At 28.1% G+C, this 57,671-nt stretch carries 62 protein-coding genes and 1 pseudogene (1 of these 63 running past the window's edge); 16 read left to right on the forward strand and 47 right to left on the reverse strand.

The window, feature by feature from the left end; translation table 11 throughout:
• From dnaA to gyrB, 3 genes are all read left to right on the forward strand, one after another.
• Positions 1-1,317 carry a chromosomal replication initiator protein DnaA gene (gene dnaA / locus AVENP_RS00005; protein ID WP_128359801.1) on the forward strand — a complete coding sequence of 439 codons (1,317 nt, stop codon included), beginning with the start codon at positions 1-3 and terminating at the stop codon, positions 1,315-1,317.
• Between the two features lie 168 nt (positions 1,318-1,485).
• On the forward strand, positions 1,486-2,556 hold the full coding sequence (gene dnaN / locus AVENP_RS00010; protein ID WP_128359800.1) for a DNA polymerase III subunit beta: 1,071 nt from the start codon (positions 1,486-1,488) through the stop codon (positions 2,554-2,556).
• 29 nt (positions 2,557-2,585) lie between these two features.
• Complete coding sequence (gene gyrB / locus AVENP_RS00015) at positions 2,586-4,907, forward strand: DNA topoisomerase (ATP-hydrolyzing) subunit B (RefSeq protein WP_128359799.1); 2,322 nt, start codon at positions 2,586-2,588, stop codon at positions 4,905-4,907.
• 37 nt (positions 4,908-4,944) lie between these two features.
• Here the strand turns inward: gyrB and AVENP_RS00020 are convergent, their stop codons facing one another.
• Positions 4,945-5,946, reverse strand: coding sequence for an NAD(P)-binding domain-containing protein (locus AVENP_RS00020; RefSeq protein WP_128359798.1), 1,002 nt, complete (start codon positions 5,944-5,946; stop codon positions 4,945-4,947).
• Positions 5,947-6,084: 138 nt separating this feature from the next.
• Between AVENP_RS00020 and queF the strand changes: the two genes are divergently transcribed.
• The 4 genes from queF to AVENP_RS00040 all read left to right on the forward strand — a co-directional run bounded on the left by queF (position 6,085) and on the right by AVENP_RS00040 (position 8,688).
• Entirely contained in the window at positions 6,085-6,462 is a 378-nt protein-coding gene (gene queF, locus AVENP_RS00025) for a preQ(1) synthase (RefSeq protein WP_172664345.1), read from the forward strand.
• A gap of 10 nt (positions 6,463-6,472) precedes the next feature.
• Complete coding sequence (locus tag AVENP_RS00030; RefSeq protein WP_128359796.1) at positions 6,473-7,108, forward strand: DNA-binding protein; 636 nt, start codon at positions 6,473-6,475, stop codon at positions 7,106-7,108.
• A 276-nt stretch (positions 7,109-7,384) separates the two neighbouring features.
• Positions 7,385-8,284 (forward strand): DMT family transporter, encoded by a 900-nt coding sequence (locus AVENP_RS00035; protein WP_228201900.1) that lies wholly within the window; start codon positions 7,385-7,387, stop codon positions 8,282-8,284.
• The gene (locus tag AVENP_RS00040) at positions 8,281-8,688 is read left to right on the forward strand and encodes a YqaA family protein (RefSeq protein WP_128359795.1); all 408 of its coding nucleotides are present in this window, start codon (positions 8,281-8,283) and stop codon (positions 8,686-8,688) included. The genes AVENP_RS00035 and AVENP_RS00040 overlap by 4 nt, the downstream gene beginning before the upstream one ends.
• A 38-nt stretch (positions 8,689-8,726) precedes the next feature.
• Here the strand turns inward: AVENP_RS00040 and AVENP_RS00045 are convergent, their stop codons facing one another.
• The 3 genes from AVENP_RS00045 to AVENP_RS00055 are packed head-to-tail and all read right to left on the reverse strand — an operon-like array spanning position 8,727 to position 11,243.
• Positions 8,727-9,113 (reverse strand): 4Fe-4S dicluster domain-containing protein, encoded by a 387-nt coding sequence (locus tag AVENP_RS00045; RefSeq protein ID WP_128359794.1) that lies wholly within the window; start codon positions 9,111-9,113, stop codon positions 8,727-8,729.
• A 59-nt stretch (positions 9,114-9,172) separates the two neighbouring features.
• A complete protein-coding gene (gene clpX, locus AVENP_RS00050; RefSeq protein ID WP_128359793.1) occupies positions 9,173-10,426 on the reverse strand; it encodes an ATP-dependent Clp protease ATP-binding subunit ClpX in 1,254 nt (417 codons plus the stop codon).
• The gene (locus tag AVENP_RS00055; protein ID WP_128359792.1) at positions 10,419-11,243 is read right to left on the reverse strand and encodes an SIR2 family protein; all 825 of its coding nucleotides are present in this window, start codon (positions 11,241-11,243) and stop codon (positions 10,419-10,421) included. Before AVENP_RS00055 ends, clpX begins: the two co-directional genes overlap by 8 nt.
• 116 nt (positions 11,244-11,359) lie before the next feature.
• Between AVENP_RS00055 and AVENP_RS00060 the strand changes: the two genes are divergently transcribed.
• Both AVENP_RS00060 and AVENP_RS00065 read left to right on the forward strand, forming a co-directional pair.
• Positions 11,360-12,220 (forward strand): sulfurtransferase, encoded by an 861-nt coding sequence (locus tag AVENP_RS00060; RefSeq protein ID WP_128359791.1) that lies wholly within the window; start codon positions 11,360-11,362, stop codon positions 12,218-12,220.
• Between the two features lie 14 nt (positions 12,221-12,234).
• Positions 12,235-14,214 (forward strand): EAL domain-containing protein, encoded by a 1,980-nt coding sequence (locus AVENP_RS00065; protein ID WP_128359790.1) that lies wholly within the window; start codon positions 12,235-12,237, stop codon positions 14,212-14,214.
• 6 nt (positions 14,215-14,220) lie between these two features.
• Here the strand turns inward: AVENP_RS00065 and AVENP_RS00070 are convergent, their stop codons facing one another.
• The 5 genes from AVENP_RS00070 to AVENP_RS00090 all read right to left on the reverse strand — a co-directional run bounded on the left by AVENP_RS00070 (position 14,221) and on the right by AVENP_RS00090 (position 19,317).
• Positions 14,221-14,742 carry a hypothetical protein gene (locus AVENP_RS00070; RefSeq protein WP_128359789.1) on the reverse strand — a complete coding sequence of 174 codons (522 nt, stop codon included), beginning with the start codon at positions 14,740-14,742 and terminating at the stop codon, positions 14,221-14,223.
• Positions 14,732-16,261 carry a nif-specific transcriptional activator NifA gene (gene nifA / locus AVENP_RS00075; protein ID WP_128359788.1) on the reverse strand — a complete coding sequence of 510 codons (1,530 nt, stop codon included), beginning with the start codon at positions 16,259-16,261 and terminating at the stop codon, positions 14,732-14,734. The genes AVENP_RS00070 and nifA overlap by 11 nt, the downstream gene beginning before the upstream one ends.
• Before the next feature lie 88 nt (positions 16,262-16,349).
• On the reverse strand, positions 16,350-16,559 hold the full coding sequence (gene nifT / locus AVENP_RS00080; protein WP_128359787.1) for a putative nitrogen fixation protein NifT: 210 nt from the start codon (positions 16,557-16,559) through the stop codon (positions 16,350-16,352).
• 3 nt (positions 16,560-16,562) lie between these two features.
• Positions 16,563-18,209 (reverse strand): L-aspartate oxidase, encoded by a 1,647-nt coding sequence (locus tag AVENP_RS00085; RefSeq protein WP_128359786.1) that lies wholly within the window; start codon positions 18,207-18,209, stop codon positions 16,563-16,565.
• A gap of 1 nt (position 18,210) precedes the next feature.
• Positions 18,211-19,317 (reverse strand): aldo/keto reductase, encoded by a 1,107-nt coding sequence (locus tag AVENP_RS00090; RefSeq protein ID WP_128359785.1) that lies wholly within the window; start codon positions 19,315-19,317, stop codon positions 18,211-18,213.
• 359 nt (positions 19,318-19,676) lie between these two features.
• Here AVENP_RS00090 and AVENP_RS00095 point away from each other — a divergent pair, with 359 nt between their 5' ends.
• On the forward strand, positions 19,677-20,093 hold the full coding sequence (locus AVENP_RS00095; protein WP_128359784.1) for a TOBE domain-containing protein: 417 nt from the start codon (positions 19,677-19,679) through the stop codon (positions 20,091-20,093).
• Positions 20,094-20,114: 21 nt separating this feature from the next.
• On the opposite strand, the gene modD is transcribed toward AVENP_RS00095, so the two are convergent.
• The 19 genes from modD to nifH form a co-directional block, all read right to left on the reverse strand.
• The gene (modD, locus tag AVENP_RS00100) at positions 20,115-20,960 is read right to left on the reverse strand and encodes a ModD protein (RefSeq protein ID WP_128359783.1); all 846 of its coding nucleotides are present in this window, start codon (positions 20,958-20,960) and stop codon (positions 20,115-20,117) included.
• On the reverse strand, positions 20,953-21,627 hold the full coding sequence (gene modB / locus AVENP_RS00105; RefSeq protein ID WP_128359782.1) for a molybdate ABC transporter permease subunit: 675 nt from the start codon (positions 21,625-21,627) through the stop codon (positions 20,953-20,955). Before modB (AVENP_RS00105) ends, modD begins: the two co-directional genes overlap by 8 nt.
• Entirely contained in the window at positions 21,627-22,334 is a 708-nt protein-coding gene (gene modA, locus AVENP_RS00110; RefSeq protein ID WP_128359781.1) for a molybdate ABC transporter substrate-binding protein, read from the reverse strand. The genes modB (AVENP_RS00105) and modA (AVENP_RS00110) overlap by 1 nt, the downstream gene beginning before the upstream one ends.
• 11 nt (positions 22,335-22,345) lie before the next feature.
• Complete coding sequence (locus AVENP_RS00115) at positions 22,346-22,864, reverse strand: molybdopterin-dependent oxidoreductase (protein WP_128359780.1); 519 nt, start codon at positions 22,862-22,864, stop codon at positions 22,346-22,348.
• On the reverse strand, positions 22,857-23,669 hold the full coding sequence (locus AVENP_RS00120) for a class I SAM-dependent methyltransferase (protein WP_128359779.1): 813 nt from the start codon (positions 23,667-23,669) through the stop codon (positions 22,857-22,859). Before AVENP_RS00120 ends, AVENP_RS00115 begins: the two co-directional genes overlap by 8 nt.
• Before the next feature lie 12 nt (positions 23,670-23,681).
• Complete coding sequence (locus tag AVENP_RS00125) at positions 23,682-24,449, reverse strand: ABC transporter ATP-binding protein (protein WP_128359778.1); 768 nt, start codon at positions 24,447-24,449, stop codon at positions 23,682-23,684.
• Positions 24,449-25,459, reverse strand: coding sequence for a FecCD family ABC transporter permease (locus tag AVENP_RS00130; protein ID WP_430385352.1), 1,011 nt, complete (start codon positions 25,457-25,459; stop codon positions 24,449-24,451). The genes AVENP_RS00125 and AVENP_RS00130 overlap by 1 nt, the downstream gene beginning before the upstream one ends.
• Positions 25,452-26,468, reverse strand: a complete 1,017-nt coding sequence (locus tag AVENP_RS00135) for an ABC transporter substrate-binding protein (protein ID WP_128359777.1) — start codon at positions 26,466-26,468, stop codon at positions 25,452-25,454. The genes AVENP_RS00130 and AVENP_RS00135 overlap by 8 nt, the downstream gene beginning before the upstream one ends.
• Complete coding sequence (locus AVENP_RS00140; protein WP_128359776.1) at positions 26,461-27,462, reverse strand: LLM class flavin-dependent oxidoreductase; 1,002 nt, start codon at positions 27,460-27,462, stop codon at positions 26,461-26,463. The genes AVENP_RS00135 and AVENP_RS00140 overlap by 8 nt, the downstream gene beginning before the upstream one ends.
• A 1-nt stretch (position 27,463) precedes the next feature.
• Positions 27,464-29,479 carry a TonB-dependent receptor plug domain-containing protein gene (locus tag AVENP_RS00145; RefSeq protein ID WP_128359775.1) on the reverse strand — a complete coding sequence of 672 codons (2,016 nt, stop codon included), beginning with the start codon at positions 29,477-29,479 and terminating at the stop codon, positions 27,464-27,466.
• Positions 29,480-29,629: 150 nt separating this feature from the next.
• Entirely contained in the window at positions 29,630-30,484 is an 855-nt protein-coding gene (locus tag AVENP_RS00150; RefSeq protein WP_128359774.1) for an ABC transporter ATP-binding protein, read from the reverse strand.
• Positions 30,481-31,182 (reverse strand): molybdate ABC transporter permease subunit, encoded by a 702-nt coding sequence (gene modB, locus AVENP_RS00155; protein ID WP_128359773.1) that lies wholly within the window; start codon positions 31,180-31,182, stop codon positions 30,481-30,483. Before modB (AVENP_RS00155) ends, AVENP_RS00150 begins: the two co-directional genes overlap by 4 nt.
• Entirely contained in the window at positions 31,175-31,576 is a 402-nt protein-coding gene (locus tag AVENP_RS00160) for a TOBE domain-containing protein (RefSeq protein WP_128359772.1), read from the reverse strand. Before AVENP_RS00160 ends, modB (AVENP_RS00155) begins: the two co-directional genes overlap by 8 nt.
• Positions 31,573-32,349 (reverse strand): molybdate ABC transporter substrate-binding protein, encoded by a 777-nt coding sequence (gene modA, locus AVENP_RS00165; RefSeq protein WP_228201899.1) that lies wholly within the window; start codon positions 32,347-32,349, stop codon positions 31,573-31,575. The genes AVENP_RS00160 and modA (AVENP_RS00165) overlap by 4 nt, the downstream gene beginning before the upstream one ends.
• Positions 32,350-32,358: 9 nt before the next feature.
• Positions 32,359-33,141 carry a TOBE domain-containing protein gene (locus tag AVENP_RS00170; RefSeq protein WP_128359771.1) on the reverse strand — a complete coding sequence of 261 codons (783 nt, stop codon included), beginning with the start codon at positions 33,139-33,141 and terminating at the stop codon, positions 32,359-32,361.
• 122 nt (positions 33,142-33,263) lie between these two features.
• Entirely contained in the window at positions 33,264-34,808 is a 1,545-nt protein-coding gene (gene nifK, locus AVENP_RS00175; RefSeq protein WP_128359770.1) for a nitrogenase molybdenum-iron protein subunit beta, read from the reverse strand.
• A gap of 10 nt (positions 34,809-34,818) precedes the next feature.
• Positions 34,819-36,276, reverse strand: coding sequence for a nitrogenase molybdenum-iron protein alpha chain (gene nifD / locus AVENP_RS00180; RefSeq protein WP_128359769.1), 1,458 nt, complete (start codon positions 36,274-36,276; stop codon positions 34,819-34,821).
• Between the two features lie 26 nt (positions 36,277-36,302).
• On the reverse strand, positions 36,303-36,662 hold the full coding sequence (locus AVENP_RS00185; RefSeq protein WP_128359768.1) for a hypothetical protein: 360 nt from the start codon (positions 36,660-36,662) through the stop codon (positions 36,303-36,305).
• 57 nt (positions 36,663-36,719) lie between these two features.
• Positions 36,720-37,634 (reverse strand): nitrogenase iron protein, encoded by a 915-nt coding sequence (gene nifH / locus AVENP_RS00190; RefSeq protein WP_128359767.1) that lies wholly within the window; start codon positions 37,632-37,634, stop codon positions 36,720-36,722.
• A 319-nt stretch (positions 37,635-37,953) separates the two neighbouring features.
• Between nifH and ppk2 the strand changes: the two genes are divergently transcribed.
• Both ppk2 and AVENP_RS00200 read left to right on the forward strand, forming a co-directional pair.
• Complete coding sequence (gene ppk2, locus AVENP_RS00195; RefSeq protein WP_128359766.1) at positions 37,954-38,712, forward strand: polyphosphate kinase 2; 759 nt, start codon at positions 37,954-37,956, stop codon at positions 38,710-38,712.
• Positions 38,709-39,953, forward strand: a complete 1,245-nt coding sequence (locus AVENP_RS00200) for an MgtC/SapB family protein (protein WP_128359765.1) — start codon at positions 38,709-38,711, stop codon at positions 39,951-39,953. Before ppk2 ends, AVENP_RS00200 begins: the two co-directional genes overlap by 4 nt.
• Positions 39,954-39,962: 9 nt before the next feature.
• On the opposite strand, the gene AVENP_RS00205 is transcribed toward AVENP_RS00200, so the two are convergent.
• The 18 genes and pseudogenes from AVENP_RS00205 to AVENP_RS00290 form a co-directional block, all read right to left on the reverse strand.
• The gene (locus AVENP_RS00205) at positions 39,963-41,381 is read right to left on the reverse strand and encodes a sensor histidine kinase (protein WP_128359764.1); all 1,419 of its coding nucleotides are present in this window, start codon (positions 41,379-41,381) and stop codon (positions 39,963-39,965) included.
• A gap of 137 nt (positions 41,382-41,518) precedes the next feature.
• Entirely contained in the window at positions 41,519-43,018 is a 1,500-nt protein-coding gene (locus tag AVENP_RS00210; RefSeq protein WP_488153802.1) for a methyl-accepting chemotaxis protein, read from the reverse strand.
• Between the two features lie 150 nt (positions 43,019-43,168).
• Positions 43,169-44,416 (reverse strand): RNA polymerase factor sigma-54, encoded by a 1,248-nt coding sequence (locus AVENP_RS00215; protein ID WP_128358202.1) that lies wholly within the window; start codon positions 44,414-44,416, stop codon positions 43,169-43,171.
• Positions 44,417-44,469: 53 nt separating this feature from the next.
• Positions 44,470-44,766, reverse strand: coding sequence for a 2Fe-2S iron-sulfur cluster-binding protein (locus tag AVENP_RS00220; protein WP_128358203.1), 297 nt, complete (start codon positions 44,764-44,766; stop codon positions 44,470-44,472).
• 10 nt (positions 44,767-44,776) lie between these two features.
• Positions 44,777-45,121, reverse strand: a complete 345-nt coding sequence (locus AVENP_RS00225; RefSeq protein ID WP_128358204.1) for a hypothetical protein — start codon at positions 45,119-45,121, stop codon at positions 44,777-44,779.
• A 104-nt stretch (positions 45,122-45,225) separates the two neighbouring features.
• Complete coding sequence (locus AVENP_RS00230; protein WP_228201849.1) at positions 45,226-45,618, reverse strand: nitrogen fixation protein NifZ; 393 nt, start codon at positions 45,616-45,618, stop codon at positions 45,226-45,228.
• Complete coding sequence (locus tag AVENP_RS00235; RefSeq protein WP_128358206.1) at positions 45,608-45,949, reverse strand: nitrogenase-stabilizing/protective protein NifW; 342 nt, start codon at positions 45,947-45,949, stop codon at positions 45,608-45,610. The genes AVENP_RS00230 and AVENP_RS00235 overlap by 11 nt, the downstream gene beginning before the upstream one ends.
• Positions 45,950-45,963: 14 nt before the next feature.
• Positions 45,964-46,476 (reverse strand): flavodoxin, encoded by a 513-nt coding sequence (locus tag AVENP_RS00240; protein ID WP_128358207.1) that lies wholly within the window; start codon positions 46,474-46,476, stop codon positions 45,964-45,966.
• 24 nt (positions 46,477-46,500) lie between these two features.
• Positions 46,501-46,932: a NifX-associated nitrogen fixation protein gene (locus tag AVENP_RS00245; RefSeq protein ID WP_128358208.1), complete on the reverse strand. Its 432-nt coding sequence runs from the start codon at positions 46,930-46,932 to the stop codon at positions 46,501-46,503.
• A gap of 1 nt (position 46,933) precedes the next feature.
• Positions 46,934-47,329, reverse strand: coding sequence for a nitrogen fixation protein NifX (gene nifX, locus AVENP_RS00250; RefSeq protein WP_128358209.1), 396 nt, complete (start codon positions 47,327-47,329; stop codon positions 46,934-46,936).
• 64 nt (positions 47,330-47,393) lie between these two features.
• Positions 47,394-48,647, reverse strand: coding sequence for a SagB/ThcOx family dehydrogenase (locus AVENP_RS00255; RefSeq protein ID WP_128358210.1), 1,254 nt, complete (start codon positions 48,645-48,647; stop codon positions 47,394-47,396).
• Positions 48,631-49,074: an ankyrin repeat domain-containing protein gene (locus AVENP_RS00260; protein ID WP_128358211.1), complete on the reverse strand. Its 444-nt coding sequence runs from the start codon at positions 49,072-49,074 to the stop codon at positions 48,631-48,633. Before AVENP_RS00260 ends, AVENP_RS00255 begins: the two co-directional genes overlap by 17 nt.
• Position 49,075: 1 nt before the next feature.
• Positions 49,076-49,597, reverse strand: coding sequence for a redoxin domain-containing protein (locus AVENP_RS00265; protein WP_128358212.1), 522 nt, complete (start codon positions 49,595-49,597; stop codon positions 49,076-49,078).
• Complete coding sequence (locus AVENP_RS00270) at positions 49,598-49,975, reverse strand: hypothetical protein (RefSeq protein WP_128358213.1); 378 nt, start codon at positions 49,973-49,975, stop codon at positions 49,598-49,600.
• A complete protein-coding gene (nifN, locus tag AVENP_RS00275) occupies positions 49,965-51,260 on the reverse strand; it encodes a nitrogenase iron-molybdenum cofactor biosynthesis protein NifN (protein WP_128358214.1) in 1,296 nt (431 codons plus the stop codon). The genes AVENP_RS00270 and nifN overlap by 11 nt, the downstream gene beginning before the upstream one ends.
• A gap of 53 nt (positions 51,261-51,313) precedes the next feature.
• A pseudogene (locus tag AVENP_RS00280) lies at positions 51,314-52,225 on the reverse strand (methyl-accepting chemotaxis protein); the annotation flags it as partial.
• Between the two features lie 361 nt (positions 52,226-52,586).
• Positions 52,587-52,970, reverse strand: a complete 384-nt coding sequence (locus AVENP_RS00285; RefSeq protein WP_128358216.1) for a PAS domain-containing protein — start codon at positions 52,968-52,970, stop codon at positions 52,587-52,589.
• Between the two features lie 148 nt (positions 52,971-53,118).
• The gene (locus tag AVENP_RS00290; protein WP_128358217.1) at positions 53,119-54,465 is read right to left on the reverse strand and encodes a nitrogenase component 1; all 1,347 of its coding nucleotides are present in this window, start codon (positions 54,463-54,465) and stop codon (positions 53,119-53,121) included.
• 108 nt (positions 54,466-54,573) lie between these two features.
• Here AVENP_RS00290 and AVENP_RS00295 point away from each other — a divergent pair, with 108 nt between their 5' ends.
• From AVENP_RS00295 to AVENP_RS00310, 4 genes are read left to right on the forward strand one after another with little or no spacing between them, the layout of a single operon-like run.
• Entirely contained in the window at positions 54,574-54,954 is a 381-nt protein-coding gene (locus tag AVENP_RS00295; protein WP_128358218.1) for a NifB/NifX family molybdenum-iron cluster-binding protein, read from the forward strand.
• A 19-nt stretch (positions 54,955-54,973) separates the two neighbouring features.
• Positions 54,974-55,942, forward strand: coding sequence for a NifU family protein (locus AVENP_RS00300; protein WP_128358219.1), 969 nt, complete (start codon positions 54,974-54,976; stop codon positions 55,940-55,942).
• Positions 55,939-56,304, forward strand: coding sequence for a NifB/NifX family molybdenum-iron cluster-binding protein (locus AVENP_RS00305; RefSeq protein WP_128358220.1), 366 nt, complete (start codon positions 55,939-55,941; stop codon positions 56,302-56,304). Before AVENP_RS00300 ends, AVENP_RS00305 begins: the two co-directional genes overlap by 4 nt.
• Positions 56,294-57,532 carry an FprA family A-type flavoprotein gene (locus AVENP_RS00310; protein ID WP_128358221.1) on the forward strand — a complete coding sequence of 413 codons (1,239 nt, stop codon included), beginning with the start codon at positions 56,294-56,296 and terminating at the stop codon, positions 57,530-57,532. Before AVENP_RS00305 ends, AVENP_RS00310 begins: the two co-directional genes overlap by 11 nt.
• Positions 57,533-57,606: 74 nt before the next feature.
• Here AVENP_RS00310 and AVENP_RS00315 read toward each other — a convergent pair whose 3' ends face one another.
• Positions 57,607-57,671 carry the end of a hypothetical protein gene (locus tag AVENP_RS00315; RefSeq protein ID WP_128358222.1) on the reverse strand. 121 nt of this gene lie beyond the right edge of the window, so only the last 65 of its 186 coding nucleotides appear in the window; its start codon lies off the right edge, out of view; its stop codon occupies positions 57,607-57,609.

Here is a 57,671-nt window from a genome sequence, read left to right on the forward strand (position 1 = left end):
ATGACAACCAAAGATTTTCAAACAATAATTCAAAAAGAAGCATCAAAAACAGATTTTGACAGATACTTAAAACAGTTAGTTTATAAAAAGGTATCTTCAGATGAAAAAATCGCTATTTTTGAAGTAAATAATAAATATATTGCCTCTTGGATAAAGAGCAAATTTACAAATTTAATTCAACATTGTTTTGAAATTTATGATGGTTCTAAACCCTCTGTAGAAATAAAACTCGCTGGTGAAAAAAAATCTAAAAAAGAGATTTTAAAAGAGCAAGTTCAGAACGAAACAGCCGAAAGTACAATACTTAATCCATCTTATACATTTGATTCATTTGTTGTAGGACCTTCTAATCAAATGGCATATAATGCTTCACTTGCTGTTTCAAATAAACCTGGAACTCAATATAATCCTTTGTTTATTTATGGTGGAACAGGACTTGGAAAAACTCACCTTTTACAAGCTGTTGGAAATCAAGCAATTGAAAAAGGAAGTACAGTTATTTATGTAACTATTGAGCAGTTTATGAATGATTTTACTTTTTCTTTAAAAAATAAAAGTATGGATCATTTTAGAAATAAATATAGAAAATGTGATGTGCTTTTAATTGATGATATTCAATTTTTAAGTGGAAAAGAACAAACTCAAGAGGAATTTTTTCACACCTTCAACGAACTTCATAACGCAAAAAAACAAATAGTAATGACAAGTGATAGACTTCCATCACAAATTGCTGGACTTGTTGATAGATTAAAATCAAGATTTGAATGGGGTTTAACAGCTGATGTTCAAATTCCAGGGCTTGAAACAAAAATTGCTATTATTGAGAAAAAATCAGATTTAAATGGAATTTCTCTAAGTAGAGAGATTATTAATTTCATTGCAACTACTCTTGATAATTCAATTAGAGAAATTGAGGGTGTTTTAATTAGAATAAATGCAAGTGCATCTTTATTAAATCAAGAGATTACACTTCCAATGGTTCAAAATTTATTAAAAGATCAAATAAAAGAGACAAAAGAGAATATCAAACTTCCTGATGTTATAAATATTGTTGCAAATCAGTTAAATATTAAACCTAGTGATATAAAATCTAAAAAAAGAACTGCAACTGTTGCAAATGCTAGAAGAATTGTGATTTATCTAACAAGAGAATTAACTCATAACTCTATGCCAGATATTGCAAAGTTTTTAGGAATGAAAGATCACAGTTCAATTTCACACAATATTAAAAAAGCAAATGAGTTAATTGAGAAAGATGAAAACTTTAAATTAATTATTGAAAATTTAAAGAATAAAATCATAAATAAGGAGTGGTAAAAACTTTAAAGCAAAATAAGTTTTAAAGACTTATGTGAAAAGATGTGAATACAATGACTTTTCTAATCACTGGGTTAAAGTTCGCTTCCAGAGGGTTTGAAGAGGTGTTTTCATCTTTTCACATAGACTACTACTTCCACTAAATTAAATAAAAATATAGGAGATAAAATGAGATTCGTAATTACAAAGAATATTTTTGAAAATGTTGTGTCTTCAATGCAACCTTTTTTAGAAAAAAAAGATTCTAGTTCAATCACATCGCATATATATTTAGAAATCAATAATGCTAAACTAATCATAAAAGCAACTGATTATGAAATTGGCTTAGAATCATATATTGATAATATAACTGATATGATAGATGGTAAAGCAACAGTTAATGGTTCTAATCTATTAGGTATTATAAAAAGATTAAAAAATGAAGAACTTATAATAGAAGCTTCAAATAATAATTTAGTTATAAAACAAAATAAATCAACTTTTAAATTACCAACTTATGATGCAGAAGAATTTCCATCACTAAACAAATCTGAAAATTTAAAAGAATTATCAATCTCAACAATTAATTTTATAAATTCTATTAGAAAAATTACTCCTGCTATTGATAATAATAATCCTAAATTTGAATTAAATGGTGCATTATTAGATATAAAAAGTCAAAAAATAAACTTTGTTTCAACAGATACTAGAAGATTAGCAGTTTCACATTTACAAAATATTACTAATCAAGAAACTCAATTTATTATTCCTAAAAAAGCAATAATTGAAATTCAAAAACTATTTTTAGATGAAGCTAAAATTTCTTATGATGATACAAATCTTGTAATTTCAAATGAAAAAACTAAATTTTTTACAAAATTAATAAATGGTAAATTCCCAGATTATGAAAGAATTATTCCTAATACTTTAAAATATAATTTTCCATTACCTAAAAATATATTAATTGAATCTATTAAATTAGTAACTTCATTATTTTCAAATATTAAAATCACATTTAACTCAACATCAATTTTATTTGAATCCCTTGATGAAGATAGTGAATCTAAAACTCAAATTGATATTGATTTAAATATTGAAAAAGAGTTTTATCTAGCAGTTAATGCTAAATATTTATTAGACTTTTTAAGTATGTCAAATAATGAAAAAATAAAAATTGGATTTAATGAATCTAATTTACCATTTTTATTAGAAGATGATAAATTTTTTACTATTGTAATGCCAATAGTTTTAGAAAAATAAAAAATTAAACACAAATAAGGAAATCTATAATGAGTCAACAAGAATACGGCGCTAGTAACATTAAAGTTTTAAAAGGTCTTGAAGCTGTAAGAAAAAGACCTGGAATGTATATTGGTGATACAAATACAAATGGTCTACATCACTTAGTTTATGAAGTAGTAGACAACTCTATTGATGAAGCAATGGCTGGTTATTGTAAAAATATCAAAATTACTATGAGCAAAGATCATTGGATTAAAGTTGAAGATGATGGAAGAGGAATTCCAACTGCTATTCATGAAGGTGAAGGAATAAGTGCAGCAACTGTTGTTTTAACTGTTTTACATGCTGGTGGTAAATTTGATAAAGATACTTATAAAGTTTCTGGTGGACTTCATGGTGTTGGGGTTTCTGTTGTTAATGCATTATCAAAACACTTAAAAATGACAATTTATAGAGAAGGAAAAATTCATTATCAAGAATTCAAATGTGGTATTCCTCAAGGTGTTATTGAAGTTATTGGTGATAGCCCTAGAAAAACAGGAACAACGATTGAATTTTTAGCTGATGATTCTATTTTTGAAGTAAATAAATATGAGTTTGCTATTTTGGCAAAAAGATTTAGAGAAGTTGCATATTTAAATTCATTTATTTCTATTACTTTAGATAATGAAATTACAAAAACAAAAGAAGTTTACCATTTTGAAGGTGGTTTAAAACAGTTTGTTGAAGATATGAATAAAGAAACTGCTGTTTGTGATGCAGTTGCATTTAATGACAATGTTGACGGTGTAGAGGTTGATATTGCAGTTATGTATAACGATACTTATGTTGAAAAAACTTTATCTTTTGTAAATAATATTAGAACAATTGATGGTGGAACTCATGAAGCTGGTTTTAAAGCCGGACTTACAAGATCAATCGTTAAATATTTAAATGAAAATGCAGCAGCAAGAGAAAAAGATACAAAAATTACTGGTGATGATGTAAGAGAAGGATTAATTGCAGTTGTTTCTGTAAAAGTTCCTGAACCACAATTTGAAGGTCAAACTAAAAGTAAACTAGGTTCTTCTTACGTAAAAGCTATTACTCAAAAATTAACTGGTGATGCTTTAGATAAATATTTTGAAGAAAATCCACAACAAGCAAAAGCTATTATGGAAAAATCTTTAATGGCAGCACGAGGTAGAGAAGCTGCAAAAAAAGCTAGGGATTTAACTAGAAAAAAAGATTCTATGTCTGTAGGAACACTTCCTGGAAAATTAGCAGAATGTCAATCTAAAGATCCTGCTATTAGAGAATTATATCTGGTGGAAGGGGATTCTGCTGGAGGTTCAGCAAAACAAGGAAGAGATAGAGTTTTCCAAGCAATTTTACCACTAAAAGGTAAGATTTTAAATGTTGAAAAATCAAGACTTGATAAAATTCTAAAATCAGATGAGATTAGAAATATGATTACAGCTCTTGGTTGTGGTATTGGTGAAGATTTTGATAATGAAAAAATCAGATACCATAAAATCATTATCATGACAGATGCTGACGTTGATGGAAGCCATATTCAAACACTTTTATTAACTTTCTTCTTTAGATTTTTAAGACCAGTTATTGAAAATGGATATTTATATATTGCTCAACCACCGCTTTATAGATATAAAAAAGGTAAAAATGAAATTTATCTAAAAGATGATACAGCTTTATCTGCATTTTTAATTGAAAATGGTTTAGAATCATTTACTTTTGAAGGATTAGGATATAACGATTTATTAGATTTATTTAAAATAGTTTCAAGATATAGAAGCATGTTAGCTCAATTAGCAAAAAGATACTCTTTACTTGAAGTTTTAAAATATTTAATTGAAAATAGTGAACTTGTAAATCTTGATTTTGCATCATTATATGAAAAAGTAAAAGAATTTTTAGATGCAAGAGGTCATAATATTCTTTCTAAAAATGTTACAGAAACAAGAATCCAGTTATTTGTACAAACAAAAGAGGGTTTAGAAGAGTTAATTATTGATGAAGAACTATTTGCATCATCATATTTTAGTGAAGCAACTTATATTTATAATAAATTAGTTGAAAGAGATTTAACAGTATTTGAAGGTAGAGATCTATTAGATATCTTAGATGATATTGAAACTTTAGCTAAGAAAGGTGCATACATTCAAAGATATAAAGGTCTTGGGGAAATGAATCCTGAGCAATTATGGGAAACTACTATGATTCCAGATAATAGAAGACTTTTAAGGGTTAAAATTGAAGATGCAGAAGTTGCTTCTGATACATTTACTTTATTTATGGGTGATGAAGTTGAACCTAGAAGAAACTATATTGAAGAACACGCAAAAGACGTTGAACACTTAGACGTTTAATATATTCTTAAAAGCATAGTTAAAAACTATGCTTTTTTTACTCTAAAACATTTTCAGTAAAAGCAAAAATATTACCTCTTTTTCTTAAAATATTATTTACTATGTTATAACCATGATTTAAAGCGATTGCGATTGATCCACCTGATGCAAAAGCGATATCACCAGCTACATATACATCTTTTGCACTTGTCTCTTGGTGTTCATCAAAAATAGGTTTTAAATCTTCATCATAATCAACTGCACAATTTTTTAGAAAATCAACAGGTGTTGTTCCTCCAATGGCATAAATAATTCTGTCATAAATAACACTATATCCATCAGTAAAAGTTACTTTTGCTTTTCCCTCTTCATTTTCTACAGATTCAATATCTGTATTCATTCTTAATCTAAGTTTCTCTTCACCATTATATTTATTTAAAATATCTTCATTTAAATCATTTAATCTTGTAAAAGTTACTTTTCTATAAACTAAAGTTACATTGTTTTTTTGATCAGCTAAATGGTATGCATATTCAGCTGCACTATTTCCGCCACCAACAACCAAAATTTTTTCATTTGATGAACATCTATCTAAATTAAAACCTACTTGAGATTTTATTGATGGTGGAATTTTATAATCTGGTTTATTTGGTTTTCCCATTTTTCCAATAGCAATGATTGCATTTTTAGTTTGGATTAAACCTTTTGAAGTATGAACTTCTAATAAATCTGTTTCTTGATTTCTTATAATTTTTTCAACTTCAGTGTTAAATATGGAATCAATTTTTTCATTATCTAATAAATCATTAAAATAATCTAAGGTTGTCTCTTTAGTTCCGTCAAAAAAATCAACATTACCTTGTAAAGTTATAACTTGACCTTTATAATCTTTGTCAACTCTTTTATTATCTTTATAAAATTTTCTAATAGTATTTGAATGGTTATCTGTTTTTTCTATTAGTAAAATTTCACCAATTTTGTGAGCTGCTGATTCTATAGCACAGCCAATTCCACCTGGACCTCCACCGATAATTACAATATCATAAATTTTATTTTTCATAATTCTCTTTCATATTAAATTTGATTTACAATAAATTATACTTGATTTTATACATTAATTCAATTAGTAACACTTATAAGGCTTTTTAGGATAAAATGCCTAAAAATTAGATTTATAAAAGGTTTAAAAATTATGGAAATGAAATATGGTGAAAAAGAAATTAGAGAGTTTGATATTAATAAAGAAGAAAATTTTTGGCCAAATGCTCATGAAAAAAATTATATTATAGATATTGAATTACCTGAATTTATGGCTAAATGTCCAAGAAGTGGTTATCCAGATTTTGCAACAATAAAATTACAATATACTCCAAATAAAAAAGTTATAGAATTAAAAGCATTAAAAATATATATAAATACATTTATGTTTAGAGAAGTATCACATGAAAATTCTATTAATGAAATTTTTGATACTTTATATGCTAAATTAGAGCCAAAATGGATGAAAGTTATTGGGGATTTTAAACCAAGAGGAAATGTACATACAGTTATTGAAATAGATAGCTCGAAATTTTAGGAATTAGACCTTGGAAAGATTAGTTACAACTTCACAAGCAGCTGAAATATTGGGCTTATCTTTACAGGGGATACATTATAGAATTAAAAAAGAACAATTAAAATCTATTAAAAAAGATGGAAAAACTTTTGTTTATTTAGATGAAGATGAAAAAGTTGATAAGCCTGAATTTCAAGCTGAAATAAAACCAAAAGTTCAAACAACATCTGTTAAACAACCTCCTTTTGATGCTGTACAAGCTGTTATTGATGTTAAAGATGAACAAATTGAATTATTAAAAAAATCCATGAAATGGATGAAAAAACAATATATTTCAGAAATCTTTAGATTAGAAAAAAATCAAAAAAGAATAATAGAAGTTTTTAACTCTGAAATAAAACTTTTACAAAGTGCATTTAATGAAATGCGTTCTATTTATAAACCCCAAATTGAATCAAATTTAAGAAATCAAAGAAAAGAAGATGCCTCTTATGATTTTATTACTGTAAAAGATTTTTTTGTATTAATGAAAAGATATAATAAAAAAGAGCAAGAGATAAAATTAATAATATTAAATAGAATAAAAATTGGTGATAAAAGATTTATTTATAATAAAGTTGAAAAAAAATTGTTGATTTTGAATTCGGATTTTTTAGATTTAATATAAAAAACAAGCAAAAAAAAGAGTACCTAAGTACTCTTCTCCAGATACCCAAACACACTACTAAGTAAGGCGCCTTGCTATGTTCCCATCCTGGGGCATTACCTCAAATAATAATTGTAAAGGTCTAAAGAAGAGCATTCAAAATATTTAAAATATTCTCAATGCTTTTCTTTTAAGATTGGAATTATACATTAAAAATCTTTAATTTATTATAAATTAATTTTCTTATGAAAAATAATCTGTATAATACGATTTTAATAGAAAGTTGAGAATAGAAGTTTGACAAAAAATTTTAGTTATATTGGTATTTTATCATTAATATTTGCCATGTTTATTTGGGCTAGTTCATTTATTGCATTAAAAGCTGCAATGGAAGATTTAGGACCTTTTACAGTTATATTTTTCCGTATGATATTTGCATCTTTATGTTTTGTATATTTTATAAAAGATTTTATAAAATATGATTTTTCAAAAAAAGATATTAAATTTATATTACTTTTGGCTTTATTTGAGCCTTGTTTATATTTTGTATTTGAATCAAAAGCATTACAACTTACATCAGCATCACAAGCTGGAATGATAACTTCATTAATGCCTATAATCACGGCAATGGCTGCTGGATATTTTTTAAAAGAGATTATTTCAAAACAGTTGATTATTGGTTCTTTAATAGCTATGAGTGCAGCTATTTGGCTTAGTCTTCAAGGAAGTACATCAATTAGTTCTCCAAACCCGCTTTTAGGGAATTTTTTTGAATTACTTGCCATGGCTTGTGGCGCTGGTTATACAATTACTGCTAGATACTTAAGTAATAAATATTCAGCCTTGTTTATCACTGCAATTCAAGTATTTATAGGGGCTATATTTTTTACGCCACTTTTTATATATGAATATAATACTATTCCTATGAATTTTACTTTTAATTCATTTCTTTGGACTATTTATTTGGGAGTTGTTGTAACTTTGGCTGGTTATGGTTTATATAATTATGCTTTAACAAAAATTCCAGCTTCAAAAGCTGCTGTTTTTATATATTTGATTCCTGTATTTACTTTAATATTAGCATATTTTGTTTTGAATGAAAAATTATCTTTTTTTGAATTTATAGCTTGTTTTGTTATTATGTTTGGAGTATTTGTTTCAGAAGTTTCATCTTCTTGGTTTAAAAAGAGAAAATGACATATTTAGTTTTATTTTTTAGTGCTTTAATATCAGCAACACTATTTCCATTAGGAAGTGAAGCTTTACTAATTTATGATATTAAAGAAGGATATAATCTTTATCTTTTAATCTTAATAGCAACACTTGGAAATAGCTTAGGTGCAGTAATAAACTATTTTCTAGGACTAAAAGGTGAAGAATATTTAGTAAAGAAAAATCTTATAAAAGAAAAATACATCGTAAAAAGTAAATACTATTTTGATAAATATGGTGGATTTTCTCTTCTTTTTTCTTGGCTTCCTATAATTGGTGATCCTATTACTTTTATCGCTGGTACGCTAAAGTATGATTTTAAAAAGTTTTTAATTTTAGTTGTTGTTGCTAAGTTTTCAAGATATTTATTTTTAGCTTGGATAGTTTAGTTTCGGTAAATATACTTTTGTATATTTACCGTTAATGATTAGAAATCAGATACGTTTGCGCCAGCTTCTCTACTAGCCATTGTAATTTCAGGTCTAAACTTTTGAGCTTTAACTTCTGGAAGCATTAAACCTTTTGATTTATGTTCTCTTATTTTATAAGTTCCATTTTCATGGCCAGATAAGTAATATGAACTAAAATCAGTAGTATAAGGCATATCCCATACAATTGCACCAGCTGTTGGACATGCTTCTGCACATCTTGGAGCATCTGCATGATCAACACATTCAACACATGATTCTGGTTTTACATATAAAATTCCATCTTGTGGATTTTTATCATTTCCATCTGGTAATATTGCTGCTACTGGGCATTCAGATGCACATGCTTCACAACTTATACACTCTTCAGTAATTCTAACTGCCATTTTCTATCCTTTTTTATCAAAATATAAAATGTAGATGCAAATATTATTCCATTATGGAATTAATTAGCAAATTTTTTAAATAAAATCTCTTTTGTTGGTTCTTCTGTTGAATTTTCATTGTATTGTAATTCAACATCTTCTTCTTTATCTATGTATTTTCTTGTAATTCTACATTTTTCTAAGTTATTCTCAGAAGGTGTAATATATTGTAAAGGAAGCATTATATTTTCAATAATTCCTCTAAGACCTCTAGCTCCAACATCTTTTTCAACTGCGATTTCTGCAATTCTCTCAAGGGCATCATCTGTAAATTCTAATTCAACACCATCAAGTTCAAATAATATTTCATATTGTTTGATAATTGCATTTTTAGGCTCTTTTAGAACTCTAATTAAATCTTCTTTTGAAAGTTTATTTAGTTCAGCAATTACTGGGATTCTTCCAATAAATTCAGGAATTAAACCAAAAGAGATAAGTTCTTTTGCTTCAATAGCTTTTTTATTTTCTTCTGCATCTTCTTTTTTTAAGAATCCCATTTTTGGAGCTTTTTTATTCTTTTTAGCAGTGTCATCTTCCCTTAATCCAACAAAAGCACCACCACAAATAAATAAAACATGAGTTGTATCAAAAAGAATTGTTTCAGCAGATGAGTTTTTTCTACTTCCTTTTACAGGAACATAAACTTCAGCACCTTCAAGGATTTTTAGAAGACCTTGTTGAACACCCTCTCCACTTACATCTCTTCCACTTGTTGAGCTTTCGCTTTTATTTGCAATTTTGTCGATTTCGTCAATATAAACGATACCTCTTTTTGCTTTTTCTAAATCATAATCAGCAGATGCAAGTAGTCTTGATAAAATAGATTCAACATCTTCTCCAACATAACCAGCTTCAGTTAATGCAGTGGCATCAGCAACCGCAAAAGGAACATCCATGATTCTAGCAAGGGATTTTGCAAGAAGAGTTTTACCGCTTCCTGTTGGCCCTATTAACATAATGTTTGATTTTTCAATTTCAACATTTTTAACTACTGGTTTATCAATTCTTTTATAGTGATTATATAAAGCAACTGCTAAAACTTTTTTAGCTTCAATTTGACCAATTACATAATCATCTAAATGTTCTTTTATTTTAATAGGAACGCTAAGCCCTTTTTGGAACTCTTTTTTACTATCTTTGATAAGCTCTTTTTCAAGAACTTTTGAACACATTGTCACACATTCATCACAGATGTGTGAAACTTCACTTGAGAATATTTTTTTTACTTCTGTAATCTCTTTACCACAGAAATCGCAATTAAATTTTTCACTCATGGCTTTTTATAAATTCATTAATGCTCATATCTAAATTAGTTAAATTATGAGTTTTAATAAATTTATCCTCTTTTTTTGTTAATTCGTCTTTACCAAGTACTGTTGTACCACCTTTTAAATCCACTGTTATCTCATTTGCAACCATTCTAAAAGTATCTTTTGAGAAATCAACTCCCAAAAATAAGTATTCTTTGTTTTTTCTATGTTCTTTTAAAATTGGAGGCATTGCATAACCACCCATAGCTTCAGTTAACCAATCAACAAAATCAGCATCAGAGATAATAAAATTCATTTCAGGTTTAGTTGAACCCATTGGTTTAAATAATATTGGTAAGTCTAAAGTTAATAATTCTTTTTCAATTCTTGTGTATGTTTTAGTAGCTACATCAAAAGAATAAATTAAAAATCTATCCCAATCAGCAGTTATTCTTGACACTCCTGTAATTAAAAAGTGTTCACAGTCACTGTAAATCTTTTGTAAGCTATCATCCATATTTGTATCAATGATATATTTTGGTTTGATTTTTTGTAACCATTTATAAACTACAGGGAGTTCATACTCTTTTGAAGAGTAAATATGATTAGTCATTTGAATAATGAATTCTCTACCTTTTCTTTGCTCTAAACTCATGGCAGCTCTTGAGTACTCATACATGAGTCTAGGACTCATAGCTCTTCCGTTATTAAGGCTTAATATCATTGAATCACTATCAAATGGAAGCTGAGCTCCGTCGCTATTTTTTGTATCTTTAAATACACCCATCCCTAAAAAAGGAATTAATTGCCCACTTTTTAATTTTTCTATTATATCGTTCATAATGCGACCTATCTAATATTTAACCAATACTATGCAAGAATTATTCCATTAGATTTATCATTCATTCAAAGTAAATTAATGCTAAAATCATCTCCATATAATAAATGGAGGAAGCAATGAAAAGAATAGTTTATGTTTTATTAATCTTATTAACATTTAGTTTTAATTTAAATGCTCAAAATCTTAGAGTTGAATTAAATGAGTTATCAAAAGATTTATCTACTTATAAAATCATAGATTCAAGAGTGAATAGTGAGTATTTAGATGGACATATTAAATCAGCTTTGAGTTTTCCCTCATCTTTAACTTATGAGCATGAATCAATTGATGGAAAGATTACAGAACCAACAAAGATGCAAAATATTATTAAAGAGTTAGGTTTAAATGTAGATGATAAAATTGTAATTTATGGAGATGGAAGTTTTTTTCCTGCTTCTAGGCTTTTTTGGGCATTAGAAGTTTATGGATTTAAAAATGTAAAACTTTTAAATGCTAGTTATTTAGATTGGAAAGATAATGATTTTCCTATTTCTAAAGAAGTTCCAAAAGTTGAAAAAAGTAATTATATTGTTTCTATTGATAATCAAAAATTAGCTACAAAATTTATTACACAAATTGCAACAAAAAGTAAATCAGAAATAGTTGTAGATGCAAGATCATATAAATCTTATATAGGAGAAGAATCTGCTGCTAAAAGATTTGGACATATCCCCAAAGCCATAAGTTTACCAGCTTCAGACAATATCAAAAATGATGGATTTGTTTCAAGATTAAAAGATACAAATGAACTAAAAGAGATATATAAAGATTTGGATAAAAATAAAAAAATTGTATTATATTGTTCTATTGGAAAGATTGCTTCAACTAATTATTTTGCCCTAAGAGAATTGGGTTACGATGTAACAAATTATGATGCATCATGGAAAGAGTGGGGAAATGATTTTAATTTGCCAATTATTGAGCCATCAAAGAAATAAAAAGAAGATAATAAATGTGGAATAAATTTAGTATAAAAGTTCAACTTATAGTATTTATGTCATTAATCGTTGTGGCGGTTGAAGTTGCAACACTATTTTTTGTATTAAAAATACAAAAAGAAGAGAATAATATATATGCAATAACAGAATCAAATGCAATTACTAAATCTTTAAATAATGATTTATTAAAGTATTTATTAGCTCCTAGTGCTGATATGCTTTCAGATATAAACTTTAGACTTTCTGCATTTGAAAAAATTGATGCAATGGTTTTATTTGATGATTCAAATAATCCTATTTATAAATTTGGGGATATTAAAAATATAAATGAAAAACTAGATGAAAATAATACGCTTTTTAAAGAAAATCATCTATTAATTAAAAATTCAATTACACTAAATGATCAAGAGTTTGGCTCAACTCTTTTATCTGTTGATTTAACTTCTTTTAGAATTAAGCAAGAAAAAATAACATATATTATCCTAGCAATTTTCCCATTTGCTTTGATATTCGGAATAATTCTTAGTCTATTTTTAAGCAAAAGTTACACTAAACCTTTCTTAAATCTTTTAAACGCAATGAGAAAAAGTGACCCAACAAAAAATGAAATTATTGAAGTTAAAACAAATGCAAATAATGAAATAAAAGAGTTATTTAGTGGGTTTAATAATCTAATGAATCAAATATCTTTATCCACAAAACAACTACAATTTAATGCAAGTCATGACCAACTTACAAATATTCATAATAGATTTTTTATCGAAGATGAACTTTCTCTTGCTTTAAAAACAGTAAATGAAAAAGGATACGCTCTTTTTCATATTAATTTAGATCAATTTAAACTTATAAATGAATCGGCTGATTATCAAACTGGTGATGAACTTTTAAAAATGATAAGTTCATACTTTAAATCATTTTTGCCTGAAGATTCTATTTTTGCAAGATTGGATGCTGATGGTTTTGTTCTTTTATTAAAAAATATTTCTTTTGAAGATTCTAAAGATTTTTTACAAGTTAGTTTAGAAAAATTAAGTGATTTCAGATTTTCAAATAAAAATGAAACATTTAGTATTTCAGCTTGTATCTCTTTAGTTCATTTTAAAGCCTTTGAATACACTTTAAAAGAGCTATTAAAAGCTAGTTTTAACTCTCTTTATTCAGCAAAAGCAAGTGGAAGAAATAAATCACATATTTTTGATAAAAGTGATGAAAATACAAAAAGATTTTCAATAGAACTTGAAACTGCGAAATTTATAAAAGAAGCTTTGGGAAATGGGCCTTCAAGGTTTGAACTTTTTGCTCAAGATATTGTTCCTTTACAATATGAAAGCGACAAAATATCTTATGAAATATTGATTAGAATGTGGGATAAAGATGGAAAATTTGTTTCTCCTTTGGATTTTTTACCAACTGCTGAGAGATACCAACTTATGACAGATATTGATATTCATGTTTTATGGAGTTATCTTGAAATTGTTACAAAAGATAAAAAACATCTGGAAAAACTTCACTCTGCTCATATAAATCTTGCAGGTTCTAGTTTAAATAATATTGATTTTCAAACAAAAGTAAAAGAGGCAATAAAACATTTTGATTTTCCATGGGAAAAACTAGAATTAGAAGTTACAGAAAGCTCGGCAATTGGTAGTTTTAATAAAGCTAATGAATTTATTTCATTTTTAAAAAGTGGAAAAATAGGCCTTGCCCTTGATGATTTTGGTACAGGAATGGCTTCTTTTGAATACTTAAAAAGTATGCCTTTTGATGTTGTTAGAATAGATGGAAGTTTTGTAAAAGATATGCATACTGATCCTACTGATAAGGCTGTAATTAAATATATTCAAGAAATTGCAACTTTAAAAAATCAAGAAACAGTTGCTGAATATGTGGAAACAAAACAAGATGTTGATGAACTTAGAAAATTAGGGATAACTTATGGTCAAGGTTACTTTTTAGGTAAACCAAGACCTTTAAGTTCATGGTTAGAAGATTAATTTTTATTAATGACAACCAGTTCCTGTATATGACTGATAAACTTTGTTTAATTCTAATCTGATTCGTTCTAAATCAAGTGTTTTATCCAAGTTATTAGGCATATCAATATGATAAATAGCTCCATCTTTACCAATTAAAAAAAGAGCTTTTGTTAATTTATTTTCCAAGCTACCACTTACGATTTTTGTTCCATACATCTCTGCAAACTCTTCATTTACATCAAATACTGGTATGATTTTTTTAAATTCATAGGGAAAATCTATTTTTTCATTAAAGATAATATATGTGAATATATCAATTTGGGCACCATTTATAAACTCATCAAAAGCAATAATTTCTTCTTTAAAATCATCAAAATTTGGAAAAGATAAAAATATTTGAATATTTCTATTAGGGCTTGCTTTTTTAATTGTGAATTTTTCACCATTAAGTTTGATTACATCAATATTTTCAGCCATATAACCTATATCAATAAAATCATCTGTTAATTCCATCTCTTCATTTTTGTATATTATTTTAGATTTCATATTTTTTTATTTTATACCCCATTTGTCTAAGAGTTATTCCTAACTCTACTGCTGCATTTGATTGATTGTAATCATTATTTTCAAGTGCCTCAATAATTGCTTCTTTTTCCAATTCTTCTAAAGTTAAACTTTTTTTAGAAATGGGTTTATAATCACTTTTTAATTTTTGATCATTAAGTGCAGGAAGTAAAAGTAACATATCATATTTGTTTATTCCCTCTTCATTTCCCATTAAAACAATACGTTCAATTGTATTTTCTAATTCTCTTACATTGCCCGGCCACGGGTAACTACAGAGTGCATCCATAGCTTCATCAGTGATGGTTACTCTTTTTTTGTGGTTTCTCATGGCTCTTTCTAAAAAGAAGTTTACAAGTTGTTTAATATCTTCACCTCTTTCTCTAAGTGGTGGTAAATCAATAGGAATAACATTTAATCTATAATATAAATCTTCTCTAAATTTTCCATCTTTAACCATTTGTTCAAGATTTCTATTTGTTGCAGCTACAAGTCTTACATTCACTTTTATAGTTTTACTTCCACCAACTCTTTCAAATTCTCTTTCTTGTAAAACTCTTAAAAGTTTTACTTGTGCTGAGGGTGAAATATCTCCTATTTCATCTAAAAAAAGAGTTCCTCCATCAGCTAGTTCAAATCTTCCTTTTCTTGTCTCTCTTGCATCTGTAAATGCACCTTTTTCATGTCCAAAAAGTTCGCTTTCAAGTAGAGTATCAGTAATAGCAGCGCAATTTAGTTTGATAAATGGCTCATCTTTTCTATTACTTCTTTTATGAATAGCAGCAGCTACAAGCTCTTTTCCAGTTCCTGTTTCTCCTCTAACTAATACAGTTACATCAGATTGGGCAATTCTTTGAATAACTTTGAAAACTTGTTCCATTTTTGGACTATCTCCAATAATATCTCCAAAGTTATGCACTTTAGAATCCCATTCCATTTTGTAATAAAGTTTTAGTTCTTGAAGTCTCTCTTTTTCTTTTTGATATAGTTGATAAGAATGAATAGTTTGTGCAAAGATTGAACTTACAATTGTTAATATTCTAACCGTATCATCTAGTTGTATCTCAGCATTTTTAGTAATCACTGCACCTAAAACACCTATGGATTCATTATCTATCATTAATGGAACGGCCGCATAAGATTTTCCATTAAAATCTCTTTTTCCTGATTTATTTAGAAAAATAGAGTTATTATGAATATTTTCTACAACAACTGGTTCTTTTGATTCAGCGACCATTCCTGTAACACCCTCTCCTACTTTATAAGAAGCAAGAGTTTTTTGGAATTTTGACAACTCAATAGACGCAAAAACATTTAGAACATCATCTTCTAAAATATGAACTACGCAATTTTCAAGACTCAACGAATTTTTTAATATTTTCATTGATTTTTCAAGAGAAGTTTGTAGATCATAATGATTTGAAATAACTGAAGAAATTTCATATAGAGTTGTTAATTCTCTTATAGTTAAACAACTCATACAAGCAGATTTATCAAACATTATTGCCTCCTATTTTTTTAAATAGATTTATTATAACAATTTTATAACTCATAATGAATAACCATTTATATAAAAAGTATACAAAAGATTAATCCGCAATTTTCTTACATACTTCTTCTTTCGGAAGTTTTTTAATACCTGGTTGAATCCACCAAATTTCACCATTAGATAAAGTTGCATTTCCGCCCCATTTTTCTTGTGTATCAAATTCTATCTCTTCGATTGTTTCTTCCATATCTTTTTTTGCAAAATAAAAAGATACTACCCCATCTACTTCTCTTAACATAACTTTTGCCATTTTTTACTCCTTATTTATAAATAGATTTTTTAATTGTTTTAAAAACTCACCCTCTTTAAATGAGATTTTAAAATAACCTTTTTTTAGCTCTTTAACAACAAAACTTTTATTAAAGTCTTTTGACATAAAAGCATAATCCTCTCTATAGTGAGCTCCTCTACTTTCATGTCTTTTTTGTGCACATAATATTATTGCTTCTGATATTTCAAGGGCATTTCTTAGCTCTAAAATGGCTGTTAATTCCACATTATTATTTTTTTCTTTGTTGATACAATGAAGGTTATATGATATTTGTCTTAAATATTTTACGTAATCAAAGGCTTCAGTTAGGCTTTTTTCATTTTTAATAATTCCCACTTTTTCAAATAGGCATTTTCCTAAACTAACTCTAATTGCATTAAAGTTTTTAGTTGTATCTCCTTTGAAAATAAAATCAATCATTTCAATATCTTTTACAACAGTGTTGTAATCAATCGGAGAGAAATCATTTTCTTGACTATATATTTTTGCGATATTTCCTGCAAGATTTCCAAATACACAGCCCTCAAGTAAAGAGTTTCCTCCTAATCTATTTGCCCCATGAACTCCATTTGAAGCCATTTCCCCGCAAATATAAAGACCCTTTAATTCACAACTTGTCATATTTACATCAACTCCACCCATTGTATAATGGGCAACTGGTTTTATTTCTAATAATTCTTCACTAATATCTACACCACATTGCATAAGTGCTGCATTGTAAAGTGAAGGAAGTTTTTGTTGAATTTTTTCAAGTCCTAGATGTCTTAAATCTATAAAAACTTTTTTCTTTTCTAGTTGCTCTTTTAATATTGCACGAGCAACTTCATCCCTTGTCCCCAATTCATTAACAAATCTTAGTCCATCACTATTAACAAGGTAACCACCCTCACCCCTTGCAGCTTCTGTTACTAAATAATTTGTTTTTACAAAACCAGTAGGATGAAATTGTACAAACTCCATATCTTTTAAATGTAGGCCAGCTCTTAAAGCAACAGCTAATAAATCTCCCGTATAATCAGGTGCATTTGTAGAATATCCTCTATAAATACCAGCATATCCTCCACCTGCAAGAACAACAGACTTTGATGAGTAAATCATTACTTGTGAATTCTCTTTATTTAAAGCAACAACTCCACTTACTTTGTCTTTATATTTTGCAAGATTTAAAATAAAATTGTTCGGTAAAAAAGTGATTCCTTTACTTTTTGCCTTTTTAATAAGTGCCATAGTGATAGCGCTTCCAGTTTTATCTCCAACATAACAAGTTCTATTTGAACTTCCACCACCAAATGGTCGTTGTAGAATTTTTTTGTTTTCATCCCTATCAAACTGAACACCATAAGAAACTAATTTTTCTATGATTGTTGAGGCTTGTTTACACATAAAAGTAATAGCTTTTTTATTTCCTATTCCTTTTGCTGAATTAAAAGTATCTGTAATGTGTTGATTTATCTCTTTGCTATTATTTGAATCAAGTACGGCATTTATTCCACCACTTGCCATTGATGAGTTTGATTTAAAAATATTTCCTTTTGTAATTAAGGCAACTCTATTTTGTTCATCTTTTGCTTCAATTGCCGCCATTAAACCAGCAATTCCTCCTCCAACTACAATTACATCATAAATCATTTTATACTCTATACATCAAATCATATTTTGCTCTAGATGTTGCTGGAATTTTTGTAATTTCTAGATTCTTTTTAATATGTACAGGAACTTTTGATGCGAATAATGAACTTATTATTCCAGGTGTTGATCTAACAAATTGAAGTGCTAGTTGAATATCATTTTCTAATACCATTTTAGAATCAAGCAAGTAACCAGTTTCCGGTTTGAAAGATTTTTTAAATAGATTCATTTGAAGAAGTGATGAACTTGATATAACGCCAATTTTTAATCTATGAGCTGCTTGTAAAAGAGTGCATTCTTCACCTTTTACTTTTTGCGATGGCATTGTATAAATAGATGTTTTCCCCATATTAAATGGTGTTTGAATGTATTTAAAATTGTGATTAACACCGCCTACTTTGATGGCAATATCCACTAAATCTTCTAAGTTAATATGTTCATTTGTACTTTCGTCAATAAAACCATTCCAAACAGCAATACCATAATATTTTATCATTTTCATTTCAACCATTTTTTCAAATCTTTTAAAAATAGTTTCGATTTTTTTTAGGAATTTTTTATATCCAAGTTTAGAAACTTGAATTTCTGGATTATGTAAAAAATAGATATCAATTGTTTTAACACCTAAATTTTCTAAAGATTTTTTACATGACCACTCTATGTAATCAGGTGTCATACAGTGTTGGTCTAGTTCTATATCATCTTTTGTTGCTAATGAATTATTAAGTATATTCTCTTGAATCCATGTATAAGGATTTTTTGGAAATGGATATTCTAGTTGAATAAAACCACCTTTTGAACATATAATTAATTCTTCTCTTTTTGTAATGCCCTCTTCAAATAACTCTTTTAGTGCAATACCAATCTCTTTTTCACTTTGACCGTATCTATAATTACTTGCAGTATCTATTAGATTTATTCCACTTTTTACAGCTTCTTTTACACCCTCTATGTAGTGAAATAGATAATTTTCTTCTTTATAAGGTTCTTTATTAAAAGTTCCAAGTCCCAATTTTGAAAATATCAAATTATTATGTTTGATATAAAAATCTTTATAATGAGAGAATTTTTTTGCAAAATTGTAAGTTTCATCAAATGTAGCTATCATGATTTTTTCTTCTTTTTTCTAAATTGTTTAATAATAAGGGAATAAATTAGATTTACTCCCCCATTAATATTTAAAGGTGTATTTATTACTATGCAATAAGTATTCCTTTAATTAATGAGAATAATTTTTACAAAAAAATAATTTTTGTATCTTGAAAAAATATTTTATTTCCATTTGTATAAATAAGATTTAATTTATACAAACTAAAGTCATAAAATAGCGATATATATGTACTTATATAGAGAACGGTATATATTTTTTATACAGTAAATTTTGAAAATAATATCTATTTTTAAGCAAGTATTTATAATTATAGGCTTAAAATTTTCAATTAAAATAATAAAATAAAAGGAAGAATTATGAAAACAAGTGCAAGAAATGAGTTAAGTGGGAAAATTACAAACATTATTAATGGTGCTGTAATGAGTGAAGTAAAGATTACTGTTTCTCCTGATGTAACAATTAGTGCAACAGTTACAAAAGATGGCATTGAATCTTTAGGAGCTAAACTAAATGATAACATTACTGCAATCATTAAAGCATCATCAATTATTATCAGCAAAGTTCCTCTTAAAACAACTGCTAGAAATGTATTAAAAGGCAAAGTTCTTGAAGTTATTAAAGGTGCTGTTAATAGTGAAGTTAAACTTTCTTTAGGAAATAGCGTTATTTCGGCTATTGTTACAAATGATGCTATTGAAGATTTATCAATCAAAGCTTCTGAAGATGCTTATGCTTTATTCAAAGCTTCAAGCGTAATTTTAATCGCTGAATAATATAGGGTTTTTACCCTATATTTATATGATTTCTAATCTACTGCTAATATTTGCCATTCCGCAGTTATAAACTGAACTTGTAACTACTCCATCAATTTTGTATGAAGCATATTTTTCGATATTTGTTAGGTTTATTCCACCAGCGACTAAGATTTTCACTAATGGATAGTTTTCATTTTTGTAAGTGATGATTTTTTCAAGTTCTTCAAAATCAATTTTATCAAGTTGAAGTACATCAACTCCATTTTTCATTAGATTCACACTATCTTCAAAATTATCACTTTCCACATTTAATTTTTTTTCTGGAATTTTTGTTTTTATTCTTTTTAAATCTTCGTAAAACTCTTCGTTTTTTTTATACAAAATTCTATGTCCTTCAAAAAATAGAACTGTTTCTGAAAGATTTAATCTATGAGGCATTGCTCCACCACAAAATACTGCTTTTATACAAAATCTTTTTGAAAAAGGAAAAGTTTTTCTGGTTGTTAGAAGTTCACAAGAGGGATTGACTTTTTCTATTTTTTCTTTCATTTGGTGGGCATAAGTGCTTATTTTACAACTATATTCTAAAAGTATTTGGGTTAATCTCCAAGCTTTGTGAATATCTTCATAATCTCCTGAATATTTCAATATTGTAGAACCTTTTTCTATTTTTGTTTTACTTTTTTCAAAAAATTCAATTTTACAGTTTAAAAGTTCTGCTATTTTTGCTGCTTCTTCACTACAAGATACGATAATATCTTCCCTTGTAAAAACTTCAATTTGAGCTTTTACACTATTACAATTTTGTAAACTTGTTGTTAAATCAAAATATGGCAAGTCATCTTGAATATATTTTTCTAATTCTTGTATAGATAAATTAAACATTTTTTCTCTTTTCAAAAAAATTTAGGGCTAGAAAAAATAGCACTGAAATAAAGATTAATATTCCACTTAAAATCATAGCTAAATTGTAATCTCCATCAAATACAGCATTATAAATTGCTAATGAGATGGTATCCGTTTTACCTATAATATTTCCTCCAAGCATCAAAGTAATTCCAACTTCTCCTAAAGCTCTGGCAGTTGAAATCAAAAGTGCTACAATCAAAGAATTTTTTATATTAGGTAAAACAATAAAAATAAAAGTTTTCACTTCACTTTTTCCACTAATATATGAAGCTTCTTTTATATCACTAGGAAAAAGTTCAATACTAGCTTGTAAAGGTTTTACCATTAAAGGAAGACCTGCAATAAATGCTGCAATTACAATTCCACTAAAACTAAAAATCAAAGATATATCAAATTCATAAAAGATTTTTCCAATAAAACCATTTCTTCCTAAAATCAAAAGAAGAAAGAAACCTACAGCAATGGGAGGAAAAACTAAAGGTAAAGTAACAAGAGTATTTAGTAACCATTTAAGTTTTAGATTCTTTTTTGAAAGTAAATAAGCTATTGGAATACCAATAGCTATAAATAAAATAGCACTTACACTAATAGTTTTTAAACTAAGTAAAAAAGGCTCAGTAATCAGTGCTAAGTCTATATTCATTATAAACCATATTTTTCAAAAATATCTTGTGCAGTTTTAGATTTTAGGAAATTAGAGAATTTTTCACACTCATTTGTATTACAATTTTCTAATTTTCCTGCAACTATATCAATTGGAGTGTAATATTTTTTATCAACTTTTATAAAACCTCCAATACTTTCTTTATTTGCAATTGCTTCTGATATATTTACAAAAGCTACATCAACTTCATTTGTTAAAATATAAGTCATAGCTTGAGGTACAGTTGCCACAACTAGTAGTTTATCTTTTACTTTTTCTTCTAAATTTGCATTTTTTAAAAATTCAGTTCCTGCAATTCCATAGATTGCTTTTGCTGGATCGGGTATTGTTATTTTTTTAATATCTTCTTTTGTTAAATCGTCTATTGAAGTTAAGCTCTTATTTTTTGCATAAACAATTACTAATTCACCCTGCCCTAAAGTTGTAAAACTTTTAAAAATCAAACCACTTTTTTTCTCTAAAAAGTTTTTGTCTCCCACAATTAAAGCAATATCTGTTTGGGTAGCTTGAGTGCTTACTTGTTTTAAGTGTCCAAAAATAGCTTCAATTTTCTCACCATTTTTTTCATACTCTTTGATAATTTCCATTAAAGGTTTTTTATATCCCGCACCAGCTGCAATTTTTAATTCGCCTGCACTTAATATCAAAACAGAAGATACTAAAGTCAATACAATTTTTTTAAACATTTTTTATCCTTTTAATCAATTTTTTTAACTAATATTTTTTCAAGCCATCTTATATGTCGTGGACCTGTTCTTAGGTCATCTGAACTAATTAATCCGATTTTACCCTCACTAGGTTCTAATACTTTTCCATTTTTTTTGTAAAAAACAATTACATTGTCACCATTTTTTGTATTGAATAACTCGTTATAAGAAAAAATTACTTCGTATGCATCACTTGCAACTACTTGAATATAGATTTTATTAAAATCACTTTTATTTGATATTTTGATATTTGCTTTTTCAAGTATAGTTTTTAGTTTAACACCCTCATAACTTTGCACAGACTCTTTTGTCTGCCCACTCATACAAATAACAGGCATTGAACCTGTTTTTACGCCACTTAATTTTTCTAAATCTTCTACGTTTAGAGTTAATTTATTTAAAACTAAACCATCAATAAAAACTTCATTTGTCTCATATTGAGTACTATTTAAATTCTCTTTTGCATTTATGCATAAAGTAATAAGTAAAACTAAAAATATTTTATACATTTTCTTCTACCTCCCAAGAAATTAGTGCCCAAGTTAGATAATCTGGGATTTTTTTATATTTGTAAGAGCTATTAAAATAGTTTTTTAATAGCTCTTTTTCTTCATTTGAGAGTTCACCTAAACTCCAACTGATTTTTTCTACGAACTCTTCATCACTTGAGCTTTCAAATTTTGTATTTTCACTTAAAATGAAATCAACTTTTGCAAAAATTCCCATACTGTGAAGAACATTTACTAAATAAATATAATCAGGTCTTGGAAAAACCTCACGTTCAAGTTGATTTAGGATGTCAGAATCTATAAAACTTCCCCCAACTTTTGTTGTTAGATAAACTCTTTTATTTGCTTTTGAGTTTAGTTTTATCAAAGCATCTTTTATATCTTTCACTTCCATTGACCTAGAAGCTACAACAATATCAGCTTTTGGAACAGCATCCCAATTATCATCCCAAGATTTATGAATTGTTGTTATATTGTCTATTCCTTTTTTTTCGCAATTATCTTTTACACAACCTAACATTCCCTCTGAATAATCTAAGGCATATATTTTTGATAGTTTTGAAGCAATTGCAAAAGATATGGTTCCTGGTCCACAACCAACATCCAAAAGTGAAGAGGCATTATTCGTATCAATTTTGTCAATAAAAGTTTTTGTATATACACTTTTGTGAACATTTTGGTTCATACTATTTGCTCTTTTATCCCAATCTTGACTACTTTTTCCTTTGAAAGTTGAAACTTCCATTTGTTTTTTATACAAGTTTGCAAAGTCTAATTTGTCTAAATTTGTCTGTATTAATCCCATTTTTTTACCTTTTTATAAAGTTGGAATACAATATTTGTATCCGTTTTCTCTTGATATAATTTCAACATCTACATCGTAAAGCTCTTTAATAGCATGAGTCGTTAATTTTGTATTTATATCGCCCACATCAAATACTTTTCCATTTTTTAACATCATCACTTTATTTGAAGCATATAAGGCATGATCTGGATAATGGGTTGTTTTTACAAAAGTGTAACCCTCTTGGCATAACTCTTTTAAAAATTTCAAAAGTTTCAATTGGTTTCCATAATCAAGGCCAGTTACTGGTTCATCCATAAAGATGATTTTTGATTCTTGAACTAATGCTCGTGCTATAAAAGCTAATTGTCTCTCTCCACCACTTATTTGTGAATAGATTTCATTTTTTAAGTGAGTAATTCCTACTTTTTCAATACATCTTATTGCTAGGTCTTTGTCTTTATTTGAATAATTTGAGAATAATCCAATATGAGCTAATCGCCCCATTAAAACCACATCAAAAACCGTATAATCAAAGGGAATTTGGTGAGTTTGGGGAACATAAGAGATTTGTTTTGCTAACTCTTTAGGAGAATACTTTTTTATATCTTTTGCAAGTATTTCTATGCTTCCTTTTGCTTTGTATATGCCTAAAAGAATTTTTAATAATGTTGTTTTTCCACAACCATTTTGACCAACAAGAGATAAGACATCACCTTGATATAATTGAAAGTTTACATCTTTTAAAACTTCTTTATTTTTATATGAAAAAGAGATGTTTTTTGCATCAATTAATAACATTAAAAACCTCTCTTTGCATTTTTTAAAACAAGAATAAAAATTGGTATTCCAATAATGGCTGTTACTATTCCAATAGGTATTTCAAAAGAAAAAATCATCCTTGAAGTATTATCAACAATAAGTAAAAAGATAGCTCCCAATAAGGCACTACTTGGCAGAATAACTTTATTATCAGCTCCAAATAAGAGTCTTGCTATGTGAGGAATAATAAGTCCAATCCAACCAATAATTCCTGCCATTATCACACTTAAAGCACTTATAAATGTGGCAGTTATAATTACAATGATTTTTATTTTAATGGTATCCACACCCAAAGCTTTGGCTTCTTCATCTCCTAGACTTAAGGCATTTAAATATTTTGAGAAGAAGATTAAAATTAAAATACCAATTAACATAGGAATTGATAAATCCCAAACAATATTTGAAGTACTAAAAGATAAACTTCCCATAAGCCAATAAGTAATTGCAGGAAGTGCATCATAAGGATCAGCTGAATATTTAACTATTGATAATAAAGCAGAGAATAAAGAACTACTTATTATTCCCCCTAAAACCAAAATAATCATATTTTTTGCACTTGAATAAATAAATGAAATTGTAAGTGCGAATAAAACTGCAAGCATTCCAAAAATAAAAGTTGAAAGATTTATGAAAAACCAACTCCAACCCAAAACCATTCCAAGAGCTGCGCCAAAAGAAGCTCCTGATAAAACTCCTAATATTCCAGGAGAAACTAAAGGATTTACAAACATTGCTTGAAAAGCTGAACCTGAAACTGCAAGTGCAGCTCCTATAATTACAGCTGCAATTATCCTTGGTAATCGTATTTCAAAAATCACACTTTGTAACATCTCATATTTTTCTAAAGTAATATTTGAATCAAAACCAATTATTTTTTTTATAAACATGATATATTCATCTAAACTTATTTGATAATTACCCATAAAAAGTGAGATATTCATAACAATTAAAAGAGTTATAATTAAGAGCGTAAAGCCAATTTTATTCAAGGTCTTTCCCCATAATTTCATTTAGTTGAACATCTGTTAATTCCATATTTAAGAAAATACTATAAAACTCTTTTGCCTCTTTATTTATATCAAGTTGATAAATATTTGGATGAAAAATTGATAAGAGCCATTTTAGACCTAACAATTGCATAAATGATGGAGGTCTATCAAACCAGCTAAATGGTCCTTTTGGTAAGTAATATACTTGTTTGTTTTTAACTGCATTGATGTTTTGCCATTTTTTGTCTTTATAAATTTTTTCATAAAACTCTTTATCATAAATCAAGATAATTTCTGGATTATAGTTTAGAACTTGTTCAAAATTTATGGTTTGTTTTCCAAATAGGTCTTGAGTTTCACATTTATGAACATTCTGACCTCCTGCTAAAGCAATTAGTTCCACATGAAGTGAAGTATCACATTCCGTTTGAAGACCATTATTCCCTTGGGCATAATAAACCCTTGGCTTTTTATCTATTTTAGATGTAATATTTTTTGCTAAAGCTAGAGTGTCTTTTCCATATTTTTGTAGAGTATTTGCCCTTTCTTCTTTGTGTGTTAATTTTCCAATAAAGGAGAAAGATTCAACAAGTTCTTCTAAATTATTTGATTTAAAATAAGCAAGAGGTATATTTTTATTTCCTAAAGAGGCTCTTATTTTTTCTTCACCCATTTTTTTTGTAAATTCAGATACTAATATAATATCTGGCTTTGATTGTAAAATCATTTCACTATTAGGAGTTCTGCCTTTTCCAAACCAGCCACCAAGTACAGGTAAATCTACAATTCTCTTATCTAAGTATTTTGCTTCTAGCTCATAAAAAGGAAAGTTTAGTCCTATAATCTTATCTCTATCTATTGCATATAAGCTGTACAAAAGTATAGGACTTGAGGCATAAATTCTTTGAACATCTGATTTTATTTCTATCTTTTGATTGTACATATCTTCAAAAATTACAGCATTACTATAAATATATAAACTAATTATGAGTATGAATATTTTAAACATAGGGTTTTACCTCTTTTACATATAGTTCTAAAACTTTTTTTGCGCGTTTTGAAGATTTTGTTAGTGGTTTTAATAGTAAAGTTTCTATATTAAATGACTCTTTTAATCTCTTGATTTGTTCTATACACTCTTTCGGAGTTCCACAAATACTATTTTCTAGAATTTTATTTTTATCAAATAATTTATTTCTAATATCAAGATATTCACTATTTGTTAGTAGTTTTACTAATGCAGGATTTGTATCTTTTGAAGCAATCATAGATTGTAAAAAAATATCTGCACAATATTGTGCTTCTTCTATAATTTCATCTTTGTTATAACCTATATTAATACCTCTAGCAAGTCTAAAAGATAGAGGTTTTATAGGATTTAGTTTATTGTATAAGTCAAAAATATTTTCAACTTCATATTTACAAATAGCTAAACTTCCTATTAATCCATATCCATTTTCTGCTGCTTTTTTTATAGCTTCAATTGATTGAGAAGCTATAAAAGTTTCAAATTCTCGTTTAACATTTGGGCGAATAGTTATATCTTTACATGAGAAATATTTTCCATGAAAAGTTATATTATCCTCTTTTAATAGTTTATGAATTAGTTCATTTGCTTCAAACATCACTTCTCTATTTGTTAGAGCATTTGTCTTAAATGTTTTATCATATATTGGAAAAGCACCTTTTGCAATGCCAAATAAAAACCTATCTTTGTCAAAAGTTTTAATCACAGCTAACTCTTCTGCTAGTTGTATAGGATTATAATAAGGTAATAATATGGCGGCTGTTCCAATTTTTATCTTTTTTGTTTTTCCTAAAAGATAAGAGGTAACTGTAAGTGGTGAGGGAATTACACTAAAGTTATTAAAGTGATGCTCTGTTAGCCATGCTTCTTCAAAACCTAGTTTTTCTGCATAACAAACCAAAGAAATTTGGTCAGTTATGGCTTTTTGATAATCGTTTTCCCAATTTTCAAAAAGACAAAAAAGTGCAGTTTTCATTTTAAAATTTATATGTTAAGTTTGTATATAAAACTCTTCCAGCCTCTGGAAAACCATAATCAAGTTGATAGTTTTTATCAAATAAATTAGATACTCCAACATCATAACTTAGTTGTTTTGTAATATCATATATTACTTTTGTTCCCCAAACTACCATGCTTCCTGTTTCTTCATAAGGTGAAGTTGCATTTGTTTTTTTACTTGAAGCATATTGCATATTTAAATTTGTTGTAAGACTTTTTACAGGTTGATAATTTACAGCCATAGCTACTTTATTATTAGGAACATTAGTTATTTCAACTAAATTGTCTTTATCTTCAAGTAATAATCTTGTATAACTTCCTTCAACTGTTAAACCATTTTCAAAGTCATGCATATATTCTAACTCAAAACCTTTTTGAGATACATTTCCAACATTTTGTAATTGTTGTTGTTTTGTTGTGCCATAATAAACATTAACATAATCACTTTGGATAAAATCTTTTATATCAGCATAAAAGACGCTACCTTTTAATGTTGAACTCTGGAAAAGTTTATTAAATCCAACTTCGTAATTGATTGTTCTTTCTTCATCTAAATCAGGATTTGGTATAAATCTTTTAAATTTAAATGAATATCTATCTTTGATACTTGGAAATCTTGTTTTTTTTGCAACTCCTCCATAAATTCCTAAACTTTCATCTATATCATATTCAAGTTTTGCCATTGGATTTATAGCATCTGCATTTCCTTTATCAAACTCTGCTTTTGTACCAAATCCAGTAATATCCGTTCCATTAGGTGTTGAACCATAACTTCCACTTGAACCAAAATTTGTATTGTCTGCTTTTTGAACATCATCTTTGTCATAACTTGCACCAAATATAAATCTAGTTTTTTTATTAATATGATAAGTGTCTTCAAAACCTAATGAATAAGTGTAAACACTCATTTCATAATTTTGAGCTTGTTTAGCACCACCTTCTGTATGGTTATCTTCTTTTGCATGAAGAGCAACTTTTATATTATTATTTCCACTATCCAATTGTCCTAACTCAAGTGACATACCTTTTGTATCATCATCATACCAACTAGGATTTCCTACACCACCATAACTATATGTTGAGTGAGTGTCATCAGTATAAATTGATAAAGAATTTTTAAATTTATCATAAAAAAATCTAGTTTTTAAGTAGAAATATTTAAAATCAGTTTTTGATAAGAAATAAATACTCTCTTTATCCCAATAATCCCAATCCCAATATTTTGGGCTATCTGATAAATATACTGTTGGAGGTACACCTTTATCTGCTTTTTGATTTATATAATTAATTGCATATTCATCTGTGTCATTTGGTGTATAACCAACTTTTAGATTTAGTTTTTTATCTAGTGAATCAGACTCTACTCTTTTATCACTTTTTTGTAAGTTGGTATGAGTGAAATCTTTTGATAATGGGTAATTGTCTCTTTCAAGGTAAGAACCAGATGCTTGAACATAATATTTACCTTGGTTCGTACCTAAGTTTATATAAGATTTTTTACCTCCACCTGAAAAAATACCACTAGATATTGTTCCTTCAAACTCTTTAGTCGGTTTCTTTGTTACTAGATTTATTGCACCTGCAAAAGTATTAGCCCCAAGTAAAGGAGAAGTCAATCCTTTACTTAGTTCAATTTGTGATAAATCAAATGTTGTAAATCTTGAAAAATCTACATATCCATCATAAGCAACTGCGATTGGAATACCATCAATGTATAAAGGAACATGTTTTACATCAAAACCTCGAACATTAACCATCTGTTCATTTCTACCACCACTATTATAAATACTAATACCACTTACTGTGTCTAAGGCTTCAAGTATTGTTTTCTTCTCACCATTTTGCATATCTTCACTATAAATTACATTACTATTAAACTTCTGGTCACCCGTATAAGAATCTATAACATCAATTTTTCCTAACTCAAAAGTTTCAGCATATATTGAACTTACAAATAAACTAGCTGAGATAGTTGAAAAAACTATTTTTTTCATATTTTTCCTTTTAGTTTACTAACCATTATATATTTGAGTATATAACGATAGATAATATTTTAAATAATTAATGCAGTAAATTAAACTATTATCTTTATAATCTTTTAATTTATACTGAACAATTACACCAAGTAATGGGATGTTTTATGTTTATAAGCCTTGAATCATTGGGCTAAATGCTTTTGTACTTAGACTTACTTTTTGTCCTATTTTTAGATTTTTTGCTTCTTCATTTCCAACAACAACTTCAACTAATTGTTGGCCAATTGATACAATAGCAATATGTATTACATCAACTTTTATAATGTCTAAAAGTTCTCCCTCAAATGAGAATTTTTGACTACCTTTTGTTTTTAAAAGAACATCTTTTGGTGATCCATCATTTATAATTTGACCGTAATTTAAAACTACGACACGATTTGCCAAACGATAAATTTCACTTGGATCATGACTTACCATGATAGTAGTTGTATTAAACTCTTTGTGTAATGTAAGAATTTCATTTTGAAGTTTAGTTCTCATCTCTGAATCAAGTGCAGATAATGGTTCATCCATGAGTAGAATTTTTGGTTTATTCATTAAAGCTCTGCACAAACTAATTCTTTGTTTCTGTCCCCCACTTAGTGTTTGTGGGAATCTATTTTTTAACTCTTCTAATTCTGTCATTTTTAATAAATAGTGAGCCAACTCTTTATCTTTATTTACATAAAGAAGATTATCTAATACAGAGAAGTTTGGAAATAATGCATAATCCTGAAAAACAAAACCTATCTCTCTTTTTTGTGGTGCTAGAGAGAATTTTTCATTAAGCCAAATATTATCATCAATTTTAATTGTTCCATTTGCACTTTCAAGTCCGGCTAAAATTCTAAGAAGTGTTGTTTTTCCACTTCCACTTAATCCTGCAAGTGCTAAAAATTCACCTTGTTTTATTTCAAGATTTACATTTAAATCCATTTCTCCATTTGCACCATGAAGTTTTTTGTTAATATTAATATTTATCATTTATCAAATCCTGAAAATACTTTTTTTTGTTTTCCATTAAAAATATAAACACCCAAAAGTGTAAGGAAGCTCAGTGTTATCATTATTGCACTATAAATATGGGCATTTGTATAATCCATAATTTCAACAAATTCATAAATAGCAACTGAGGCAACTTTTGTTTGTCCAGGAATACTTCCCCCAACCATTAAAACAACTCCAAATTCACCTACAGTATGGGAAAAAGTTATAATAAGTGCTGTTAATAATGCAGGTTTCATATTTGGTAGAGCAACTTTAAAAATAGTTGTTAACTTGTTTTTTCCAGAGATATAACTAGCTTCTAGCATATTTTTATTTAGACCCTCAAAACCACCTTGTAAAGGTTGAACCATAAAAGGCAGACTATAAAAACAACTAGCAATTATTAATCCAGTGAAATTAAATACAAGTTTTATTCCAAAAGTACTTTCAAAAAATGCTCCAATTGGAGAGTTATAAGATAGTGCCCAAAGTATATAAAACCCAATAACAGAAGGTGGTAAAACTATAGGAAGAGCTGTAATTGCTTCAAAAAATGGTTTTAATTTTGATTTTGATTGAGATAAAAACCAAGCAAGTGGTAAACTTATAAAAAATAGAATTAAAGTTGTAATACCAGCTAATTTGAACGAGATTAAAAAAGGTTCAAATTCTATGTTTTTCAATAACTCAATCATTTATAATTTCCTGTATTGATAAGTTACTAGCTTTTATCAAAATTGTAACTTCATCGTTTTTTTGTAGATTCATTCTTTTTGAAGAATCTTTTGTAATGATACTTTCAAAAAGAACATCATTAACTTTTAAGATAACACTACTTAAAAGTTGCCCATTTTCTAGGCTTTCTATAGTTGCAACAAGTTGATTTGAAAAACTCATATCTCCATTTAGATTTTTTGCAATTGATATATCTGAGGGTTTTACTAAAAGTTTTACTTTTTTGCCTATTTGCATATCACTACTTAAATCTAAACTCATCATTTTTAGAGTTAATCCTGAAAAATCAAACTCTACGATATTTAAGTTATCGATATTATTTATCTTTTTTATTGTTGCAACTAATTGACTCATTTAACTAAATATCCATAATCTACAAATATTTTTTTCGCTTTTTCGCTTAATATAAAATCATAAAATGCTTTTACTTCTGCATTATCTTTTGCATTATTGATGATTACTATACCTTGTTTGATTGGTTTATATAAAGTTGGATCAACACTTATCCAGTTGATATTTTCTTTATATTGAGACATTTTTTCATCATATAATGATGATTTTGCAATAAATCCAACATCAGCAGCAGTTGTTGCATAAGTTACAACTTGTGAAATTGATTCTGCATATACAAATTTACTCTCAATTGAATCAGGAATTTTTGCATTTTTTATAGCTTCAATAGCTGCTGTTCCATATGGTGCAGTTTTTGGGTTTGCAATAGCAATTTTTGATATTGAATCATCTTTAATTAAATCTATTCCTTTTTTGAAATCAAGTTCTTTTGAACTTAACATTGCAATTGCACCTTGTGCATAAACAACAGGTTTTGTAATTGCTATATTTTCTTCATAAAGAGACTCAGGGAATTTCATATCTGCAGACATAAAGATATTAAATGGAGCTCCATTTTTAATTTGTGCAGTTAATTTACCACTACTTCCTAAAGTTACTTGTATTTGTGTATCAGGATTTGTTTTATTAAATTCTGCAATTAACTCATTTATTACATAACTAACATTCGCTGCAACTGCTATATTTACTTGCCCTGCAAACATTGTTGAACTTAAAACCATTAAACCTAAAATTATCTTTTTACCTGCAAGCAGGATTCCACTTTGTTTCATCATTTTTTTTCCTTATTTTCCAATTATTACATCAGAGGCTTTTATAATAGCACTCACCTGCGTACCCTTTTTCATTTTTAATCTATCAAAAGAACCTGTCGTTATAACCGAAGCAATTTTGTCACTATTACCAATGTCAATAATTAATTCAGTATTTATTTCATCTTGATTCACAGAATCAATTGTTCCTTGAAATTTATTCCTTGCACTGATATTTAATGAAATATCAGTTGTGATTAATACAGTACTTGATTTAAAAATAGCTACAACTTCATCTCCTAATTTTAAATTTAGATTATTCACTGCTGTTTTTGTTATAACTGAAACAAGTGTGTAACCACTTTTTAGTTTTATAAAAACTTCAGCATTTATTTTTCCATATTCAATTAATTCCACTGTTCCACTTATCTGATTTCTTGCACTTATTTGCATTGATAATCTCCTTATAGTTTTTAATGTTCCTGTATTTATATCAGTTATCTGACTTAAATTCTTAAGAAACTTCTTTTGTTCATTTCTTAAAATTTCAAAAGTTGCTATAAGATTTTCTCCATAAGGTGTAAGTGTTGTTCCTCCGCCTCCAACTCCGCCAGTTTCTCTTTGAACTATTGGTGTTGTTGACAGATTGTTCATAGATTCAATGGCTTCCCATGCTGCTTTATAACTCATAGGAACTTCTTTGGCTGCTTTACTAATTGAACCTGTTCTTTTAACTGCAATTAATAAATCAATTCTTTTTTCTAATAAAAAAGGTTGATTAAAAATCTCTAAAGTTAAATTTGATGATAATTCCACACGTGTCCTTTTGGTTATATCTTTTTCTATATAACGATAAATAAAAAAAATTTTAGCATTATGTATCTTAATATATAACGATAAATTAAAAAAAACTAGAAGAAGATCTTCTAGTTTTTAAATTATCTCACTGAATCGAAGAAATAATCTGTTTTTGCAATATCTTTAGTCTCTTCATCTAATTGATCTAAGATAGCATTTGTAATCCAAGTTAATAGATTTAATCCACCTTCATAACCACTAATAGAGTATCTATGTAAGTGATGTCTATCAAAAATTGGGAATCCAATTCTGATTAAAGGTATTTTTGTATCTCTATATAATTCTTTTCCGTAAACATTTCCAATCATAAAGTCAACTGGTTCTGTGAATAATAAACTTCTTAAATGCCATAAATCTTTTCCACCCCAAATATTACATTCAGCAGCTCTAGAAGATTTAGCTAAGATAGCTTTCATATCTTCTTCCCAACCTTTTCTTGGTGCATTATTACACACAATGTGAGTTGGAACTGAACCCATTTCTACTAAGAATGAAACCATTCCTAATAAGAAGTCAGGATCTCCCCAGATTGCAATCTTTTTACCATGCATATATGGATAAGAATCTTGCATTGCATCAACAAATTTTGCTCTTTGTTGTTTTAATTCTTCAGGAACTTCTTTTCCAGTTAATTCTGCTAATTTCATAACAAAACCATCTGTTCCACTTAATCCAATTGGATTACAAGTTGCAAAAGTTTGTTTCCATTTATTTTTAATAGTTTTAGCTGTTAAAATTGAAGAATATTTTTGTAAACTTATAGTCGCTTTTGCGTTAATTGCTGTTTTTGCATCAGCTATTTTTGTTCCACCAGCATATAATTTATATTCTCCAGCTCCTGTGTCCCATTGCTCTTCATGGTCACCAATCATGATGATTTTATCACCAAACATTTTAGAGATTTTTTTAATTTCTTTTAATGATCCCAAATATGGTTCAAATCCAGGAATTATATTAATTCTTTCAGCATCAACTACTCTTTCAACACCTTCAGATAATTGCTCTAAAGTTGATTTCATCATATTGTCATAACCTGTAATATGTGATCCAACAAATGAAGGAGTATGAGCATGAGTAATAAGAGTATTATCTAAATCACCCTCAGCATCAGCTCTTGCACCAATAACGAATGCATTTAAATCATCTCCGATAACTTCTGCCATACAAGTTGTACTTACAGAAATCATTTCAGGTTTATATAAAGCATTACAGTTTCTTAAACCATCTTTCATATTAGCAAGTCCACCAAATACCGCTGCTGATTCTGACATTGAATCAGAAACACAAGGAGTTGGTTCTTTAAAGTGTCTAGTGAAATAAGTTCTAAAATATGCAACACATCCATGCGAGCCATGAACATAAGGCATAGTGTTTTCAAAACCTAAACCAACCATTACAGCACCTAAAGGTTGACAAGCTTTTGCAGGGTTAACTGTAATAGCTTCTCTTGCTAAATTTTTTTCTCTATAATCCCAAGATTTTGTCCATTCTGCAATTTCTGCAACTTTCTCAGGTGAAGTAGCACCTGTAGAACTCTCAAATTGTTTTTTATTTTTTAAAACTTCTTGGTATTCAGGCTTTAAAAAAAGTTTTTGTCCGTTTACTATATTATCTAAATCTTGCATAGCCTTCTCCTTACGCTTCTTTTTCCCATGGAGCTTTTGTGTGGTTCCATACTGGCGAATTTATTGCTAAATCCATATCTTTTGCGAAAATTGCAAAAGCGTCATATCCATGATAAGGACCACTATAATCCCATGAGTGCATTTGTCTAAATGGTAATCCCATTTTTTGGAATACATATTTCTCTTTTACCCCTGCTGCAACTAAGTCTGGTCTTAATTTTTTAACGAACGCTTCTAATTCATACTCATTAGCATCATCATAAATTAAAGTAGATCTTTCAATCTCGTCTTTAGTTCTTTTATAATCATCCCCATGTCCGAATTCATAACCTGTTCCGATTACTTCCATTCCTAAATCTTCATAAGCTCCAATAACGTGTCTTGGTCTTAATCCACCAACATAAAGCATAACTTTTTTACCCTCTAACATTGGTCTGTATTTTGCAATAACAGCATCAGTCATAGCAGTATATTTAGCAATAACAGCTTCAGTTTTTGCTTGAATTGTTTCATCAAAGAATGAAGCAATTTTTCGCAAACTCTCAGTTGTTTTTGTAGGTCCAAAGAAGTTATATTCCATCCAAGGCACATTGAACTCTTGTTCCATATGTCTAGCAATATAGTTCATTGATCTATAGCAATGTAATAAATTTAATTTTGATTGAGGAGCAATAGCTAACTCTTTATAAGTAGCATCCCCAGACCATTGAGCAATAACTCTTAAACCCATTTCTTCTAAAATAATTCTTGTTGACCAAGCATCTCCACCGATGTTATAATCCCCAATAATTGATACATCATAAGGAGTTGATTCGAAATCTTTTCTATAAGAAGTATCTGGCATGATATAATCTCTAATCATATCGTTTGCAATGTGGTGACCAAGTGATTGAGAAACTCCTCTAAATCCTTCACATGAAACTGCAATCGTTTGATGACCTGTTTCTTTTTTATGCATTTTAGCAACTGCGTGAATATCGTCCCCAATTAATCCAATTGGACACTCTGATTGAACTGAAATTCCATTATTTAATGGGAATAATTCATCAATTTCTTGAAGTGCTTTTTTAAGTTTTTTATCTCCACCAAATACGATATCTTTCTCATTAAAATCTGTAGAAAAGTTCATAGTAACGAAAGTGTCAACACCTGTTGTTCCTATATAATAATTTCTTCTTCCACCTCTTGAATATTGTCCACATCCAATTGGTCCATGAGAGATATGAATCATATCTTTAATTGGTCCCCAAACAACCCCTTTTGAACCCGCATATGCACAACCTCTTTGTGACATTACACCTGGTACTGTTTGTTTGTTACTTCTTGTTGTATCACAAGAACCTTTTCCTGTTTCAGGTGAATCTACACCTAAATGTTTTGCTCTACTTTTTTTAGCTTTTTCTGGATATGCTTCTAATACTTCAGCAATCGCTTCTTTTTGAAGACTTTCTAATGTTTCTGGTCCCATAATTTCTCCTTTAAAGAAAAAGTAGCTTACGCTACTTTAACTCTGTATAGATTCATGTCATCTAATTTTCTACAAACTGCTTTAGTTGCATCACCATCAACGCTTTTTGAAATTTCAGAAATTTGGTATTTATTTGTGTAATAAATCATTTTAAAACCATCAATTTCTTTACATTCAGTATTTGTATAATAATCTACAAGTGCAGTATGTAAAAAAGAACCTTCAGCAACTGGAATAGTTTCTAATTTAACACCTTCTCTTGTTTCACTTGTTAATGTTACTGTTTTCCCTGCAGCATCAATACCTTCGTTTACTTTTTCGATTACTTTTTCAAAACTTACATTATTACCTTCACTCGCTGGAAAGTGGTATCCACATACAAACATAATTTTCTCCTTACTACTATTTTTATTTTAATTTTTTTGTTTTTTTAATCTTAATGATTAAGCTTCTTCAGCTTTTTTACCAACGTTTTCTAAATCAGCTTCTTCTTCTAATCCGAATTCCATTAATAGGTTTTCTAAATCATCCATTTCTAATGGTTCAGGAATAACTTTTAAGTCATTAGCAATGATTTTTCTTGCTAATTCTTTATATTCCATAGCTTGGTCATGACTTGGTGAGAATTCAACAACTGTCATTCTTCTTAACTCAGCTCTTTGAACGTGGTTAGATCTTGGAACGAAGTGAATTAATTGAGTACCAATTTGCATTGCTAAGTGTTTTGATAAATCATATTCTTTATCTGTCATTCTAGCGTTACAAATTAATCCAGCAAGTCTAACTCCACCAGTATTTGCATATTTTAAAATACCTTTTGAAATGTTATTAGCAGCATACATAGCCATCATTTCACCAGACATTACGATATAAATTTCTTGAGCTTTACCTTCACGAATTGGCATAGCAAATCCACCACAAACAACATCTCCAAGAACGTCATAAGAAACGAAATCTAATTCATCTGTATAAGCACCCTCTTCTTCTAAGAAGTTAATAGCTGTAATAACACCTCTACCTGCACAACCAACACCTGGCTCAGGACCACCTGATTCAGTACAATTGATATAACCCTCAGTTATGTCATTATTATCAGGGTGAAATTCTCCCGCACCTGGTTTACATACATCTTCTAATTCTAAATCTTCAACTGTTCCAGCTTCAGAAGCTAATTGCATAATTGTACATTGAGCTTTTTCATGTAAAATTAATCTTGTTGAATCCGCTTTAGGATCACATCCAACGATTAATATTTTTTGACCATAGTAGTGGCACATTGCCGCTAAAGTATTTTGAGATGTAGTAGATTTACCAATCCCACCTTTTCCGTAAAACGCGATTTGTCTTAATGCTGACATTTTAACTCCTTTGATATATATGTTTACGAAATACATAATTGCACTTTGCGTTCCACAGAAAAGATTTTTTATAAATTTTTATAAATTTTTTTGTAAAGCCCTATACTACGAGATTTTATGAGTGAAAAATTTTTAAAATTTATTTTCAAGATATTTTTTATCCGATTTTATTCATACAAATTTTGTAAATATTTTTGTAAAAAATGAAAAAAGTAAATCTTTAAAATGTCAAAAAACTTATTTTTAAGATAGTATTAGAGTAGTAAAATTAACGTGTAAATTAGAATTATGTAAATTATTTATATTATGTAGGTTTAAAATGAAAAAAAAAGAATACAAAAAAGAGTTATATGATTTGCAAGTTGAACTGGTTAAGTTCCAAAAAGAAGTAATTGAAAAAGATTTACAAGTTTGTATCATCTTTGAAGGTCGAGATACAGCTGGTAAAGATGGAGTTATAAAAAGATTTTTACAACATTTAAGCCCAAGAGAAGTAAAAACTATAGCTCTTGGAATACCCACAGATAAAGACAAAAAATCTTGGTATTTCCAAAGATATGTACCACATTTACCCTCTTGCCAAGAAATAATTTTATTTAATAGAAGCTGGTATAACAGAGCTGGTGTTGAAAAAGTAATGAATTTTTGTACGCCAAAACAGTTAAAATCTTTTTTTAATGAAGTAAGTAATTTTGAACAAATGTTAAATCATTCGGGAATTATATTTTTTAAATATTATCTTGATATTTCAAAAGATGAACAAAAGAAAAGATTAAAAGATAGAAAAACTAATCCTTTAAAACAATGGAAAATAAGCCCAATTGACCAAAAAGCAGAAGAGTATTGGAATGAATATTCAAAAGCTAGAGATGATATGTTTATCCGAACTTCTTATAGTTATGCTCCTTGGTATATTGTAAATGCTGATGATAAAAAAGAAGCTAGATTAAATGTAATAAAACATTTTTTATCAAATATGGATTATGCTAAAAAAGAGGAAAAACTTTTGGCTTTTGATAGGGATATTGTTTGTAAATTTGATCCAATTTGTTATGAGAAAGGATTAATTAAAAAATGATTTTAGACCCTTTATTAACACACTTTATTTTAACTATGGTATATAGTTTTTTAATAGGATTAGAATTAAGAGCTTATAAATTAACTTTCCATCCTAACGATAAAGAGTTCTTTGGAACAGCAAGAACTTACACTTTTGTAGGTATTTTAGGATTCGTTTTATATAAAATTGAACCTATTAATTTTTCTGTTTACATTGTTGGATTTATTGGGATTTCTTTACTTTTTACTCTGTTTTATTATAAAACATTAAATGAAAAAAAGCATAGTATAGTTTTATATTTGGTTTTAATGTTGGTTTATAGTTTTGGTCCTTTATCAAATCTTTTCTCTTTTTGGTTTCCCTCTTTACTTTTTGTAGCAACGATATTTCTATTAAATGCAAAGAAAAAGTTTTTAAGTTTTAATATGAAAATAAATATTTACGAATTTGAAACTTTAGGAAAAATGATTTTACTATCATCTGTTGTTCTACCTTTACTTCCACAGGATAAATTAATTCCATATTTAGGCATTTCTCTTTATAAAATCTGGTTAACTGTTGTTGTGATTTCTGCAATTTCTTATGCTGGATATATTGTTCAAAAATATCTATTTCCATCTAAAGGTATTTTTCTAACAGGTTTAATTGGAGGAACATACTCTTCAACAGCAACAACTGTTGTTTTATCAAAAAAAGCTCAAACTTTAGAAAAAAATCACATTATAACTGCTGCAATTATTGCTGCAACTTCTATGATGTACATAAGAATTCTTGCAATTTCTGCTATTTTCAATATTGAAGTTGCAAAAACAATTTTGTTACCATTTTTGTTTTTCATTGTTTTAACGGGAATTACGACCTATGTTTATTATAAAAAAGCATCAAAAGTTGTAGGTAATTTTGAGATAAAAGATTCAAATCCACTTGAATTAGGAACAGCATTTATTTTTGCATTTTTGTTTGTTATTACAATGATGATTACAAATTTTGTTATTCAGAATTATGGAACAAGTGGTTTACAGTTTTTATCGACGATTGTAGGTTTTACAGATATTGATCCATTTATTTTATCTCTTCTAACAGGTAAATACACAATTGAACCTTCACATATTGCATCTGCAATTATCATATCAGCAGGAAGCAATAACATATTAAAATCAATTTATACTTTGTGGTTTGGAAAAGATAAAACAATTACAAGTTTTGTTTTACTTATGATTTTAGGTGTTTTTACAATTTTAGTAGGATTTTTTCTTTAAAATCTCCTACTAAAATGTAATAGTTACATTTAAACTTTTATAGTTTTTATTTTCAAATAACATTTCACTATTATCAAAAGATAGTAAGTATTTATGCATTTCAACAATAGTTTTATATGTGTTGGTTAATCCTAATCCTGTACCTTGACTTTGATGTTTTGTTGTGAAATATGGTTCAATTATTTTTGAAAGTATCTTTTCATCAATCCCACCTGCATTATCTTGGATTTTTAGGTTAAGATGATTATTTATACTTTCAGTTTTTATTATAATTACTCTATTTTCAACATTGGTTTCAATAAATGCTTCAATTGAATTATTTAGAATATTTTTAATTGCTTCAGAAAATTTAAATTTATCTATATAAATTTTATTATCAACTTTATAGTTTGTTATTATTTTTATATGATTTTTTTCGAAATTTTTTTTCATTTCATGTAAAATTTCACTGATTAGTTGACAAATACTATAAGCCTTTCCGAAAGTTTCAAAAGCCATATCGTCAAAATTATTAATTATATTTGATAAATAATTTGTAATTTCTACAATTTTGCTCATATCATTATCTAAATTTGAAATATCATATAAATTTAGTTCTCTTTGTAGTTTAATTCCACTAGCAATAATTGAAATTGTACTTAATGGTTGTTTCCATTGGTGTGAAATATTTTGAATTAATTCATTTAGTGATTTAAACTTTTTCTCTAATTCTATGAGTTTTAAAAGAGTAAAATTCTTGATAATTAATAAAATCTCTTTTTGATTTGGCATTAAATTCATCGTAATATAAATAATCATTGATTTTCCATATTTTGTAATAAAAGTTGCCTCAAAATTTTCGATATATTTTTCTTTAATTACTTGATTTATTAGTTCTTGAATTTTTTCTTTACTTGCTTGTGGGAATAGTTGAAAAGTTGGAATATTAATAAGTTCATTATAAGTATATTCACTTAATTGTTTAAATGAGTCATTAAACTTTATAAAATTACCATCTAAATCAATGGTAGCAATTCCATCTTTTGAACTATAAAATATTGTTTCAAACTCTTGTTCTAATTTTTGTTCTTTTCCTAAATTAATAATGGTTATATATAACAATGGAGTCTCTTGGTTTAGTTCAATCTTTTTACTTTTGATTAAAACATCTAGCGCTTTTCCATCTTTTGTTTTATGTTTAGTTGTAAATTTATCCCAACCTTTTTCAACAATATTTTTTTGTCTTTCCCCCATCTCTTCATTAGTCATAAATTCTAAAGTTAAATCTTTCGGAGTGATTTGTTTAATCTCTTCTTCTGAATAGTTATATAAATCTAAAGCTGTTTGGTTATACAAGATAAATTTTTGTGTTTTTAAATCAAGAATTAAAATAGCATCAAGGGATTCATTAAATAAAGTAGATAATAGATTGATTTGTTGAGTATTCATAGAAATCCTTTCTATATAATGGGTATTATATAAAAATATGATATTAATTATCCTATGAATCTTTCATTTTCTTATAAATTTCCATGTTTTAATCATTTTCTTTTATTTTAAAAAGGAAAGTTTCAAACTTTCCTTTTTTATTTAATATTTATTTTTTTAGCTTTAACATCATTTTTACCAATAAACTCTTTTTCATTTGCATTTGAAACTATAAGTTTTGCTATTGTATCAGTATTCATGGCAACATCATGTGTTTGAGAAGCTACCATGGCATTTTGTTGTGTTTGTTGGTCTAATTGAGTAACAGCATCATTAATTTGTTCTATACCTGTAAGCTGTTCTTTACTTGACATCTCTATATCTTGAATTAAATTTATAGTATTTGTTATATTTTGATTTAACTCTTTATACCCATTTATCATATGATTTGCTATTTCTTTACCTTGATTGGCTTTTGAAGTTGCATTTCCTACTATGTTTTTTATCTCTTTTGCTGCTTCTGCACTTCTACTTGCAAGATTTCTTACTTCTGCTGCAACTACTGCAAATCCTTTTCCTGCTTCTCCTGCTGTTGCTGCTTCTACAGCTGCATTTAAAGAAAGAATATTTGTTTGAAATGCTATTTGGTCAATTACTGTTATTGCTTCATTGATTGAATTTACTTGAACATTTATCTCTTCCATAGCAACTGTTGTTTGGTTTGCTAAATTCTCTCCATCTTTTGCAGATTTTGTAACACTACTTGAATATGTTGCCATTTTTTGAATATTTTGCGTATTATTTCTAATATTTGATGTTATCTCTTCTAAGGCTGCTGCTGTTTCTTCTAGGCTTGCTGCTGCTTCATTTGAACTGATATTTAATTTATCAACATTTCTTAATAGAATATCTGAGCTTTCATCTAATGTTAATCCATTTGATTTATTTTCAACTAACATATCATTTACAACATTTGCAAGACTATTTAATCCAACAGATACTTCTCCTAAATTATTTCCTGTAATTCTATGTCTAAAGTCTAATTTTTGAAAAGCTATTAAAGCTTCTGATATTTTATTTAAATCCCCATCAACTTTTGCAGATACAATTTCAAATAAGTCATTAACACCATTTTTAAGTTCTTCTATACCTTCATTTTTAGTTGATGCAGTTATAGTTTGTTTCATAATTCCTGTTTTTGCTAACTCAATAGCTTTTTTCACAGCATCAATTACTTTTTTAGCTTCTGTAATATCTTGTGCAAATTTAATAACACGAGTTACTTTTCCACTTTTATTTTTTACAGGAGTATATGAAGCTTGAATCCAAACAGAAGTACCATTTTTATGAATTCTTTCAAACTCATTTATTTGAGATATTCCTTTATCTAAATTATTCCAAAATTCTGTATAAGCTGTTGTAGTTGTATATGTTTTATTACAGAACATTCGGTGATGATTACCAACCACTTCATTTAATTTATAACCAAGAACATTTAAAAAATTATCATTTGCATGTATTATTGTACCATCTGGTTTAAATGAAATAATTGCAAAATTTTCATCCATTGCAACTAATCGTCCTTTTTCTTCTTCTGTTTTCCCTATATTAAACATAATAATGCTCCTTAAATTATTATTATTAAAATGAGGTATCATCTTAATGATAATGTTATTTTAAAATAATAGTGATAAAGTGTATTAAAATAGTATCATTTATTATTTTCTTTGTAAAAAATAATAAATTTCTTGTATTCCAATAAAATATTACTTTTATTGGTATTTTAATGCATATATTAAGTGAAGAATTTATAGATTTTCTACCTTGTAGAGTTTTTTTCTCTCTTTTGAAGATGGTATATCTAATATTTTTCTATATTTAGTTATGGTTCTTCTCACCATTTTAAGATTAAATTTAGTCTCTATAAATTCTAAAATACTTTCGTCAGTTAAAGGTTCTTCTTTATTTTCATAATCAACTAAACTTTTTATATAACTTTTTATTTGAGAAGAAGATAAATCCTTATCAACAGCATTTGAAAAAAAGAATTTAAGTGGGAAAATCCCTAAGTTACATTCTACATATTTATTTGCTACTGCTCTACTTATTGTTGATTCTGCAAATCCTAATTCAGCTGCTATTTCTTGCATAGAAAAAGGTCTTAACTCTCCTCCAACAAAAAAAGATATTTGTTTTTCTACAATAATTAAAACAATTTTATAAAGGGTTGATTTTCGCAAATTTAGTAAATTTACTAAATCTTTTGCTTCTTTTAGTTTTTCTTTTATATTTTCATTTTTTGTAATAAATGGATTTTTTACTTTTATATCTGGATAATAGGCATTATTTATTTTTATATCTATGTCTTCATTTATTTCTATGAAAAAATCTGGAACAACTTGAACATTATCATTTATATAATCAATTGCTGGTGGATTATTAAAATATTTAATAATATCTTTTGCATCATTAAATCTATGATGACTTGCATATTTATCAACATGTGCAATATCTTTTATAATTTTTTTTGTGAAATTATATAATTCATCATCAATTTTTTTATCAAATGAATCTAATTGAAATAAGAAAGACTCTTGAAGATTTAAAGCGCCAACACCACTTGGTTCTAATCTTGCAAATCTTTGTCTAATTGATTCAACATACTCTTTATAAACATTACAAGTAATCGCTATTTTTTCTATATCTCCATCAAAATATCCATTTTCATCAATATCACACAAGATTTCAAGTGCAACTTTTTGTGAATTTGGAGTTGGAAATAGTGTTTCATTTTCAATTTGTTCACTAATTTTATCATTCAAAGATTTTGTATAAAAAGCTAGTGATTCAATAAACTCTCCACTTGTACCATTTGAAGTAAAATTACTATAAAAATCTTTCGATTTTGTTACTTCCAAAAAGGGATTTTCGTATGACAAATTTGTCAAGTACGATTCTAAATCTTGGATTGATGTCTGTAGCATTGGAAGCCACAACTTTAATGATAGATTTAAATTCTGCTTTTGAGCAGTTGATATTGAAAGTGTTTGTGCCATAATATTATTTTGCCCAAATTCTTAACGAATTTGGACATTCCTTAGTATATTTTTTAATACTTAATTCTAATTACACCGTTTGGTTTAACTATTTTCATTTGACAAGATAATCTTGCTTTTTCAATATTCATACCAGCACCAGCTTCAGCAATAACTTTTTTCTCTTTTTCATTGATTTCAGAGATAAATTCCATACCTTGCTCAATTGAAACTAAACATGTTCCACATTCACCATCTCTACAACCAAATGGTAAAGCTGAACCAGATGCTTCAACAACATCTTGAATTGTACTTCCTGGTTTTACATTAATTGCTAAAAAGTCATTTACGATTTCTACTCTTGTTGTCATCTTATTTCCCTTATTTTAATTTGAATGGTTTTACTAAAATATCACCTTTGATTAACATCATTGGTGCAATTCTAACTTTTGGACTGATTGTAAATTGTTGACATTGTTCAGCTTCACTTGCAGTTATTGCTCCAAGTTTAACTAAAATATCTAACTCTTCATCTTCCATATAACTTGTTGGTTCTTCATCACTTAAGTTTTCAACATAAATTAAACACTTAGAATAATCACCATCAGTTGCAAATGGAATTGGTACATTCTTCTCTTTTGCTAACCTAACAATAGGTTCACCAGTTTTGGCATCATATACCCCATCAGTTACCGTGTCAAAATGCATAAAAATCACTTTTGCCATACTTTTCCTCCTTACTACTTTTTAATAGACTTGTTTACTAAAATAAGATTACCAAGCCAAGTGAAAAAGTTCTTTTAAACTTTTTCACTTGGCTTGAATGAAAACTATTTTGAGTAATATTTTTCTCTATGTAATCTCATGAATTCAAGCTCTTCTTTTACTTCATCTCTATAATCTTCCATTGCTAATAGTTCGTGTTCCCGGCAACCAACTACTTCAATAAGAGCATTTAAATCTAAAAAATGGACTTCATAAACTCTAATTACTTGTAAAAACTCTCCAATTGATTTTATATAACCAATAGCACCTGCTTGAACCATAATAGTTCCCACAGGAGCGTGAGGATATGTTCCATCATTTTTAATATCTTCAAGAAGTTTTACTTTTTGACCTATACCAAATTTTGGTTCATCTTCATCTCTACCTGATCTTGATGCAGTTACACTATCATGTAAAATTGTATCTGCATCAACTATGTCTTTATGATTAACACCCACAACTTCCTCCTTGAGTAGTTCCAGTAGTTGCTGTTCCACATGATGAACAACCATCTAATTTACCAGTTTCATACATATTCCAAACATCGGCAGCACTTGGAGAGTGACCAGTTTTATAGTCACCATAAACTCTAAGTAGTGAGAATTTTAGAAATTCTAAAAGTTTATTTTCATCTGTAATAGAGTCAAGCCCCTTTTTAATTAGACTTCCATACTCTTTCATCATATGAAATCTTTTTACATTTATTAATTTTTGATCAAATTCAAGACCAAAAAAATTAAAGAAATCTTCTGTATCTCTTAGTTTATAAAAATCATTTACACTTTGCATTTCATATCCTTTTTTTATAAGTCTACTTCATCTTTTAATGTTTCAATCCAGTTCTTAATTCTCTCTTTTGTTTTACCTTTTTCATTATGGTTATCTATTGCTAAACCACAAAGTTTATCATCCATTTGAGCTAAAGAGAACTCATATTTATAACCATCTACTGGAACAAATCCAACTGCATTAGCTCCAGCTTTTGTGAATGTTTTGTAAAGTTTTCCCAGTGCTGAGCAGAAATGCTCACCATGTTTTACACAATCCCCTGCTCCAAAAAATGCAACAGTTTTTCCAGAGAAATCAATATTATCAGACTCTATTTCTAGAATTGGATCAACCCATGAGTGGTGAACATCACCTTGTCCCCAAGTTGAACTTCCTAAAAATAAAATGTCATACTCTAGAAGTTGATCAACATTGTCAAAATCTTCTTCCATATTTATAATTTCATCAACATCAAACTCTTTTGCTAGTGCTTTAGCAACAGCCATTGATGTTCCACCAGCTGTTCCACAAAATATTCCAATATTCATATTTAACCTTTCAACTCAAATTATTTATATATTTTTATACTTATCATAAGTTTCTTGAGCATTTATAAGAAACTTTTCACCCTCTTTTTCTAAATCCTCATAGGTTCTAAAAGAGTATCTATGTGCATCTTTGAAGAATTTTTCACAAAGAACAATTTTCCCTGCGAAAACTACAACTCTTCCAAATCCTTCATGACTCATTTCCATTACAACAGAAGCCATAACACCTGTAATTTTTTCAAATGCAAGTGCAACTGCTTGAAAAATAAGTCTTATATCTTTGATTTGCATCTCATCAATATCCGCAATAATAGGAATATTTTTTAAATCTTCTTTTGTTCGTATATATTTTTCAACAATTAGTTCTTCATTACTTTTACCAGTCCAAGTTCCGAATTGGTCTAAAGCTCTTACTTGTCCAACTAAAGTTTCAATAAATAGTTTTTTAGCATCCATATTAGGCAGCCTTTTTTTCAATAATTTTTTTAATAAATGGAGGTGGATTTGTATTTAACATAGTTGTCAATTTTTTAATTTCTTCTTCAATTGAAACTACATCTTTATATTTAATAGGGAAAATTCCATTGTTTATAATTTTTGCAGCAGCAATTGCTCCAATATTTGTAAAATAAACAATATCTATACCTTTTAATAATTCAACAGTTTTATCAGTATCTTTATCTTCAATTTTTATGATTTCACAAACAGTTGTTGACTCTTTACCTACTTCATAAACTGCAAATTGTTTTGCACTTCCAAAGTGTGAGTCAATATTTTCTAAATCACTTGTAGCAAAAGCAATTCTAACAGTTCCACTTGTTGGTTGGTTTGTTTGTATTTTTATACTTTTCATCTTACTATCCTAAAAGTTATATTCTTTTAGGATATATGCAATTAGTGTTCCATAAAATTAAATTTTATTTTCCTATGGCAAAAAGATAAAAAATATTGTTTTTTGTCTCTAAAAAATCTTTACAAGAATCATCAAAATATGCACCAATTCCACTACAATTCAAGTTCAAAGTTGTTGCTCTTAAATATAAAATATGAGCAATAAAACCTGTAAGAATATAGCAATAGAAGTAGTTGTGACCAACTTTACTTGTAAAAATCAGTGTAAAGGAGCTTTGGCCTGAGAGTTTTTGATTTAAGGCAAGATTTGTCATTTTATCTTTGAAATCACCTTGTTTTATTAAGCTTACATTTTTGTAAAGACCTTTACTTATCCCTTGAATATTATTATTAACAAAATATATTTCAATGCCAAATTTATTTGCAAAATCAAAAATATTTTTTGTAATAAATAAAAAATCCTCTTCTGAAATGGATTCATTTATAAATGCTCTGATTGAACGTCTATTATTTATGGCATTTTCAAGTTGTTCATTTTGAATATCATTTAGTAAGTTTATATTTGGTATTTTTTCATATTCATCTTTTTGACAATCTTTATAAAAATTTTCTACAAAAAGTTCTTTTAATTGATAATCACAAGCAGATATATTTATTATTGGTGACCTTAGTTTTTTTGGTTCGTTTGTTTTATCAGATTTTACAGTGATACTTGTATAAAAAGATTCATAATTATCAAAGGAAAACTCTTCATTTAAACTGTTTTTATCAAAATTAAAATCAATCTCGTACTCTAAATCTGTTAATTCTAAAGCTGAAATAATTGAGCCTAATTGGTGACCAGTATCAAGTAAAAGGTATCTTATTGCTCTTTTTTCATATTTCCATACGCTTCTAAAATAAGCATTTGAGATTAAAATTACAAATTTTCTTTGAACTTTTTCTTTAAAATAAAATTCAACTCCATCATTACTTAATTCATGAATTAAAGTAAGATTGTTTTCAAGTGCTTCATAGTGATAAATTCCACTTATGAAACCTTTTACAGCACGAATCTGAATATAAATCTCACAAGGATATAAGCCTCCAGCACTTGGATTTGCCCTTAAATCAACTTTTTCTTTTCCATAGGTTTTTGTTGCGGTGATTTTCCCGAAGTTTTTTATAAATTTTAACTCCTCATAATCATCAAGATTAAATCTTTGATAAAAATGAGGATATTTTTTATAAGCTCTGGGTTGAGTTCTATAATCTATAAAGTTTGCTTGATTAAAATACTTTTTTTGATTTATATCAGTTTGGTCATGATAAATTTGCATTTTTTAGTAGTTTTACAATTTTTGGAGTTACAGCTAAATCGATTGCTTTAAATCCATCTAAGCTTTCAAAGTCAGTTCTTGCATTGTGTTTTAAAAGTAATTCTACAAAATCATCTTTTCCAGCACTTGCACAATACATTAATGCAGTCACATCATTTACATTTTGTGAATCTATATCAATTCCAGCTTTTACCAAAGCTTCAAAACATTCATAAGAGTTCCCAAAACAGGCATTCCAAAGTGCTGAATTTCCATCTACATTTTTGATATTTAAATCGGCATTTAAAGATAATAATTCATCAACTATTACGATATTAGCTTCTCTACTTGCTTTCATAAGTGGAGAATTTCCATATTTCCCTACGGCATTTAAATCATTAATTGGATATTCATTTTGGATAAGCCACTCTTTTAATAGAGTTGTCATATCAAATACCCATCCAGTTTTCGTGAGTGTGACCTGTTGGTTTAAAATTTACAACTTCATTTAAAGTAATAGAAAAATCATCTACTTTAAAATCTTCTTCTAAATCTGAGGGAATCTCTTTGTATTTTATAACTCCCTCTTTGTCAATAACAAAAATTGAGTTTGCAAGCATTGAATCATCAATATTTACACCAAATTTAAGAGAAAAGTTTTTAAAATCGTTTGAAATAAAATCTTTTTCTAAAGCAAATTTCTCTGCAATATCTTCTATTTGTTCTTCATCGCTTGAAGTAATAATATAAGCATTAACTTTTCTTTTTGTTGTATTTATTACTTTATGTATTTCACTACTATATTTATTAATATCATTTAAAGTAATCATAACTTGAACAGCAGGAGCCATTAAACCAATTACTTTATCTTCATTATTAACCATTTTCACTCTAACAGCAGGTGCTTCACCTTCAACTTTTCTATCTTTTTTTCCTAAAGTATAGTTTTTATTTTTGTATGTAACTTCCATTTATAAAATTTCCTTGTGTATTATTTGACAATCTTTATTTATCATTATTAAAGATTTTATTAATTTATTCTCATTGTCTTTTAGATTAAATATTTTTGCAAATGATTTAAAATCATTAGATACCATTGTTTCATTTAACTCAAATTTGTCTAGAACATTTTTTATCTCTTCTTTTGAACTTGAAGTTATAATAAAACACTCAATATCATTTTTTGAACAGTGAATGCTATTTTTTATTTGCTCATTAAACTCATCAATATTTGGTAAAGTAATGATGATTTGTGCATTTAGTCTTGGCATTCCTATTAATTTCATTGTTTCATTTAACATTTTTACACTTGTAAATGGAACTAATTGTAAAGTTGGATTAATGCTCATTTTCAACTCCTAATTTATGATGATTTATCAAATTTGCTAATTCAAAAAGCAAATATGAGCTTCCCTCATATAAAATGTCATTTTTTAGTTGGTTTCCTAAGCTTTCAAAATCAGGATAACCACGAACTAACAAGGCTTTTTTGTGTTTAATTGCAAGTCTTTCTGCATGAAAATTTGATATAACTAAATCACTCTCATGCAAAAATGATTCCACATCTTCAAAATCCCCAATCATAAGATTATCACATGGAATTTCATCTAATAAATCATTTCTATGAGTGGTTACTATGGCTTTAATATGAGCCCCTGCTTCAATGATTGTATTTGCTACACTAATAGCTTGGTCAGGCTCAAGGGCAATTACAACATTTGCGCTTCCAATAACAAAGTGAGTATCTAAAAGTGCATCTTGGTGTCTTTTTCTCCACCTTACAATTGAAGGATGTGGTTGAGAAATATTTTTTACTTTGCATAAGATTTTGAAGAATTTATCACTTGCTTCTAATCCACCTAAAGAATCAAAGTGAAATAGTTTTATATTTGGATTTTTTTCAAGAATTTTTTCACCACATTTTTCTACACTTTTACCAATTGTAAAAACAAGTGAAGAACTGCCTAGTTTTTTAATATCCTCCACAGATATTCCACCACTTGTTAGTGCACCTTGTTTTAATCCTAAATGACCATCAAGTGATTCACTTAAATCTGGAAGTGAAAAAACTTCATAACCAAATAAAGAGATAGTATCTTTGATTTTTTCCACTTCTATTGGTTTTAAATTTACATTTGGGATTATTAGAGCTTTATTTGAGTCAATTTCACTTGAAGATTGAACTAATTGTTGAATTATTGCTTCAATAGATTTTGAAAAACCACTCTCAATTGAGCCTTCAAAATCAGGAGTATTTACATAAACCATTTGTTGAATATCTTCAACAAGTTTACTTGCACCCTTAATGTCATCACCTTTTGTTTCAGTAAGACCAGTTGTAAAGAGTCCCACTAAATCAGGTTTTACCTTTGCAGTGATATTTTTAATACTCTCAGAAATGGCATAATCTCCACCATCAATAACAGCTGTAATATCATTTACAGCTGTTGTTTGAACTGCGATTGGGTCATTAAAATGTCTTGTGAAAAATACTTTAGAAAAAGAAGCACAGCCTTGAGCACCGTGCATTAAAGGCATACAGTTTTTTATACCTAAGAAGCATAACATTGCTCCCATTGGTTGAGATAATTTTATTGGATTTAATTGTAAAGGTTTTGCTGATATTGCTTCCATAATATTTCCTTGAATGGATAATTATGGAAGATTATGCAAGAACTATTCCTAAGTTATAACTCAACTTTTATTTTTACTTCATCTTTGCCTTCAAACTGCTTTTTATCTGCATTTTCAACAATCAGTTTAGAGATTTTATCTGTAACTAGGGCTACATCATGAGATTCCGTAGCAATACTTGCATTGACTTGTGTTTGTCTATCTAAAAGGTTTATTGCATCATTAATTTGAACTATTCCATCTAATTGTTCTTTTGATGCAAATTGAATATCTTGAATAATATTTGTAGTATGGGAAATATTTTCACTTAAATCTCTATATCCACTTATCATTTTATTTGCAATATTTTTTCCATTATTTGCTTTTATAGTTGCAATTTCAACTATATTTTTTATCTCTTTAGCTGCCTCTGCACTTCTAGCAGCAAGATTTCTTACCTCAGCTGCTACTACGGCAAAACCACGACCGGCTTCGCCAGCTGTTGCTGCTTCAACAGCTGCATTTAAAGAAAGTATATTTGTTTGAAAAGCAATTTGGTCAATAATACTAATTGCTTCACTTATTGAATTTACTTGAGTATTTATCTCTTCCATAGCGACCGTTGTTTGATTCGCTAAATTTTCACCAGTATTTGTGGCTGTGATTAGTTCATCTGAAAGTTTTGCCATTTTAGCGATATTTTCTGTGTTATTTTTAATATTACTTGTTATTTGCTCCATAGCAGCAGCTGATTGTTCAAGGCTTACTGCTGCTTCGTTAGAACTTTGATTTAATTTATCTACATTTGTTAATAAAATATCTGAAGTTCTGTCGAGTGTTAGTCCATTTTCTTTATTCTCTTTTAACATTAAAGTAATAGTTCCTCTTAAAGTATTTACTCCCTCTATTAGCATTTTGAATTCGCCTTTTAGGTTTGGAATTTCAACTTTTCTTAAATAATTATGTTTTGAATACTCTGCTAATACGTCTAAAATTGTTTGTACCATATATTTTAAATGATCAACCAAATTATTAAAAGTTTTAGCAATGTAATTTAATTTCTCATTTGAAGTTTTTGTATGATAGATTTTATCATTTATATTTCCATCAGATAATTTCTCTGAAATTAACATAATTTCACCATAAACCTTCAGTTCTTCATCATTTTTTATTCTTAAAGAAGAAGAAATTTTTTCAAGTTTCTTTTTAATTTCTAAATTAAAACCTGAACAAGTTCCCTCTATGTGAGGTATAGAGTTAATATTATTGTTTATAAAAGAGTCTATATCATCTAAAGCTTTTAAGATAGCTTCATTACCTTTATTTGGGAAAAACATAGGAAAGTCCTTATTTTAGTGATTTATATAAAAATTCTGCATTTCTTATTTCATCTTGAGTTGGACTAACTCTTACTGAAATATATCGTATTTTCCCATCATGAGTTTTAGATGGATATGCAGTTGCATTTACCCAATAAAAATCACCATTTTTTGTCTTGTTTTTTACTATTCCCTTCCAGACGTTACCAGATTGAATAGTTTTCCATAAATCTTCAAAAGCAGCTTTTGGCATATCGGGATGCCTAACCATATTATGAGGCTGACCAATTAGTTCATCTTTTGTGTAACCAGCAATAGAGCAGAAGTCATCATTTGCATAAACAATGATACCTTTTTCATTAGTTTCAGAAACAATCATAGTGTTTCTATTTAGTTTTATTTCCTCTTTCATTTCTTTGTACCACTCTTTATATTAAATTAATTCCATACCTCTAAGTCAAATTTAAAATCTATTAATAAAAATTAATAAACTAATAAATTATATCACAGAAAAAGTAGATTAATTATTCAATAAAATAAAAAATAAAAGTTAAAAAAAACTATTTATCTAACCAAGGTTCAGGTGCACCTACCACTTTAAATACTTTGTTATTTACGGCATTACAAACATCAATTGCTAGATTTACAAGTCCTGCATATGCTCCATAAGATACTTTTTTCTCTTGGTTTACATCTACAAAGGCTACTTTCTTCTTAATAGCTGTATATAAACTTCTTCCACCTGCTAGTAAAATATCAATTTTATGTTCATCTATTAATTGAGCTTGTTCAACTCCTGGGTTTGTTATTAGGATTTTTACATATTGTGCACAAATCTCTTTATCTTCTAAAGTTGCTTTTTGAACGCTAGTTGCAACAACATCAACTCCTATATCTTGTAAAGCAGAAGCTATCGACCAAGTTTTATTTCCACCTGTATTTAAAATAGCTTTTTTACCCTCTAATATTTTTCTATAAGGGATTAAAATCTCTTCAAGTTTTGCTTCTTCTTCTGCAATTAAAGCTTCAGCTCGAGCTGTTAGTGCTTCATCACCAAAAGCATTTACAATACTTCTTATTGCATTTGATGTGTCACGTTTACCATAAAATGAGATAGAGATATATGGAATTTGATATTTCTCTTGCATTTTTCTAGTTAATGAAATTAGTGATTTTGCACAAACAATAACATTTAACTTTGCTGTATGAGCCATTTGAATATTTTCTATTCTTCCATCACCTGCTAGTGTTGAAATTACTTTTATCCCTATTTTTTCTAAAAGTGGTGTGTATTGCCACATATCACCTGTAACATTGTATTCACCAATTAAATTTATTCCAAAAGGATGAATCTCTTCAGGTTCTTTTGTTCCAATTAATTGGTGTAAAACTGATTCTCCACCAAGTCTTGAACCTAAATTTTTACCACCAACGAAACCAGGAGAGTGAATAACAACAATTGGAATACCATGTTTCTTTTCCATTCTTCCACAAACATTGTCCATGTCATCACCAATCATGGCTGTAACACAAGTTTCATATACAAAAATACCTTTTGGTTTTTTATTTTCAACTATATAATCAATAGACTCTTCAAGTTTTTTATCTCCACCAAAAATGATGTCATTTGTATTAACATCAGTTGTGTAACCCATAACTGTGTTATTTTCCCCTTTATGAGAAGTAAGAGTTTGTCTAGTTTCCCATGAAGCTCCTATACAAGTTGCAGGTGAATGAACTAAATGAATAACATCTGCAAATGGAAAAAGTGAAATTTGTGCTCCCTCAAATGCACAACCACCACTTGTTGCTCCTGGTTTTGGTTTATCACATGAAGATTTTTTTGTTTTATTATGTGAGCAATCGCTTTCGCTCAAGAGTTCTCGAATTAATTTTTTATTTACCATAATAGACTCTTTATATTGGATTTTATTAAATAATGTAATGCAACTTGTATTCCTCACTACTAAGGAATACTATTTGCATACATAAAAATATAAATAAAAGGAGTTAAAATGATAGCAATACCATTGGATAATGAAGGATCAACAGAAATTTCTAAACTTTATGGAAACAGCGCATTTTTTGCCTTTTTAGATGAAGAAACAGGAAGTTTTAAAGTTGTAGAAAATCCTGCTTGTGGAGATGGGCTTAATACTGCAAAATTTATCTCTTCTCAAAATATCGACAGCACAATTTTTTATTATATGGGCGATAAGGTTTATGAATATTTAATTGAAAAAGGTTTGAAAGTTTATAGCTGTTTAAAAACTCATTTAAGTATAGATGCGATTTATATGCAGTTATCAACTTGTGATTGTATTGAAGTTACAAAAGAAAATAGTTCAACACTTTTAGATTCAGGTAATGGCGGTTGTACTTGCAAAGCAAAATAAAAAAAGTAGGTTTTAGTATATGAAAAAAGATTTGGATTATTATTTATCATTAAATTATCCCCTTGAAGTTTATAGTGGAGAAAATGAAATTGGTGATGCTTTCTTAGTAGAATATATAGATTTTGACATAAAAGCTTCTAGTGAAGATTATGAAGAAGCTGTTTTATTGGCAAAAGAGTATTTAAAGAAACATTTACAAAAACAATTAGAATTGAATAATCCAATCCCAAATCCAAATGAAGGAAGAAGATTTATGGAACATAGAGCTGCACTTGAGGCATATAAAAACAAAGATTTCAAAAAAGCACATGATATTTGGATAGAAGAAGCCAAATTAAAAAATGACCAAGCAATGGCAAACTTAGGTTTGATGTATTTAAAAGGTGAAGGTGTTGAAAAAGATTATACAAAAGCAAAAGAGTGGTTTGAACAAGCAAGTGCTTATGATAATGATTCTGCTAATTTTAATTTAGCATTAATGTACCAAACAAAAATTGGTGTTGAAGAAGACATAACAAAAGCAATTGATTATTTTAGACGAGCAGTTGCAAAAAATCATGTTCAAGCTGCATTTAGACTTGCCTTAATTCAATTAAAAGATAGAACTGATTTACATGGTGTAAAAGAAGGTTTTGACTGTATGTTAAAAGCAGCAAAGGCTGGTCATGTAATGGCAACTGTTCAGTTAACAGGTGTTGATAAACCTTTAGAAGATGGGGAATTAAATAGAAACTTTAGAGCTAAAGGTTTAGAAGACCAACTTGAGATTTTAAACGATGCACTAGAGAGATTTATTAGACCAATTCTAAAAAAAGATGGTGGAAATATAATTTTACTTGATTATCTAAATGAACCAGAAATTGAGTTAAGACTTGCATATCAAGGGGCTTGTGTTGGCTGTTCAATTGCTTCAACTGGTACTTATGAGATGATTAAAAATACAATTGAACAAGTAATAGATAAAAGAGTAAGGATTTATGTATTATGAAAATCGCATTTGCATCCACTGATAATATTCATGTTAACCAACATTTTGGTTGGTGCAAAGAGTTTTATATTTATGAAATCCTAGAAGATTCTTACAATTTTGTGAAAAGTATTGATTCATCAATAGAAATTTCAGATGAAATAGAAAAATTGACTTACAAAATAGAGTGTTTGGAAGATAGTGACATTTTATATGTTCAACAAATTGGACCAAAGGCTTCAAGAATGGTTCAAGCTTGTAAAATTTTCCCTATGCAATCAGCAAAAGAAAATGAAAAGATTGAAGATATTCTAAATTTACTTATAAAAATGAGATCTAATCCTCCAATATGGATGAGAAGGTTATTAGAAAATGAATCATAAAAAACCAGTAGAAATAGCAAATAATATATTTTTTATAGGGGCTTTTGACCCTGATATTAGAACTTTTGATATTATCATGAAAACAGCAAATGGGTCTTCATATAACGCCTACTTAATAAAAACAAGTGAAGGTGTTATTATTGTTGATACTGTTAAATTAGGTTTTGAAAAAGAGTTTTTCTCAAAAATTGAACAACTTTGCTCTTATGATGAAATAAAATATGTTATTTGTCATCATTTAGAACCAGACCATGCAGGGGCAATTCCTGAATTAATCAAAAGAGTTCCAAATGCAAAAGTTTTAATTTCACCCCAAGCAACACCAATGTTAAAAGCTATTACAAACAATGAAAATATTAATTTTGAAACAGTTTGGACAAATAAAAGTTTGACTTTGGGTGATAAAACAATTAGATTTTTAACAACTCCATATTTACATTGGCCAGAGACAATGAGTTCTTATGTGGTTGAAGATTCACTTCTATTTAGTGGAGATGTTTTTGGAAGTCACTATTATGATAAAAGACTTTTTGATGATTTAGTTGGAGATTTTTCTTACTCATTTAAGTATTACTATGACCATATAATGAGACCTTTTAAATCTTATGTATTAAGTGCGTTAAAGTTATATGATAAACTTGATATAAAGATGATAGCTACTTTACATGGTCCAATTATTAGAGAAAAACCATATAAATATATTGAACTTTATAGAAAATGGAGTTTAACTAGACCTGAAAATATAAAAGAGAATAACAAAATCATCTCTATTTTTTATCTAACAAGTTATAAAAATACAAGAGATATGGCAGATGCTATTTTTGATGGTGCTGAAAGTATTAAAACTATTCGTGCAAGTTTATATGATTTAGCTTCAATAGAAGAACAAAATATGATAGATATTCTTGAAGAGAGTGATGGAATATTAATAGGAACTCCCACAATAAACGCAGATGCACCAAAACCAGTTTGGGATTTATTGTCTTGTATGATGTATTTGGAAAAAAGAGGAAAAACTGGAATGGCATTTGGCTCTTATGGTTGGAGTGGAGAAGCTGTTAATATGATTCTTGATAGAATGAAATCTTTGCATTTTAGAGTTCCTCCAATTGAACCTATGAAGATAAAATTAATACCTACAAAAGAGGAATTAGAAGATTGTTTTGAATTCGGTAAAGAATTTGCACAGATAGTTAATGGTAAAATGATTGAAATAGATATGAACTAAATCAAGATGAATAACCGATGAGTATAAAACTTTACAGGGGTTTAACTAAAACATGTACTCATCGCTTATTTATCTTAATTTAAATCGCTCAAACTTGAAACTTTATAAAGCACATCTTTTAATTCATTCAATTTTTTTA

The sequence above is a fragment of the Arcobacter venerupis genome (genome assembly GCF_013201665.1).
Taxonomy (GTDB): Bacteria; Campylobacterota; Campylobacteria; order Campylobacterales; family Arcobacteraceae; genus Aliarcobacter; species Aliarcobacter venerupis.

Bases quoted from the DNA above. Each gene is read 5' to 3' on its own strand.
- dnaA (WP_128359801.1), top strand. From the start codon at position 1: ATGACAACCAAAGATTTTCAAACAATAATTCAAAAAGAAGCATCAAAA.
- dnaN (WP_128359800.1), top strand. From the start codon at position 1,486: ATGAGATTCGTAATTACAAAGAATATTTTTGAAAATGTTGTGTCTTCA.
- gyrB (WP_128359799.1), top strand. From the start codon at position 2,586: ATGAGTCAACAAGAATACGGCGCTAGTAACATTAAAGTTTTAAAAGGT.
- AVENP_RS00020 (WP_128359798.1), bottom strand. From the start codon at position 5,946: ATGAAAAATAAAATTTATGATATTGTAATTATCGGTGGAGGTCCAGGT.
- queF (WP_172664345.1), top strand. From the start codon at position 6,085: ATGAAATATGGTGAAAAAGAAATTAGAGAGTTTGATATTAATAAAGAA.
- AVENP_RS00040 (WP_128359795.1), top strand. From the start codon at position 8,281: ATGACATATTTAGTTTTATTTTTTAGTGCTTTAATATCAGCAACACTA.
- AVENP_RS00045 (WP_128359794.1), bottom strand. From the start codon at position 9,113: ATGGCAGTTAGAATTACTGAAGAGTGTATAAGTTGTGAAGCATGTGCA.
- clpX (WP_128359793.1), bottom strand. From the start codon at position 10,426: ATGAGTGAAAAATTTAATTGCGATTTCTGTGGTAAAGAGATTACAGAA.
- AVENP_RS00055 (WP_128359792.1), bottom strand. From the start codon at position 11,243: ATGAACGATATAATAGAAAAATTAAAAAGTGGGCAATTAATTCCTTTT.
- AVENP_RS00060 (WP_128359791.1), top strand. From the start codon at position 11,360: ATGAAAAGAATAGTTTATGTTTTATTAATCTTATTAACATTTAGTTTT.
- AVENP_RS00065 (WP_128359790.1), top strand. From the start codon at position 12,235: ATGTGGAATAAATTTAGTATAAAAGTTCAACTTATAGTATTTATGTCA.
- AVENP_RS00070 (WP_128359789.1), bottom strand. From the start codon at position 14,742: ATGAAATCTAAAATAATATACAAAAATGAAGAGATGGAATTAACAGAT.
- nifA (WP_128359788.1), bottom strand. From the start codon at position 16,261: ATGTTTGATAAATCTGCTTGTATGAGTTGTTTAACTATAAGAGAATTA.
- nifT (WP_128359787.1), bottom strand. From the start codon at position 16,559: ATGGCAAAAGTTATGTTAAGAGAAGTAGATGGGGTAGTATCTTTTTAT.
- AVENP_RS00085 (WP_128359786.1), bottom strand. From the start codon at position 18,209: ATGATTTATGATGTAATTGTAGTTGGAGGAGGAATTGCTGGTTTAATG.
- AVENP_RS00090 (WP_128359785.1), bottom strand. From the start codon at position 19,317: ATGATAGCTACATTTGATGAAACTTACAATTTTGCAAAAAAATTCTCT.
- AVENP_RS00095 (WP_128359784.1), top strand. From the start codon at position 19,677: ATGAAAACAAGTGCAAGAAATGAGTTAAGTGGGAAAATTACAAACATT.
- modD (WP_128359783.1), bottom strand. From the start codon at position 20,960: ATGTTTAATTTATCTATACAAGAATTAGAAAAATATATTCAAGATGAC.
- modB (WP_128359782.1), bottom strand. From the start codon at position 21,627: ATGAATATAGACTTAGCACTGATTACTGAGCCTTTTTTACTTAGTTTA.
- modA (WP_128359781.1), bottom strand. From the start codon at position 22,334: ATGTTTAAAAAAATTGTATTGACTTTAGTATCTTCTGTTTTGATATTA.
- AVENP_RS00115 (WP_128359780.1), bottom strand. From the start codon at position 22,864: ATGTATAAAATATTTTTAGTTTTACTTATTACTTTATGCATAAATGCA.
- AVENP_RS00120 (WP_128359779.1), bottom strand. From the start codon at position 23,669: ATGGGATTAATACAGACAAATTTAGACAAATTAGACTTTGCAAACTTG.
- AVENP_RS00125 (WP_128359778.1), bottom strand. From the start codon at position 24,449: ATGTTATTAATTGATGCAAAAAACATCTCTTTTTCATATAAAAATAAA.
- AVENP_RS00135 (WP_128359777.1), bottom strand. From the start codon at position 26,468: ATGTTTAAAATATTCATACTCATAATTAGTTTATATATTTATAGTAAT.
- AVENP_RS00140 (WP_128359776.1), bottom strand. From the start codon at position 27,462: ATGAAAACTGCACTTTTTTGTCTTTTTGAAAATTGGGAAAACGATTAT.
- AVENP_RS00145 (WP_128359775.1), bottom strand. From the start codon at position 29,479: ATGAAAAAAATAGTTTTTTCAACTATCTCAGCTAGTTTATTTGTAAGT.
- AVENP_RS00150 (WP_128359774.1), bottom strand. From the start codon at position 30,484: ATGATAAATATTAATATTAACAAAAAACTTCATGGTGCAAATGGAGAA.
- modB (WP_128359773.1), bottom strand. From the start codon at position 31,182: ATGATTGAGTTATTGAAAAACATAGAATTTGAACCTTTTTTAATCTCG.
- AVENP_RS00160 (WP_128359772.1), bottom strand. From the start codon at position 31,576: ATGAGTCAATTAGTTGCAACAATAAAAAAGATAAATAATATCGATAAC.
- modA (WP_228201899.1), bottom strand. From the start codon at position 32,349: ATGATGAAACAAAGTGGAATCCTGCTTGCAGGTAAAAAGATAATTTTA.
- nifK (WP_128359770.1), bottom strand. From the start codon at position 34,808: ATGCAAGATTTAGATAATATAGTAAACGGACAAAAACTTTTTTTAAAG.
- nifD (WP_128359769.1), bottom strand. From the start codon at position 36,276: ATGGGACCAGAAACATTAGAAAGTCTTCAAAAAGAAGCGATTGCTGAA.
- AVENP_RS00185 (WP_128359768.1), bottom strand. From the start codon at position 36,662: ATGTTTGTATGTGGATACCACTTTCCAGCGAGTGAAGGTAATAATGTA.
- nifH (WP_128359767.1), bottom strand. From the start codon at position 37,634: ATGTCAGCATTAAGACAAATCGCGTTTTACGGAAAAGGTGGGATTGGT.
- ppk2 (WP_128359766.1), top strand. From the start codon at position 37,954: ATGAAAAAAAAAGAATACAAAAAAGAGTTATATGATTTGCAAGTTGAA.
- AVENP_RS00200 (WP_128359765.1), top strand. From the start codon at position 38,709: ATGATTTTAGACCCTTTATTAACACACTTTATTTTAACTATGGTATAT.
- AVENP_RS00205 (WP_128359764.1), bottom strand. From the start codon at position 41,381: ATGAATACTCAACAAATCAATCTATTATCTACTTTATTTAATGAATCC.
- AVENP_RS00210 (WP_488153802.1), bottom strand. From the start codon at position 43,018: ATGATACCTCATTTTAATAATAATAATTTAAGGAGCATTATTATGTTT.
- AVENP_RS00215 (WP_128358202.1), bottom strand. From the start codon at position 44,416: ATGGCACAAACACTTTCAATATCAACTGCTCAAAAGCAGAATTTAAAT.
- AVENP_RS00220 (WP_128358203.1), bottom strand. From the start codon at position 44,766: ATGACAACAAGAGTAGAAATCGTAAATGACTTTTTAGCAATTAATGTA.
- AVENP_RS00225 (WP_128358204.1), bottom strand. From the start codon at position 45,121: ATGGCAAAAGTGATTTTTATGCATTTTGACACGGTAACTGATGGGGTA.
- AVENP_RS00235 (WP_128358206.1), bottom strand. From the start codon at position 45,949: ATGCAAAGTGTAAATGATTTTTATAAACTAAGAGATACAGAAGATTTC.
- AVENP_RS00240 (WP_128358207.1), bottom strand. From the start codon at position 46,476: ATGAATATTGGAATATTTTGTGGAACAGCTGGTGGAACATCAATGGCT.
- AVENP_RS00245 (WP_128358208.1), bottom strand. From the start codon at position 46,932: ATGGATGCTAAAAAACTATTTATTGAAACTTTAGTTGGACAAGTAAGA.
- nifX (WP_128358209.1), bottom strand. From the start codon at position 47,329: ATGAAAAGTATAAAAATACAAACAAACCAACCAACAAGTGGAACTGTT.
- AVENP_RS00255 (WP_128358210.1), bottom strand. From the start codon at position 48,647: ATGCAAATTTATCATGACCAAACTGATATAAATCAAAAAAAGTATTTT.
- AVENP_RS00260 (WP_128358211.1), bottom strand. From the start codon at position 49,074: ATGACAACTCTATTAAAAGAGTGGCTTATCCAAAATGAATATCCAATT.
- AVENP_RS00265 (WP_128358212.1), bottom strand. From the start codon at position 49,597: ATGGAAGTTACATACAAAAATAAAAACTATACTTTAGGAAAAAAAGAT.
- AVENP_RS00270 (WP_128358213.1), bottom strand. From the start codon at position 49,975: ATGAGCATTAATCCAACTTTACAATTAGTTCCATTTACAAGTGTAAAA.
- nifN (WP_128358214.1), bottom strand. From the start codon at position 51,260: ATGGAAGCAATATCAGCAAAACCTTTACAATTAAATCCAATAAAATTA.
- AVENP_RS00285 (WP_128358216.1), bottom strand. From the start codon at position 52,970: ATGAAAGAGGAAATAAAACTAAATAGAAACACTATGATTGTTTCTGAA.
- AVENP_RS00290 (WP_128358217.1), bottom strand. From the start codon at position 54,465: ATGGTAAATAAAAAATTAATTCGAGAACTCTTGAGCGAAAGCGATTGC.
- AVENP_RS00295 (WP_128358218.1), top strand. From the start codon at position 54,574: ATGATAGCAATACCATTGGATAATGAAGGATCAACAGAAATTTCTAAA.
- AVENP_RS00300 (WP_128358219.1), top strand. From the start codon at position 54,974: ATGAAAAAAGATTTGGATTATTATTTATCATTAAATTATCCCCTTGAA.
- AVENP_RS00305 (WP_128358220.1), top strand. From the start codon at position 55,939: ATGAAAATCGCATTTGCATCCACTGATAATATTCATGTTAACCAACAT.
- AVENP_RS00310 (WP_128358221.1), top strand. From the start codon at position 56,294: ATGAATCATAAAAAACCAGTAGAAATAGCAAATAATATATTTTTTATA.